Origin of the sequence: Burkholderia pseudomultivorans (assembly GCF_902499075.1) — a bacterium.
In the GTDB taxonomy this organism is placed as follows: Bacteria; Pseudomonadota; Gammaproteobacteria; order Burkholderiales; family Burkholderiaceae; genus Burkholderia; species Burkholderia pseudomultivorans.
This window is the reverse complement of record NZ_CABVPP010000049.1, coordinates 1-56655: the sequence shown is the minus strand read 5'-3', so window position 1 is coordinate 56655 and position 56655 is coordinate 1. Positions and strand designations below refer to the sequence as shown.

Sequence of the window (56655 nt, the reverse complement as noted above, 5' to 3'; positions counted from 1 at the left end):
TCGACGTCGAGGACCTGATCCGCTCGGTCGACAAGCTGGTGCGCGGCGGCCAGCTCGCGAAGCTGATGCACAACCCGCAGCTCGCGCTGGCCGACCGCCGCCGCCGCGTGCTGGTCGTCGACGATTCGCTGACGGTGCGCGAACTCGAGCGCAAGCTGCTGGAAAAGCGCGGCTACGACGTGACCGTCGCGGTCGACGGGATGGACGGCTGGAACGCGGTGCGCAGCGACGCGTTCGACCTCGTCGTCACCGACGTCGACATGCCGCGCATGGACGGCATCGAGCTCGTCACGCTGATCAAGAACGATCCGATGCTGCAGCGCGTGCCGGTGATGATCGTATCGTACAAGGATCGCGACGAGGATCGCCGCCGCGGGCTCGACGCCGGCGCCGACTACTACCTCGCGAAGAGCAGCTTCCACGACGAGGCGCTGCTCGATGCGGTGCACGACCTGATCGGAGACGCGCGCGGATGAACATCGGCATCGTCAACGATCTGCCGCTGGCGGTCGAGGCGCTGCGGCGCGTGATCGCGCTGCGGCCCGACCATCGCGTGCTGTGGGTGGCGACCGACGGCGACGAGGCCGTGGATTTCTGCGTCGCGCAGCCGCCGGACCTCGTGCTGATGGATCTGGTGATGCCGAAGGTCGACGGCGTGGCCGCGACGCGCGCGATCATGGCGCGCGCGCCGTGCGCGATCCTGATCGTGACCGCGAGCGTCAGCGCGAACACGTCGTCGGTGTACGAGGCGATGGGCGCGGGCGCGCTCGACGCGGTCGATACGCCGACGCTCGCGCTCGGCCTCGCGAGCGATGCGTCGCCGCAGCCGCTGCTCGCGAAGATCGACCAGATCGGCCGCCTGCTCGAAAGCCGCACGGCGGCGCTTGTGCCGCCGGGGCCGACGCCCGCGCCGGGCCAGCCGACGCTCGTCGCGATCGGCGCGTCGGCGGGCGGGCCGACCGCACTGACCGCGCTGCTGCGCGTGCTGCCGGCCGATTTCCCGGCCGCGATCGTGATCGTCCAGCACGTCGACCAGGCGTTCGCGCTCGGCATGGCCGAGTGGCTCGACGGCTATACGCGGCTGCCGGTGCGCGTCGCGCGGCAGGGCTACGTGCCGCGCGCGGGCGAGGTGCTGCTCGCGGCGACCAACGATCACCTGTACCTGTCGCCGCGCGGCGTGCTCGGCTATACGCGCCATCCGGCCGACACGCCGTACCGGCCGTCGATCGACGTGTTCTTCAACAGCGTCGCCGACGGCTGGCAGGGCGACGCGCTCGGCGTGCTGCTGACGGGAATGGGCCGCGACGGCGCGCTCGGGCTGAAGGCGATGCGCGCGAAGGGCTGCTACACGATCGCGCAGGACGAGGCGACCAGCGCCGTCTACGGGATGCCGAAGGCGGCCGCCGCGATCGGCGCGGCGTCGGCGATCCTGCCGCTCGACCGGATCGCGCCTCAGCTGATTTCGCGCGTGACGCGCTGCGCGTCGCGCGGCTAGATCCCCTCGGTCATCCGTTCTCCGGGCATGCGGATGGCGTCTGCATCCGATCCGGCCCGGCAGGCGAAAAAAAGGCCGTGCGCACTGCACGGCCTCGTTGCCGACGACGATCCGGTCGGCGCCGGCGGCTGCAAACGCCACCGCCGGGCCGTGCGTCGTCACACCTGCGCCGGCTCGCCGAGCGGGCCGGCCGAATCGTCGGCCGAGTCGTCGGCCGTACGGCGCGGCGTGTCGATCAGCCCCTTCGCCAGCTCCAGCGCCTGCCGCTCGAACAGGCGCCGGTACACGCCGCCGTCGATGCGGATCAGCGCATCGTGGTTGCCTTCCTCGATCACCTTGCCGCGATCGAGCACCAGCAGGCGATCGAGCGCGCGCACGGTCGACAGCCGATGGGCGACCACCAGCGTCGTGCGTCCGACCATCAGCCGCTCCATCGCCTGCTGGATCAGCACCTCGCTTTCGCTGTCGAGGCTCGACGTCGCTTCGTCGAGGATCAGGATCGGCGCGTCGGCGAGGAACGCGCGCGCGATCGCGACGCGCTGGCGTTCGCCGCCCGACAGCTTGATCCCGCGCTCGCCGACCAGCGTGTCGTAACCGTCCGGCAGCGCCGCGATGAAGTCGTGCGCGCTGGCGAGCCGCGCGGCGCGCTCGATGTCGGCGCGGCTCGCATCCGGACGCGCATACGCGATGTTCTCCGCTAGCGTGCGATGGAACAGCACGGGCTCCTGCTGGACGATCGCGATCTGGCTGCGCAGCGAATCCTGCCGCACCCGTGCGATGTCCTGCCCGTCGATCGTGATGCGGCCGCCCGACACGTCGTACAGGCGCTGGATCAGCTTGATGAACGTGGTCTTGCCGGAGCCCGAATGGCCGACGAGGCCCACGCGCTCGCCCGGCGCGATGCGCATCGAGAAGTCGTCGTACAGCGGCACCGGATGGTTGCCGTAGCGGAACGTCACGTGCTCGAAGCGGATCTCGCCTTCGCCGATGCGGATCGCGGGCGCGCCGGGACGATCGTCGATGCCGAGCGGCTGGCGCTCCAGCGCGACGAGTTCCTCCATGTCGTTGACCGAGCGCTGCAGGTTGCGGATATGCATTCCGACATCGCGCAGGTAGCCCTGCAGCATGAAGAACATCGTCAGCGAGAACGCGATGTCGCCGACGCTCGCCTCGTCGTTCGCCCACAGCCGCAGCGCGACGCCGATCATCGCCGCCTGCATCGCGACGAGCATCGCGCCCTGCAGCCCGCCGTTGAGCGTGCCGCGCACCCAGGTGCGGCGCGTGCGCTGCCGCCACTTGCCGATCACGCGCGACAGCCGCGCTTCCTCGCGCATTTCCGCGCCGAACGCCTTGACGACCGCGTTGCAGCTCACCGCGTCGGCGAGCGCGCCGCCCATCCGCGTGTCCCACAGGTTGCCGAGCCGCGCGGCCGGCGCGACGATGCCGAGCGACACGGCGACCGTCACCGAGATGTACAGCAGCGAGCCCGCGCCGACGACGAGCCCCATCACCGGCCAGTGCGTGCCGAGCAGCACGGTCGCGCCGACCAGCATCGTCACCGACGGCAGCAGCGCGATCAGCACCGTGTCGTTCAGCAGGTCGAGCGCCCAGATCCCGCGCGTGATCTTGCGCACGGTCGAGCCTGCGAAGCTGTTCGCGTGCCAGTCGGTCGAGAAGCGCTGCACGCGGTGGAACGACGCGGCGGCGATCTCGCTCATCATCTTCAGCGTGAGCGCGATGATGTTCAGGTAGACGCCTTGCCGCAGCAGCGTCGCGCCGATGCCGAGCGCGGCCAGCGTACCGAATGCGACGATCGCCGCATGCCATGCGGCGGCGCGGTCGACCACGCCGCTCGACAGCGCGTCGACGAGGCGGCCGGCGAACAGCGGCGTGAGCACGTCGGCGACGGCGGCGAGCAGCGCGAGCGACGCGACCGTGACGATGCGCAGCGGCTGCCTGCGCCAGTAGCGGAACGTGAAGCCGAAGACGGCGCGGAACGCCTGGCCGCCCGGACGGGTGGTTTTCTGGGTCATGTATCGTTGCCCGGCGCATCGCGCGACGGGACTTTCCGGTTCGGAGAACAAACGCAACAGCCGGAACCGCACGGATGACGCGCGGCGGAACGAAAACGGGCTGTCGGGAAAATGCGCGGGCCGGCGGTTAGTGAAACATCCGGGAGCCGGCGCAGACGGCAGGCTGGATCAGCTGTGCCGTGGGACCACGTTCGGGAAGGCTGCTGGCATTCGGAACATCTGCACCTCCCTGAAGTGAACGGTTTGAAAGGACGTCGAAAAGACGTGCAAGGATTCTATCAGCAGTGTCCGATCCGCCGCAACGTCCGACGAATGCGGCGTTGCGGCGTCGATACGGTTAGTATTCAGGGTTTCGGCCCTTCTTGCTTCACCACGAACCATTCCTGAGGAAACGATGAGCGACGTTCAGCAAGGCATCCTGGCCCCGATCGACACGGCGGCCCGATACCTGACCTTCACGATTTCGAACGACGGCGACGTGGCGGCGGCGCTGGCCGCGCTGCGCGAGATCGTCGACGGGCGCGACACGGTCGTCGGTTTCGGGCATTCGCTGGCGCTGCACCTCGACCGTCGGATTCCGGGCCTGACCGACTATCCGGCGTTCGCGGTGAAGGACCGCGTGCTGCCGGCGACGCCGGCCGACGTGTGGGTCTGGCTGCGCGCCGACGATCGCGGCGAGATCGTGCTGCGCGCGCGGGCGATCGAACGCGCGCTCGCGCCCGCATTCACGCTGCAGGATGCCGTCGACGGGTTCCGTTATTCGAACGATCGCGACCTGTCCGGCTACGAGGACGGCACCGAGAACCCGACCGGCGACGATGCGGTGGCCGCCGCGATCGTCGCGGGGCAGGGCGCGGGGCTCGACGGCGCGAGCTTCGTCGCGGTCCAGCAGTGGCTGCACGACTTCGACCGGATGGAGCGCATCGCGTCCGCCGACATGGACAACATCGTCGGCCGCCGCCGGTCGGACAACGAGGAACTCGACGACGCGCCCGAATCCGCGCACGTGAAGCGCACCGCGCAGGAAAGTTTCGAGCCCGAAGCATTCATGCTGCGCCGTTCGTCGCCGTGGTCCGACGCGCGCCGCGCGGGCCTCTACTTCGTCGCGTTCGGCAATTCGTTCCGCGCGTTCGACGTGCAGATGCGCCGGATGAGCGGCGCGGACGACGGGATCGTCGACGGCCTGTTCCGTTTCACGCGGCCGCTGACGGGCGCGTATTTCTGGTGCCCGCCGATGAAGGGCGGCAAGCTGGATCTGTCCGCGCTCGGGCTGTAAGCGCAGGATACGCAGTCAATCACGAACGGGCGGGCCGCGCGATGCGCGGGCCCGCCCGTTGTGCATTTCGTCGATCGCCGGTGACGCCGGCGGCGTTTGCGGCGCGGTTGCGTTCGCGCGCCGCACGCCGCGCGGTGCACGTCACTTCAGCGTCGTCTCGATTCGCGTGCCGCGCTTGATGAACAGCGTGACGGGCGTCTTCTCGCAGATTTCCGCGAGACGCGCGCGCTGCGCATCGTCGAGCGCGCCGTCGAGCGTGACGATGCGCCGCACGTACTGCAGGCCTTCGCGATCCGCATGCAGCTCGGTGCGCACGTCGATGCGCACGGCCGGCCACGACTTGCGCTGCATGTACATGCGCAGCGTCGCGGCGGTGCACTGCGCGAGGCCGGCCAGCACGAACTCGTACGGCGCCGGCCCGGCATCGCGGCCGCCTTCGCGCTCGGCTTCGTCGCCGGTCAGCGCATGCGAGCCGGCCTGCAGGCGAACTACATAGTCGGGTGCATCGGCATCGAGGACGGCGGTGGCATGGATCGGCGGCATCGCGAATCTCCGTGGGAGGGAAAGCGGGCGCCGCAGCGCGGCTGCGACGTGCGGAGCCGTCAGCATACCGTTTCGATCGACATCGCGTATGCAACGTGCAACGAAGCGCGGCGGCGATGCGGTGCATGCGACCCGCGCCGCGGGAATTCAGCAGCGGCATACCAGCGGCCTGCGACAACCTGTAGTAATCCGCCATCATGCTGTCCGAGTCGGCCAATTCGCGCCCCGCGCGCGACCCGTTCGGCTAAGATGCCGTCGCTTCATATTTCGAGATAGCCGTCCTGTCGCCTGAATTCAAAATCCAATACAAGCCAGACAGCTCGATGGCAATAAAAGAAGTCGGAACGAGCGGGGGCTTGGCACGTGGATGCAGCAGATCAGCGGTGGGTCGTTGTCTATTTGAGCACGGGGTTTTCGTTGACCCAGGCCGCGTGTCTCGGCGAGGCTTTCAATCTGGCGAATCGCCTGCACGCGTTCGGTGCGGGTTATCAACTGAAGTACGTCTCCGAAAGCGGCGGGCTGCTGCAATCGTCGTCCGGCGTGCGGATCGCGACCGAAGCGCTTAACGACGAACACGCCAGGCGCGTGCTCGCGTTCTTTCATCTGCACGGCGAGTGTGCCGCGGTCAACTGGAGCGACGCGCTGCGCCGCCGGCTGGCCGAGGTGCGCGAACGCGCGCGCTCGATCGTCGATGCGATGGACCTGCCGGCGCTGGCGGCGGCGCAGCACGCATCGGCGACGCCCGCGCGGCCGGCCGGACGGCGTCGCGCGGCGGCCGCGACCGAACTGCAGGCGGCCGCGACCGAACTGCAGGCGGTCGAGACCGACGTGTTCGCCGCCGCGCTCGACATGTTCCGCGTCGACCTCGGCGACAGCGCCGCGCAGGAGATCGCCTGCAACCTGCTGCGGCCGGTCGAGCAGCGCTATGCGCAGTCGATGTGGGCGTTCCGCGAACTGAGCGCGAGCCCGTCGATCCGGACGGCGGCGCAGCGTCTGCGCGCGCAGAGCGTGAACCGCATCTCGGTCGTGGACGTCGCGCAGGCGGTCGCGATGAGCGAGCGCAATTTCCTGCGGCGCTTCAAGAACGAGATCGGCGTGACGCCGACCGAGTTCGTGCAGCATGTGCGGCTCGAGCGCGCGTGCCACATGCTGGTCCATACGATGCTGCCGGCCGACAAGGTCGCGCGCCGCACCGGTTTCGGCAGCGGCGAGCGGCTGGCGAAGCTGTTCCGCCAGCGCCTGCTGATGTCGCCGACCGAATTTCGCATGGCCGAGCGGGAAAAGATCCTCGCCAACGGCGGCGCATCGCCGGACGGCGCAGGCGAGCCGGCAGCGCACGCGCACGACGCCGAACGGCCGCGCCGCGGCACGCGGGAGAAAACGGGACGGATACCCGTAAAATCGGCCTATCGCGATTTCGACTCCCGGCTTCCATGCGCTTCCTCCCCTCTACCGCCACAGCCCCGTTCTGTCCGTCGGAAGTAAAGGGCAGCATCACGATCGACGCTGGCGCGCCGCGCTGGCTGAAGCTCAAGCGCTTCTTCGGGCCGGGCCTGCTGGTCGCGATCGGCTACATGGACCCCGGCAACTGGGCGACCGATATCCAGGCCGGCTCGCAGTTCGGCTATGCGCTGCTGTGGGTCGTCGCGTTCTCGAGCCTCGCGGCGATCTTCCTGCAGATGCTCGCCGCGCGGCTCGGCCTCGTCGCCGGCAAGGATCTCGCGCAGGCCAGCTACGACCGCTACGGCCCGTTCGGGCGTGCGGTTCAATGGGTGACGGCCGAGGTGTCGATCATCGCGTGCGACATCGCGGAAGTGCTCGGCTGCGCGCTCGCGTTCAAGCTGCTGCTCGGCGTGCCGCTCGCGTGGGGCATCGTGCTGACCGCGCTCGACACGGTGGTCGTGCTCGGGTTGCAGGGCAAGGGCTTCCGGCAGATCGAGGCGATCGTGCTCGGGCTGATCGCGACGATGGCGTTCTGCTTCGTCGCGCAGGTCGCGATCACGCCGCCCGACTGGCATGCGGTGGCAAGAGGGCTCGTGCCCGGCGATCCGGGGCACGACCGCAAGGACGCGATCGTGCTCGCGCTCGGCATCGTCGGCGCGACGATCATGCCGCACAACCTGTATCTGCATTCGTCGGTCGTGCAGACGCGGCGCGTGGTCGGCGGCGCGCGCGGCGCGATTCGCGACACGCTTGCCGTCGTGCGCATCGACACCTGCGTGTCGCTGTTCGTCGCGATGCTCGTCAACGCGGCGATCCTGGTCGTCGCGGCCGCGGCCTTCCATGCGACCGGGCAGACCCACGTCACCGACATCGAGCAGGCCTACCAGCTGATTACGCCGATCGCGGGCGGCGCGGCCGCGCTGCTGTTCGGCGTCGCACTGCTCGCATCCGGGCAAAGCTCGACGCTGACGGGCACGATCGCGGGCCAGGTGATCATGGACGGCTTCCTGCACATGAAGATCCCGTGCTATCAGCGCCGGCTGATCACGCGCGGCCTTGCGCTGGTGCCCGCGCTGATCGGCGTGCTGTGGCTCGGCGACAATTCGGTCGGACAGCTGCTGGTCTGGAGCCAGGTGCTGCTGAGCCTGCAGCTGCCGTTCGCGATGTGGCCGCTGATCCGCTCGGTCGGCGATCGCGCGACGATGGGCGAACACGCGATCGACCGCGGCACGCGCGCAGTCGCGTGGGCGCTGTTCGTCGTCATCACGGGCACCAACCTGCTGCTGATTACCGGTGTCGCGGGCTGATACAGCCTGACACAGGCTGACACAGACGCCCTTCGCGCATGCGTTAAACTGCGGCCTTTCAGCCGTGGTTCGAAGTGCGTTATGTGGAGTGAAATCAGCAACATCGGCGATGCCGCGTTGACCCTGCCGATCGCCCTGACGTGCGCGGCGTGGCTCGCGCTGTCGAACTGGCGGCTCGCGCTGCGCTGGGTCGCGCTGCTGGCGGCCGGCATGGTGCTGGTCGGCGCGACCAAGATTCTCTATGCGGGCTGCGGCGTCGCGCTCCCCGCGTTCGATTTCCGCGTGATCAGCGGCCATACGATGCTGTCGACGTCGGTGTGGACCGTCGCGCTGTCGATGCTGTGGCAGGCGTTCCGTCCGGGCCGCGCGCCCGGCGTCGCGGCGGGCCTGCTCGCCGGCGCGGCGACGGCCGTCGCGCGCGTCTTCGATCATTCGCACACGATTCCCGAGGTCGTCGCCGGCTGGCTGCTCGGCGCGCTGGTCGCGTTCGCGTTCCTGCATGCGTACGCTCGCGCGCAAAAGACGCCGTTTTCGCCGCGCCTCGCGGCCGTGTGCCTGTTTCTGGTGTCCGGCATCGCTTACGGGCATCGCGCGCCGTTCCAGCAGATGATCGATACGCATTCGCCGCAGCTGTGCGCGTTCGTGCGGTCGACGCCGGCCGACCGGTTCTGACCGCGGCGGTTCTTCCACGGTGGCCGACGGCGCGCAGCGCGGCCGGTCCGGCCGTCACGGTCGCGGTCACGAACCGCGACGACGATTCACGACAGGAGCAGCTTCGATGACAGTCGTTTCCCCGCGCCTCGCAGGCAAGTGCGCATACATCACGGGCGCCGCCGGCGGCCTCGGCCGCGCAATCGCGCGCCGCATGGTCGAGCAGGGCGCGCGCGTGTTCCTGACCGATATCGCCGACGCGGCCGCTATCGACGCACTCGCGCAGGAACTCAACGCGGGGCGCGCGGACACGGTCGCGTTCGCCGCCGTGCAGGACGTGCGCGACGAAGCGCGCTGGCAGGCGCTGCTCGCACAGGCGAACGAAGCGATGGGCGGGCTGTCGGTGCTCGTCAACAACGCGGGCGTCGGTTCGGTCGCCGCGCCCGCGCAGGTCGAACTCGACGAATGGCGGCGCGTGATGGCGATCAACGTCGAAAGCATCGTGCTCGGCTGCAAGCATGCGCTGCCGTACCTGAGCGCGAGCCGCCCCGCGTCGATCGTCAATATCTCGTCGGTCGCCGCGTTCAAGGTCGAGCCGGACTACACCGCGTACAACGCGTCGAAGGCGGCGGTCGCATCGTTGACGAAGTCGGTCGCGATCGACTGCGCGCGGCGCGAGCTCGACGTGCGCTGCAATTCGATCCACCCGGCGTTCATCCGCACGGGGATCGTCGAGCCGCTGTTCCAGGCGCTCGGCGAACGCGACGCCGCGCGCAAGCTCGCGCGCGGCATTCCGCTGCGCCGGCTTGGCGAGCCGGACGACGTCGCGCATGCGGCCGTCTATCTCGCGTCCGACGAGAGCCGCTTCATGACCGCCGCCGAACTCGTGATCGACGGCGGCATGTGCGCGGTCTGAGTCCGTTGCGCGGGCCAACCAGGAGGAGCCGATCGTGTCGACACCCGTGAATCGCCAGCTGTTGCTGAAGACGCGCCCGGAAGGACGCGTCGGCCGCGAACATTTCTCGCTCGTCGAGGCGCCGGTGCCGGCGCTCGCGGACGGCGAAGTGCTCGTGCGCGTGCTGTACCTGTCGATGGACCCGACCAACCGCGTGTGGATGAGCGACGTGCCGCAGTACCTGCCGCCCGTCGCGATCGGCGAAGTGATGCGCGCGCTCGGCATCGGGCGCGTGGTCGCGTCGCGGCACGCCGGTTTCGCCGAAGGCGATCTCGTGCAGGGGCTCGTCGGCTGGCAGGACTATGCGGTGGTGCCGGCCGAGCACGCCGCGCAGCTCGTGAAGCTGCCCGCGGACTCGGGGCTGCCGCTGCCGACGCTGCTCGGCGCGTGCGGGATGAGCGGCCAGACCGCGTACTACGGGCTGACGGAAATCGCGCCGGTGCAGCCGGGCGAGACGCTGGTCGTGTCGGCGGCGGCCGGCTCGGTCGGCTCGATCGCCGGGCAGATCGGCAAGATCCACGGCGCGCGCGTGGTCGGCATCGCGGGCGGGCGGGACAAGTGCCGCTACCTGACCGACACGCTCGGCTTCGACGCGGCCGTCGACTACAAGGCCGACGACTTCCGCCAGCAGCTGAAGGCGGCGACGCCGGACGGCGTGCACGTCGATTTCGAGAACGTCGGCGGCGACGTGATGCGCGCGGTGCTGTCGCGGATGGTGATCGGCGGGCGCGTCGCGCTGTGCGGCGTGATCTCGAACTACAACAGCGGCCGCGCGGCGGACGACGTCGGCGTGCTGATCTCGAAGCGGCTGACGATGCGCGGCTTCCTGATCCTCGACTACCGCAACGGCCGCGAAGCCGTGCGTACGCTCGCGGGCTGGTTGCGCGACGGGCGGCTGAAGGCCGAGGAAACCGTCGCGGACGGTCTCGAAAACGCGCCCGACGTGCTCAATCGCCTGTTCGACGGCGACCATCGCGGCAAGCTCGTGCTGCGCGTCGATCCGGATGCGTGAGCATATGCCGGCTTCGCCGGCGGCGCGGACTCCGGTGCAGAACGATACGAGTCAGATCAGACAAGCAGCGATTTAGAACTTGTCCCATATATTGTCCCGGCGTCTCTCTCTAAAGTAGTTGCCAGCAAACGAAGCGGTGTGACGGATGCGTCACGCCGCTTTTTTTCTGGTTGCACGGCAGAAGGAGGCGGAACATGCGGATCACGCAGAAGCGGACGGAAGGGGAAGCGGGCGATCGCGCGACGCGGCGCATCGGCGCTGCCCTGCGGATCACGATTGCGGGCGTGGGCGTCGCCTGCGCGATGTCCGGCGCGGGTGCGGCCGGGCCGGTCGGCTCGAACGGCGTGGTGCGGTTTACCGGCGCACTCGTCGAGCGCTACGACGTGGGGTTCGAAACGCCGCCGGCGGCGATCATGGAAGGGAGAAATGCGTCGGGCGGCGCGACGGCGACGCTGCATTTCGATGCGCACGGCCGGCGTCTGCCCGGTGCGCATGTCGCGCTGCTCGGGCTCGACGGCGCGCCGCTTGGCCGACCGGAGCGATCGGGCATTCGCGCGACGTGGCGCGATGCGGCGGACGGGCGTGCCGTGTCGCTGCCGTCGGACGGCGTCCATCGGGTCGGTCCGTACGGCGGATCGCTGATGCTCGCCGCAGCGGACCGGGCGGCCGGCGCGCCGGAGCCGGTCGTGATCCGCATTCGTCACCCGTGACCGGCTGCGTCCGGCTGCGCGCCGGGCGCGATGCGCGCGGCATCGCCGACGCGCCGCGCGTCACTCGCCCTGTTCGGCGCGCGCGTAGATGTCCCAGCTCGCCATGAACAGCGCGGCGACCAGCGGCCCGATCACGAAGCCGTTGATGCCGAACAGCGCCATGCCGCCGAGCGTCGAGATCAGCACGACCCAGTCGGGCATCTTCGTGTCCTTGCCGACGAGGATCGGGCGCAGCAGGTTGTCGACGAGGCCGATCACGCCGACGCAGAACGCGACGAGAATCACGCATTTCCAGATCGCGCCCGTCATCAGGAAGTAGAGCGCGGCCGGCACCCACACGAGGCTCGCGCCGATCGCCGGCAGCAGCGACAGGAACGCCATCAGCGCGCCCCACAGCACGACGCCCTGGATGCCGAGAATCCAGAAGATCAGCCCGCCGAGCGCCCCCTGCACGAGCGCGACCGCGATGTTGCCTTTCACGGTTGCGCGCACGACCGTCGTGAACTTCGCCAGCAGCAGGTTCTTGTGCTCTTCGTCGAGCGGCAGCGCGCGGCGCACGCGGCGGCCGATTTCGCCGCCGTCGCGCAGCAGGAAGAACACCATGTACAGCATCACGCCGAAACTGACGATGAACTGGAACGTGTTCTGGCCGATGCTGAGCGCCTGCGACGCCGCGAACTGGCTGATCTGCGCGGCGCCGTCGGTCAGCTTCTTCTGGATGCCGGGGATATTGGTCAGCCCGTATTTCTGCAGCAGGTGCTGGATCGATGACGGCAGCGCGTGGATGATGTCCTGGAAGTATTGCGAATAGTTAGGTTGCGCGTCCTTGAGTTCCTGGTACACATACGCGATTTCCTGCACCAGCGTCGCGGTGACGAACACCAGCGGCAGGATCACGATCAGGATGATCAGCGTCATCGTCACCAGCGCGGCCAGGTTGCGGCGCTTGCCGAAGCGCGCGGCGAGCCAGCGCTGCACGGGCTGGAACAGGATCGCGAGAATGGTGCCCCAGAACACGGCTCCGGAGAACGGCGCGAGGATTCCGCAGAGTCCGACGGTGACCGCGAACAGCAGGAAGTAGAAGAATTTTTGGTGGTCGTGTCCGCTATCCATGGGTGGCGTTCGCGCAGATTGATGCGTGGTTGGATTGAATCTCGCCGCTCCGTGTGCGATCGGCTCGCAAACGTCACGGATGCGCGGCAAAACGCGCGCAGGGCGGCCCGATCGGCAGTATGCCCGCAAACAGTGCCGCCATAAACGGTGGCGGCATCGCGGCCGTCGCGCGCCGATACAAAAACGCCGCGGCCGGGGCCGCGGCGCTGCCGCAAGGCGGACGCGCGGCGCGCGTCAGATGTTGAGCTTCGTGACCTTGGTGCCGTTCACCGACAGGTCGCCCATCAGCCCGGCGTTGGTCAGGACCAGCACCTCGACCGGCGCGGTGGCCGTGGTCGTGTCGACCGCGCCGTTCGCGCCGACCTTGACGACCGCGACCGACGCGTCGGCGCCGGCCGACCAGCCGTCCGATTTGCGGAAGGAGTCGAGCGCATCCTGCGTCATGAACAGGAACACGATCGCCTTCGACTGCGCGCCGGCCTGCAGGCCGACCGACAGCGACGACGTGTTGTAGTAGCCGACCGTGCTGCCGCCGACGCGCAGCGCGCCGTTGCCCGACTGGCCGCCGACGATGAAGCCGGCTTGCAGCACGCTCGGGAACACGAGCACGCCGCGCGCCTTCGCGACGAGTTCGCGCGAGCCCTGTACCGTCGAATAGAGGCGCGACAGCGTCGCATTGACGTTGGCGTCGATCGACTGGCGCTTCGAGGCGCTGGCCGATGCGCTTTCGGGCCGGTCCGGCGTGGTCGTGCAGCCGGCGAGGGCGAGGCTGCCGAGCATCACCGCGGCGGCGGCCTTCATGGCGAGGGACTTCTGCATGGCGGTTCTCCTTTGTGATCGGATAGAGGACGAACGGGACAGCCGGCCCCGTTCTTCAACGGCGGGCAAGGAGCAGGCCCGCAACGAACGCGAGGCCGGCGACGACGCCCGCGGTCTGCCACGGGTTGTCGTGCACGACCTGCGACACGCGTTCGGCCGAATCGCGCAGCCGGGCGGCCGCGTTGCCCGACGCGTGGTCGAGCGCGCTGCGCGCTTCGTCGAGCCGCGACTGCACGCGCTTGCGCAGCGCGGCGATATCGCCGTCGCCGTCGTTCTTCAGCAGATCTTCCAGTTCGTCGACCAGCCCGCGCAGATCGTCCTGCACGTCCGCATGCAGGTCGCGGGCGGCGGAGCGCGTCGAGCGTCCCACGCGCCGGCCGGTGCGGCGGACTTCGGACAACCCGCGGTCCAGCTTGTGTTCGATCGAGTCGGTGAGCGCCATGGTGTTTATCCTCCTTTGTTCAAGGCAAAATTGAAGATAAGACGAATCGCAACAACCTATGTGATTCAACTAACTCAATTGAGTTTCGAGACAAATTTTCAATTCGTCCGCCGGCTTGCCGGAAAGCCCCGTGCGGCGGGGCTCCGCAGCGGTTGAAAAAATTCCCGGTCGGGCACGGCCGCTGTCGTTCGAAATGAAAGTCCGGTAAATATGGCGTCGCCGCACGTATCAGGTAAATAGTGCCATTGCAGTAGAGGCGGTGATGCAATTGCACTAACGCCTTTTTGCGGTGGCGCAGGATTTGTGCCCGACAGGCGGGCCGCGGCGGCGGCCGGGCCGCGCACCGCGCATCGGATGCGCGGCATGCCGGTCCTTACAGGAGACATCCATGTCCTACATGCTATTGATTGTCGAACCGGTCGGCCAGCGCGCCGAACGCACGCTCGAGGAGGGGCAGGCGCTCTACGCGAGCATGGTCGCGTTCGCCGAGACGCTGAAGGCGCGCGGCGTGCTGCGCGCGGTCGAGTCGCTGGAGCGCGCCGAGCACGGCGCGCGCGTGCAGATGCGCGACGGCGAGACGCGCCTGCTCGACGGTCCGTTCGCGGAAGCGAAGGAGATGATCGGCGGTTTTTTCATCGTCGATGTCGATACGCGCGACGAGGCGATCGAGATCGCGCGCCAGTGCCCGGCCGCCCAATGGTGCACGGTCGAGGTGCGCGCGGTCGGCCCGTGCTTCCTGTAGGCACGCCGGCTAGGTATTTACCCTGATGCGTCGCGCCGCGTGTCGATCCGGTCGCGTTCCGCGCGTCGTCCAGACAAGGCGCCGATGAGCGCGCGCCTTCATCCACCGACAACAAGGAGCGAACGATGCGATTCATGATCATGGTCCGGGCGAACGCCGTCAGCGAATCCGGCGCGTTGCCGGACGACCGGCTGGTCGAGGCGATGACCGACTATCACGAGGAACTGGCGAAAGCCGGCGTGCTGCTCGACGCGACGGGCCTGCGCCCCAGCGCGGAGGGCTGGCGCGTACGCTATTCGGGCGGCAGGGGCACGGTGGTCGACGGCCCGTTCGCCGAAACGAAGGAGCTGATCGCCGGCTATACGCTGATCCAGGTGCGTTCGCGCGACGAGGCGCTCGAATGGACGCGCCGCTTCCCGGCGCCGTTCGGCGCCGACATGGACGCGGAAATCGAGGTGCGTCCGCTGTTCGAGCTGGACGACCTGACGCCGAGCGACGCGGTCGAGCGGTTCCGCGAACTGCAGGTCGGGCGCGACCGCGCCCTCTGACATCGATATCAACGGGAGCGACCGTCATGCACAAGATGATCTTCATCAATCTGCCGGTGGCCGACCTGCCGCGCGCCCGGGCGTTCTACGAGGCGCTCGGCTTCGGCGTCGTGCCGGCTTATACGAACGACCAGGCCGCCTGCATCCGGATCAGCGACACGATCTTCGCGATGCTGCTGGTCCGGCCGTTCTTCCGGAGCTTCACCGACAAGACCGTCGTCGAACCGGCGACGCACGTGCAGATCCTGCCGTGCCTGTCCTGCGAAAGCCGCGCGGAAGTCGACCGCACCGTCGCGACCGCCCGCGCGGCCGGCGGCGCGGTGCCGCGCCCGCCGCAGGAGTATCCGGGCATGTACGGCCACGCGTTCGCCGATCCGGACGGCCACGTATGGGAGCTGATGTACGCGGAACAGGACGGGACCGCCCAGGGGCACGCGTCGTGACGCATGCGGCGACGCATCGTGCGATCGAAGCGGTGTGGCGGATCGAGGCGCCGAAGATCATCGCGCGCGCCGCGCGCGTGGTGCGCGATGTCGGCGTGGCCGAGGAACTGGCGCAGGACACGCTCGTCGCGGCGCTCGAGCACTGGCCCGTCGACGGCGTGCCCGACAACCCGGCCGCGTGGCTGATGACGGCCGTGAAGCGCCGCGCGCTCGACCGCGTTCGCCAGGAGTCGCTGCATGCGGCGAAGCGCAGCCAGCTCGGCCACGAAATGGATGCGCTCGAGGCGCACGTGGTGCCCGACATCGCGGATGCGCTCGCCGACGCGCGCGACGACGACATCGGCGACGACCTGCTGCGGCTGATCTTCACGTCGTGCCACCCGGTGCTGTCGACCGATGCGCGCGTCGCGCTGACGCTGCGGCTGCTCGGCGGGCTGACGACGGGCGAGATCGCGCGCGCGTTCCTGACGCCCGAGCCGACGATCGCGCAGCGGATCGTGCGCGCGAAGCGCACGCTCGCGGCGGCGCGCGTGCCGTTCGAGGTGCCGGCCGCCGATGCGCGGCCGGCCCGCCTCGCGTCGGTGCTCGAAGTGATCTACCTGGTCTTCAACGAAGGGTATGCGGCGACCGCGGGCGACGACTGGATGCGCCCGGCGCTGTGCGACGAGGCGCTGCGGCTCGGCCGCGTGCTGGCCGGGCTCGCGCCGGACGAGAGCGAGGTGCTCGGGCTCGTCGCGCTGATGGAGCTGCAGGCGTCGCGCCTGCATGCGCGCACCGATGCGCAGGGGCGGCCCGTGCTGCTGCTCGACCAGGACCGCAGCCGCTGGGATCCGCTGCTGATCCGGCGCGGCCTCGCCGCGCTCGAGCGGGCGACGAAGCTCGGCGGCGTGCGCGGCCCGTATGCGCTGCAGGCCGCGCTCGCGGCCTGCCATGCGCGCGCGCGGCACGCGTCGGAAACCGACTGGGCGCAGATCGTCGCGCTGTACGACGCGCTCGTCGAGGTCGCGCCGTCGCCCGTCGTCGAGCTGAATCGCGCGGTGGCGGTGGGGATGGCGTTCGGGCCGGCCGCCGCGCTCGAACTCGTCGACGCGCTGCGCGACGATCCCGCGCTGGTGCGCTATCACTGGCTGCCGAGCGTGCGCGGCGACCTGCTCGCGAAGCTCGGCCGCGCCGACGAGGCGAAGGCCGAGTTCCGGCGCGCGGCCGAACTGACCCGCAATGCGCGCGAGCGCGAACTGCTGCTGCGGCGCGCGACCGACGCATGACCGACGCGCAACGCCCGGCCGCGTACTATCGCGCGGATTGAAAATGCCTATTGGGGGATGCGAACGCCAGCGCCTAGATTAAAGAGCACGATGCGCGCGTCCCGGCAAACGCATCGTTCCCCACATACTTCATCGGCCCGGTCTTGCACGCGGCCGCGCCGACACGAACGGAGGCGCAAATGGCTCAACTCAAGGGCAGCAAAACCGAAGAGAACCTGAAGGCCGCATTCGCGGGCGAATCGCAGGCGAACCGGCGCTATCTGTATTTCGCGTCGAAGGCGGACGTCGAAGGCCAGAACGACGTTGCCGCGCTGTTCCGTTCGACCGCCGAAGGCGAGACGGGTCATGCGCACGGCCACCTCGAATACCTGGAAACGGTCGGCGACCCGGCGACGGGCTTGCCGTTCGGTTCGTCGCGGCTGAATCTCGAATCGGCGATCGCCGGCGAAACGCACGAATACACCGACATGTATCCCGGCATGGCGAAGACGGCGCGCGACGAAGGTTTCGACGAAATCGCCAACTGGTTCGAAACGCTCGCGAAGGCCGAGCGCAGTCACGCGAACCGCTATACGAAGGCGCTCGAGGCACTCGTCGACTGACGGGTTCGCCGCCCGCTGCACGGCCCGGTGCGGTCACGCCCGGCGACGGGCGGACCGTTCGTCGATCGCTGCCCGCCTCGCGCGGGCGGCGGGTTCGCGCGCCTGCGCGCCACGCTCGATGGAGCGCCCCATGCCCCACAAGGAAGGCAGCCTCGAAGCCCCGACCCGGCATCCGCTCGACTGGCAGTCCGAAGTGTTCTACGACCAGGCCGAGATCGACGCCGAGATGACGCGCGTGTTCGACATCTGCGCGGGATGCCGGCGCTGCGTGTCGCTGTGCGGCGCGTTCCCGACGCTGTTCGATCTCGTCGACGACACGCCGATGGGCGACGTCGCCGAGGTGCCGAAGGACGCGTTCGGCAAGGTCGTCGACCAGTGCTATCTGTGCGACCTCTGCTACATGACGAAATGCCCGTACGTGCCGCCGCATGCGTGGAACGTCGATTTCCCGCACCTGATGCTGCGCGGCAAGGCCGCGCGCTACCGGCGCGGCGAAGCGAAGCTGGGCGACAGGCTGTTGTCGAACACCGACGCGCTCGGCCATCTCGCCGGCATCCCGGTCGTCACGCAGACGGTGAACGCGGTCAACCGCACGCCGCCCGCGCGCCATGCGCTCGAAGCGGTGCTCGGCGTCGACCGCCACGCGTGGCTGCCGGAATTCGCGCCGCGCAAGTTCCGGCGCGCGGCGCAGCGTTCGTCCGCGCCGGCTGCGCGCGACGGCGAGCGCACGCCCGGCCGGGTCGCGATCTACGCGACCTGCTACGTGAATTTCAACGAGCCCGGCATCGGCCACGACCTGCTCGCGATCCTCGCGCACAACGACATCCCGTACGAACTCGTGACGCGCGAGGCCTGCTGCGGAATGCCGCTGCTCGAACAGGGCAATCTCGCCGGCGTCGCCGCGAAGAAGGCCGTGAACATTCCGGTGCTCGAACGCTATGCGCGCGAAGGCTATGCGCTGATCGGCGCGATCCCGAGCTGCGTGCTGATGTACAAGAACGAGCTGCCGCTGATGTTCCCCGACGACGAAGCGGTGCGCGCGGTCGCCGACGCGTTCTGGGATCCGTTCGAATACGTGATCGCGCGGCACCGCGACGGACTGCTGAAGACCGATTTCAAGACCGGCCTCGGCACCGTGTCGTATCACGTGCCGTGCCATGCGCGCGTGCAGAACATCGGCCGCAAGACGGCCGACACGCTGTCGCTCGTGCCCGATACGCGCGTGAACGTCGTCGAGCGCTGCTCGGGCCACGCGGGCACGTTCGGCGTGAAGAAGGCCTTCCATGCGGACGCGATGCGGATCGGTGCGCCGGTGTTCAAGGCGATGGCGGAGCCGAAGCCGGATTTCGTGTCGTCCGATTGCGCGCTGGCCGGCCATCACATCGCGCAGGGCATCGACGAACACGGGCTGCCGTCGGCGCCGCTCGCGCATCCGCTCACGCTGCTGCGCCGCGCATACGGCATCTGACGGGCAGCGGCCGCCCGACGAACCAGGACGAGGACATTCATGACGCTGACCCGCGACTCCCTGCTGACGCTCGAAGCGTACGCGAAGATCCGCAAGGACGAACATGCGCGGCTCGTCGCGTACAAGCGCCGCCGCGCGGTATCGCTCGGCAATCATCTGCGCTTCCTGTTCGAGGACGAGACCACGATCCGCTATCAGATCCAGGAGATGCTGCACATCGAGAAGATCTTCGACGAGGCGGGCATCGAAGGCGAACTGGAGGCCTATCTGCCGCTGGTGCCCGACGGCACCAACCTGAAGGCGACGATGCAGATCGAGTACGAGCACGAGGCCGAACGGCGTGCGGCGCTCGCGCGGCTGATCGGCATCGAGGATCGCGTGTACCTGCAGGTCGACGGTTACGCGCCGGTCCATGCGATCGCCGACGAGGATCTCGAACGCGACAACGCGGAGAAGACCTCCGCCGTGCATTTCGTGCGCTTCGAGCTGAGCGCGCCGATGCGTGCGGCGCTCAAGGGCGGCGCGGCGCTGTCGATCGGCTGCGATCATCCGGCGTACAAGATGCCGGCACAGCGCATCGACACGGAAGTGACCGCGTCGCTGGCCGGCGACCTGCGCTGACGGCGCGCTCGCGCCTCCCGTTGCGACGACATTTTTGCCTGCGCGCGCTTGCGCGCAGCGAAACAACGTGCGCGTCACGTCAGGTCGCTTTCATCGCCCGCAGGAGAAACGATAAAAGCTTGTGCGTGGAGATAATTCCATCGGCACGCAATTGAATGATTTACCGGTTCGTGAATATCTCGTTACCAATTTTTCCCGGATTTACCGATTTTCAGTCGTGAATCCCGGGTTTGTTACCGGTAAGGGTCGGAGCACGGCGAAATGGCTGCTCCGCAAGTTTCGTAGGCATCCCGCAAAGCCACGCCAGACGGGGCTTCACAGCGTTCCGCATAAGCATCCCGTAAAAAAATTCATGCATAAAAAGATTTCGCATCCTTGGCAGGTTGTTTCAGTGCGTAACATTAAGTCATTGTCATATTGAGATAAACCCTAGGGATGGTATGCTTCGTGCACAAAAATTCCCACATTGGAGTGAGACCGTGATTTGTGCGCCATTGCCGGGAATTGCGGCACCGAGGTAGTGCGGTGTCGCGCCGGCGTGCACAACCGGATAACCATAACGTGCAACCCGGCCGCCCCGCGACTCGTCGCGACGGCGCCGCCAATCGCAGCCCCGGCCTGGCTGCGTGGAGAGATCTGCTATGTTCTTCGATGAGCTTAACGATGAAGAGTGGTTTCGTCTTTCACCGCTGATCGCCGATGAACCCATCCGGCTGAACCGCCGCGGTCGTCCACGCGCGGAACCGCGCGTCGTCGCCAACGCGGTGCTCTGGATTCTGACCACGGGCGAAGCCTGGTCCAAGCTGCCGGGTCGTTACCCGTCCGGCCCGACGTGCCGCCGCCGCTACGAAGAGTGGCTCGCGAACGGCACGCTGCTGCAGATGATCGACGTGCTGACCCAGTTCAGCGGACGCACGTTCGCGTATGTTCCGCCGCCGCCGGTGCCGGTCGCACCCGCGTGCCGCGCGGAACCCGTGCCCGACAACGACCGTTTGCGCGGCGTGTTCTGGCAGAACCCCGAGTCGTGGCAATTGCCGGTGGCGCAGGCAAACGTTTGGTCCGACGAGGGCGCGCGGGGCGGTGCCGCGTCGCGAGACGAAGCGCAGGCATCGTCCGACGCGTCGTTCACCGTGCCCGGCGCGCCGGAGGCCGGACTGCGCCATGCGCGCGTGTCGTCCGCGAGCTTCGCGTCGGCCGAACCGCAGGTCGACGAGTATCGCGGCTACACGATCTACGGTATCGCGCAGCCGGTGCAGAACCTGATGTACCGCGCCTGGGCCGAGATCGTGCAGGACGACCGGCGCGTCGAGCGCTCGGGCCTGATCGGCCCGCGCTTCACCGATCCCGAGGAAGCCGAGCAGTACGCGCTCGACTGGGCGCGCCAGTGGATCGATCGCCACGGCGCGAGCGACGAGCCGGTGCGCGTGCCGCAGAGCGCGGTGCTGGCCGGCCTGTCTGCGCTGGCGCGCGCGGAGTCGGACATCAAGCGCTTCATCGCCGACCGCCATGCGGGCGCGCTGGCCGAGAGCCGCAACGATCCGGTGCAGTCGGAGCGCCGCGAGTACGCGTATCGGGTCGGTTGAGCGTCGTTCGAAGCCGCGCGCGGACATCGTGCCCACGAGATTCGCGCCGGGCCGCACGATGCAGGTCATGCCGGGGCGCCGCAGCGGTCGATGCGGCGCCCCGGCGTTTGTGGCCGCCGGGGCCTGTTCGTGCCGTTACTGCCGGCCGTAGGTGTCGTCGAAGCGGACGATGTCGTCCTCGCCGAGATACGCGCCCGATTGCACCTCGATCAGTTCGAGCGGCATCTTGCCCGGGTTCTCGAGGCGATGCGAAACGCCGAGCGGGATATACGTCGATTCGTTCTCCGACAGCAGGAAGGTGTCGTCGCCGCGCGTGATGCGCGCGGTGCCGCGCACGACGATCCAGTGTTCGGCGCGGTGGTGGTGCATCTGCAGCGACAGCCGCGCACCCGGCTTCACGACGATGCGCTTCACCTGGAAGCGTTCGCCCATGTCGACCGAGTCGTAGTGGCCCCACGGGCGATGCACCTTGCGGTGATCGGTCGCTTCCGCGCCGCGTTCGGCCTTGATGCGCCCGACGATCTTCTTCACGTCCTGCACGCGCGACTTGTCCGCGACGAGCACCGCGTCGGGCGTCTCGACGACGACGAGGTTCTGCGTGCCGACGCAGGCGACGAGCCGGCTTTCCGAATGCGCGAACGTCGATTCGGCGTTCTCGAACAGCACGTGGCCGCGGCCGACGTTGTCGGCGTCGTCCTTCGGCAGGATCTGCCAGATCGCATCCCACGAGCCGACGTCCGACCAGCCCGCGTCGAGCGGCACGACGACGCTTTCGGCCACCGACGGCAGGTTCGCGAGCTGTTCCATCACCGCATAGTCGATCGAGTTCGACGGCGACGCGGCGAACGCGTCGCGATCGACGCGGAAGAAATCGCCGTCCTGCTTGCCTTGCGCGACCGCCTGCTCGCAGGCCGCGTAGATCGCCGGCTCGAGCTCGCGGATCGCGTTCAGCCACACCGATGCGCGGACGATGAAGATCCCGCTGTTCCACCAGTATTCGCCGGATGCGACGTACTGCCGGGCGAGTTCGAGGTGCGGCTTCTCGACGAAGCGGTCGAGGCGGCGCACGTCGAGGTCGCCGGTCTCCGCATCGCCGAGCGGCGCGCCGACGCGGATGTAGCCGTAGCCCGTTTCCGCGCGGCCGGGCACGATGCCCATCGTCGCAATCCGGCCTTGCGCCGCGCAGTGCACGCCGGCCGCGACGGCCGCGTGAAAGCGCGGCAGGTCGGCCACCGCGTGATCGGCCGGCATCACGGTCATCACCGCGTCGCTGCCGCCGGCGACGATGCGCAGCGCGGCGAGCGTCAGCGCGGGCGCGGTGTCGCGGCCGAGCGGCTCGAGCACGATCGATGCGCGCTTGCCGGTCAGGCGCAACTGTTCGGCGGTGGTGAAGCGATGGTCCTCGCCGCACACGATCAGCACCTCGTCGTTGACCGGGTGGCCGGTCGTCAGGCCGTCGAGGCGCAGTGCGGTCGACTGCAGCAGCGAATGATCGCCGAGCAGGCCGATCAGCTGCTTCGGATAGTGTTCGCGCGACATCGGCCACAGGCGCGTGCCGGACCCGCCGGCGAGGATCACCTGCTGAACCGCGACGCGCGCGCCGGCGGCGTTTGCGGCGGAAGAAGAATGGCGCGTATCGGCAGCCACGGCCGGAGCATTCATGTTGGCACTCCTCGATTGAAGTCAGTGCCTGCCGTTGTAGCATGAAGTAAATCGACAATAAAACCGGGCGAATTTTCGGATACTCGCGATGTATTCGCCATGGAAAATCTTACGTGCGAGTGGCGGAGGCAAATAAAAAAATAAAAAATAAATCGGCTTTCCGGCCGGGTAAGGCCGCCCGCAAAGGGTCACGGGTCGGCGTAAAGCTTGCGAAATAGTCGTAATTTTCATCCGGTTCGGGAAAATCTGCCGATTTAATTCGGTTTGCGGGTGGCAAGAATTTCCGATTATTTTTCGAAATACTTGTGCGCTTGCGGGAGGAATTTTCTTACCGGTTCAATAGCGTCATGCAACGTTTGAATCGAATGTGCGGCATGGGCTGCACGAGGAGCTGTTCGGCAAACGCCTGTTCAAAGAGGAAGCAGACATGTTGAGCGTGCTGGCGAGAGTCATCGATATTGCGATGGTCGTGACGGGGGCCGTGATCGCCGCCGCGCTGCACGGCGGCAGCATCTGGTTCAGCGATCTGCAGCGCACGATGGTGCTGTTCGATTGCCTGCTCGTCGTCGTGTGTTTTCCGGCGTTCGGCATCTACCAGTCGTGGCGCGGCAAGCGGCTCGTCGGGCTGATGGGGCGCGTCGCGTTCGCATGGCTCGTGGTCGAGCTCGCTGGCATCCTGATGAGCTTCAGTTTTCACCAGTCGGGCGAGCTGTCGCGGTTGTGGCTCGGCTACTGGGCGGTCGTGACGGTGACGTTGCTGGCCGGATCGAAGGCGTGCGTCCATGCGGTGCTGCGTCGGCTGCGTCGCGGCGGTTTCAACCTGAAGGCGGTCGCGATCGTCGGCGGCACGCCGGCGGCGCGCCGGCTGATCGCGCAGATGCGGGCGCGGCCGGAAGCGGGCTTCAACCCGGTGTGCGTGTACGACGAAAGCGCGGCGGCCGGCGACGTAGCGCTCGACGACGTGCGCATCGAGCGCCAGTTCGACTCGCTCGTCTGGCTGGTGCGCAGCCGCGCGATCCGCGAGCTGTGGCTGACGCTGCCGATCGCGGAGGAGCGCCGGATTCACCAGATCGTCACGGTGTTTCGCCACGACTTCGTGAACATCCGCTTCATCCCGGACGTGCGCAGCCTGTCGTTCTTCAACCAGGAAGTGGTCGAGGTGCTCGGCGTGCCGGCGATCAACCTCGCGGCGTCGCCGATCACCGACGTGCGGATCCTGCCGAAGTTCGTGTTCGACCGGTTGTTCGCGCTGGCCGCGCTCGCGATGCTCGCGCCGCTGATGCTGCTGATCGCGGCGCTGATCAAGATGACGTCGGCCGGGCCGGTGTTCTTCCGCCAGAAGCGCAAGGGCATCGACGGGCACGAGTTCGAGATCTACAAGTTCCGCTCGATGAAGGTGCATCAGGAAGTGGCGGGGCAGGTCACGCAGGCGACGAAGAACGACTCGCGCGTGACGCCGGTCGGCCGGTTCCTGCGCCGCACGAGCCTCGACGAGCTGCCGCAGTTCATCAACGTGCTGAAGGGCGAGATGTCGGTGGTGGGTCCGCGCCCGCATGCGCTCGCGCACGACGACATCTACAAGGATCTGGTCAAGGGCTACATGTTCCGCTACCGGATCAAGCCCGGCATCACCGGCTGGGCGCAGATCAACGGCTTTCGCGGCGAAACCGACCAGATCGAGAAGATGATGGGCCGCGTGAAGCTCGACCTGTACTACATGCAGAACTGGTCGTTCTGGCTCGACATCAAGATCGTCGTGCTGACGCTCTGGAAAGGTTTCACCGGCAGCAACGCTTACTGACGCGGCGCATGCGCCCAGCCGGTTTCGGCAATTTCGAATCATTGGTCACGAGGTCCGACACATCATGAATCTGACTATCATCGGCAGCGGTTACGTAGGTCTGGTCACCGGCGCCTGTCTCGCCGACATCGGCCACGACGTGTTCTGTCTCGACGTCGATCAGGCAAAGATCGACATCCTGAACAACGGCGGCGTGCCGATCCACGAGCCGGGCCTGAAGGAGGTGATCGCGCGCAACCGCTCGGCGGGCCGCCTGCGCTTCTCGACCGACGTCGAGGCGGCAGTCGCGCACGGCGACGTGCAGTTCATCGCGGTCGGCACGCCGCCCGACGAGGACGGCTCGGCCGACCTGCAGTACGTGCTCGCGGCCGCGCGCAACATCGGCCGCTACATGACCGGCTTCAAGGTGATCGTCGACAAGTCGACGGTGCCGGTCGGCACGGCCGAGCGCGTGCGCGCGGCGGTCGCGGAAGAGCTCGCGAAGCGCGGCAGCGACCAGATGTTCTCGGTCGTGTCGAACCCGGAATTCCTGAAGGAAGGCGCGGCGGTCGACGATTTCACGCGGCCGGACCGCATCGTGATCGGCTGCGACGACGACGTGCCGGGCGAGCGTGCGCGCGAGCTGATGAAGAAGCTGTACGCACCGTTCAACCGCAACCACGAACGCACGCTGTACATGGACGTGCGCTCGGCCGAGTTCACGAAATACGCGGCCAACGCGATGCTCGCGACGCGCATCTCGTTCATGAACGAGCTCGCGAACCTCGCGGACCGCTTCGGCGCCGATATCGAGGCCGTGCGGCGCGGGATCGGCTCCGATCCGCGCATCGGCTATCACTTCCTGTACGCCGGCTGCGGCTACGGCGGCTCGTGCTTCCCGAAGGACGTCGAGGCGCTGATCCGCACCGCGGACGAGCACGGCCAGGCGCTGCAGATCCTGCAGGCCGTGTCGGCCGTCAACGCGAACCAGAAGCGCGTGCTGGCCGACAAGATCGTCGCGCGCTTCGGCGAGGACCTGACGGGCCGCACGTTCGGCGTCTGGGGCCTGGCATTCAAGCCGAACACCGACGACATGCGCGAGGCGCCGAGCCGCGCGCTGATCGCCGAGCTGCTGTCGCGCGGCGCGCGCGTCGCCGCGTACGACCCGGTCGCGCAGCAGGAGGCGCGCCGCGTGCTCGCGCTCGACCTCGCGAGCCACCCGAGCTGGCTCGAGCGCCTGAGCTTCGTCGACGACGAGGCGCAGGCCGCGCGCGACGCCGACGCGCTCGTGATCGTCACCGAATGGAAGGCGTTCAAGAGCCCCGATTTCGTCGCGCTCGGCCGCCAGTGGAAGTCGCCCGTGATCTTCGACGGCCGCAACCTGTACGAGCCGGAGACGATGAGCGAGCAGGGCATCGAATACCACCCGATCGGCCGCCCGGGTTCGCGCCAGGCCGTCGCCGCCCGCGTGCCGGGCGCCGCGCGCGCGAACGCGTAAGCCGCGCGCCAACCGTTACCCGTTAATCGTCACGACACGCCATGTTCCGGAACATCCTGATCGTCTGCCACGCGAACGTCTGCCGCAGCCCGGCGGCCGAAATGCTGTTCAAGTCGCACGCCGCGTCGCGCGGCGGCCCGCGCGCGACGTTTCATTCGGCCGGCGTGCACGCGAACGACGGCGACGGCATCGATCCGGTGATGCGGCGGCTGCTCGCGGAACGCGGCGTCGACGCGACGCCGCATCGTTCGCGGCCGCTGTCGCGCCGGATCGTGCGTGACGCCGACCTGATTCTCGTCAGCGAGCGCGGACAGATCGCGGCCGTCGAAGCGGTCGATCCGTTCGCGCGCGGCAAGGTCCACCTGCTCGGCAAGTGGGAAGACGCCGAAATCGCCGATCCGCATGGCGGCCCCGAGGCCGACTATCGCGAGAGCTACTCACTGATCGAACGTCTGGTTCAAGGATGGCTGCAAAAACTATGCTGAAACGCCCGATGCGCCCGCTGGCGCTTGCCGTCGCGATGACGACCTTCCTGTCGGCCTGCGCGAGCGCGCCCGGCAACTACCTCGACTCGTCGAACCTGAAGGACGAAGGCCGGCAGGGTCAGGCCGAGACCTATCCGGTTCATTACATCGACGCCAAGCTGGTGATGGATCAGCTGCAGAAGCTGCAGATCGAGCACCCGCTGCCGCCGGGCCGCTATACGGATCCGTCGCAGTACGTGTACCGCGTCGGCCCGCAGGACATCCTTGGCGTCACGGTCTGGGACCACCCGGAACTGACGACGCCGCAGGGCCAGTCGTTCTCGAGCGGCGGCAACACGACGCAGTCGGTCGCGGGCGCGCTCCAGCAGCCGTATACGACCGCGCTGCCGGGCCAGGCCGATCCGTACGGCCAGACGGTGGGCGCCGACGGCACGATCTTCTTCCCGTTCGTCGGCCGCGTGCACGTCGCGGGCAAGACGGTCGCGCAGATTCGCGACGAAATGGCGTCGAAGCTGGCGCGCTACGTGAAGAATCCGCAGCTCGACGTGCGCGTGCTGTCGTTCCGCAGCCAGAAGGTGCAGGTGACGGGCGAAGTGAAGCAGCCGGGCCCGCTCGCAGTGAGCGACGTGCCGCTGACGCTCGTCGACGCGATCTCGCGCTCGGGCGGCTCGACCGCCGAGGCCGACCTGCAGCGCGTGCGCCTGACGCGCGACGGCAAGCTCTACACGCTCGACGCGAACGGCGTGCTCGACCGCGGCGAAGTGAAGCAGAACGTGATGCTGCAGCCGGGCGACATCGTCAACGTGCCGGACCGCAGCGACAGCCGCGTGTTCATCATGGGCGAGGTCAAGACGCCGGTCACGGTGCCGATGCTCAAGGGCCGGCTGACGATCGCCGACGCGCTGACCGCCGGCGGCGGCATCCTCGACACCGACGCGAACCCGCGCAAGATCTACGTGATGCGCGGGATGCGCGACAACCCGACGAAGCCCGAAGTGTTCCGCCTCGACATGACGCAGCCCGATGCGTTGATGCTGTCGAGCCGCTTCCCGCTTCAGCCGCTCGACGTCGTGTACGTGAGCACGGCCAGCTCGGTGCAGTTCAACCGTGTGCTGCAGCAGGTGCTGCCGACGATCCAGACGATCTTCTACATGCGGCAGATCACGCGCTGACGCCGCGCAGGACGGCCATCCGCCGGGGCGTCGTCGCCCCGGCACCACTCAAGCGGGAACGAATGGTGAACACGCAAGCGAAACACTCCTACGCGGATCTGACCGCGAAAACCGAGGAAGAGGACGTCGTCCTCGGCCAGCTGCTCCAGGTGATCATGGACGACATCTGGCTGCTGCTCGGCATCGCGGTGACGGTCGTCGCGCTCGCCGGCCTCTACTGCTACGTCGCGAAACCGGTGTACCAGGCCGACGTGCACGTGCGGGTCGAGGGCAACGACAACACGTCGCAGGCGCTCACGCAGACGCAGACGGGCGCGATGATCAACAGCGGCCCGCAGCAGGCGCCGACCGATTCCGAAATCGAGATCATCAAGAGCCGCGGTGTGGTCGCGCCGGTCGTCGAGCAGTTCAAGCTGAACTTCTCGGTCGTGCCGAAGACGATGCCGCTGCTCGGCAGTCTCGCCGCACGGCTGGCGACACCGGGCGAGCCGGCGCGGCCGTGGCTCGGCCTGAAGTCGTACGCGTGGGGCGGCGAAATCGCCGACGTCGACTCGGTCAGCGTCGTGCCGGCGCTCGAGGGCAAGAAGCTGACGCTGACGGCCGGCCCGAACGGCAGCTATTCGCTGGTCGACGAAAACGGTGTGCGGCTGCTGAGCGGCCACGCCGGCGATCAGGCGCAGGGCGGCGGCGTGACGTTGCTGGTGTCGAAGCTCGTCGCGCGCCCCGGCACGCAGTTCACGGTGGTCCGCTACAACGATCTCGACGCGATCACCGGCTTCCAGGCAGGCATCACGGTGACCGAGCAGGGCAAGCAGACGGGCGTCGTGCAGATCTCGCTGGAAGGCAAGGATCCCGAACAGACGGCCGCGATCGCCAATGCGCTCGCGCAGTCGTACCTGAACCAGCACGTCGAGGCGAAGCAGGCCGAGGCGACCAAGATGCTGGCCTTCCTGAAGGGCGAGGAGCCGCGCCTGAAGGCCGACCTCGAACGCGCGGAAGCGGCGCTGACGCAGTACCAGCGCACCTCGGGTTCGATCAACGCGAGCGACGAGGCGAAGGTCTACCTCGAGGGCAGCGTGCAGTACGAACAGCAGATCGCCGCGCAGCGCCTGCAGCTCGCGTCGCTCGCGCAGCGCTTCACCGATTCGCATCCGCTCGTGATCGCCGCGAAGCAGCAGCTCGCGGAACTGGAAGGCGAGAAGCAGAAGTACAGCGACCGCTTCCGCAGCCTGCCGGCGACCGAAGTGAAGGCCGTGCAGCTGCAGCGCGACGCGAAGGTCGCCGAGGACATCTACGTGCTGCTGCTGAACCGCGTGCAGGAACTGTCGGTGCAGAAGGCCGGCACGGGCGGCAACATCCACCTGGTCGACTCGGCGCTGCGTCCGGGCGACCCGGTCAAGCCGAAGAAGGTGCTGATCCTGTCGGCCGCGGTGTTCCTCGGGCTGATCCTCGGCACGGGCGTCGTGTTCCTGCGCCGCAACCTGTTCCAGGGCATCGAGGATCCGGATCGCGTCGAGCGCACCTTCAATCTGCCGCTGTACGGGCTGGTGCCGCAAAGCGCCGAGCAGGTGAAGCTCGACGCGGCGGCCGAGAAGGGCGGCGGCCGCACGCGGCCGATTCTCGCGAGCCTGCGCCCGAAGGATCTCAGCGTCGAAAGCCTGCGCAGCCTGCGCACCGCGATGCAGTTCGCGATGATGGATGCGAAAAACCGCGTGATCGTGCTGACCGGCCCGACGCCCGGCATCGGCAAGAGCTTCCTGACGGTCAACCTCGCGGTGCTCCTTGCGCATTCGGGCAAGCGCGTGCTGCTGATCGACGCCGACATGCGCCGCGGCATGCTCGACCGCTACTTCGGGCTGACCGCGCAGCCGGGCCTGTCCGAACTGCTGAGCGACCAGTCGGCGCTCGAGGATGCGGTTCGCGAGACGCCGGTGCAGGGCCTGTCGTTCATCTCGGCCGGCACGCGCCCGCCGAACCCGTCCGAGCTGCTGATGTCGACGCGCCTGCCGCAGTACCTCGAAGGCCTCGGCAAGCGCTACGACGTCGTGCTGATCGATTCGCCGCCGGTGCTGGCGGTGACCGACGCGACGATTATCGGCCGCATGGCGGGTGCGACCTTCCTGGTGCTGCGCGCGGGCATGCACACCGAAGGCGAGATCGCCGACGCGATCAAGCGGCTGCGCACCGCGGGCGTCGATCTCGAAGGCGGAATCTTCAACGGCGTGCCGCCGAAGACGCGCGGTTACGGTCGCGGCTATGCGGCCGTGCACGAATACCTGAGCGCGTGATCGCGATGGACGAAACCGGGCCGGCGCTGCCGTGCCGGTCCGGCCGAATGGAGAACCCAACATGAAAATTTCCGTGCTCGTTCCGACCTACCGGCGCCCGGCCGACCTCGCGCGCTGCCTGCTGGCCCTGCAGCGCCAGCAGCGGCTGCCCGACGAGGTGATCGTCGTCGCGCGCCCGGAGGACGATGCCACGCACGAACGCCTCGCCGATCCGTCGGTCGGCGGTGCGCTGCCGCTGCGCGTCGTGCCGGTCGACGTGCCGGGGCAGGTCGCCGCGCTGAACAAGGGGCTCGACTCGGCGAGCGGCGACATCGTCGCGATCACCGACGACGATGCGGCGCCGCGCGCCGACTGGCTCGCGCGCATCGAGGCCGGCTTCGCCGCCGATCCGCGCGTCGGTGCGATCGGCGGGCGCGACTGGGTCCACGAGAAGGGCCGCGTGCTGGACGAGTCGCGCGAACGCGTCGGCCAGCTCACGCTGTCGGGCAAGATCGTCGGCAATCATCACCTCGGGGTCGGCGGCCTGCGCGAAGTCGACATGCTGAAAGGCGCGAACATGAGCTACCGCCGCGCCGCGATCGAGCGGCTGCGCTTCGACACGCGGCTGCGCGGCGCCGGCGCGCAGGTGCACAACGACATGGCATTCAGCATGCGCGTGCAGCGCGACGGCTGGAAGCTCGTGTACGACCCGGCGATCGCCGTCGACCATTTCCCGGCCGAGCGCTTCGACGACGACCGGCGCGACGCGGCGTCGCTGAATGCGATCAGCAACGGCGCGTTCAACCTGCACCTGATCCTGCGCGAGCATCTGCCGCCGGTGCGGCGCGAAATCGCATGGTGGTGGTGGACGCTGGTCGGCACGCGCGTCTATCCGGGCCTCGCGCACCTGCTGCTGTCGCTGCATACCGCGCGCCGCGATCGCGTGCGCGAGCACTGGCGCGCGGTGCGCCGCGGCGCGCGCGATGCGCGCCGCGCGAACCTTGCCCCCACCCGTGCGGCGATGCCGCCGGTGACGTCTTGAACGGGCTGCGCGCAGCGCGCGCGGCCGCCTCCGGAGGGCTTGCATGACCACGACGAAAGTTCACGTCCACCTGTTTTACGGCGCCGATCCGCGTACCTACCGGAAAGGCGAGAACATCGGCTGCTTGTACGGCTATCACCACGCCGAGTCCGACGAGTTCCGGCTGACCTATTCGCAGGACCGGCGCGAGAACCGCGTCGCGAGCGTCGCGCGCCGCGCGCTGAAGGCCGCGCTCGGCTTCGACGTCGTGCATGCGTGGCGCAATCGCGCCGCGCTGCTGAATACCGACGTGATCTGGACGCATACCGAGCAGGAGCATCTGGCCGCGGCGCTGATCCTGAAGCTCGCGGGCGCGCAGGGCAAGCGGCCGCTGCTGCTTGCGCAGAGCGTGTGGCTGTTCGACAAGTGGGGCGGCTTCGGCGGCCCGCGCCGCTGGCTGTACCGCAAGCTGCTCGCGCGCGCCGACGTGCTGACCACGCTTGCGCGCGACAACGCCGAGCTGTGCCGCCGCTACCTCGGCCGCGATGCCGAGTTCGTCTACTACGGGCTGAACACGCAGGACTTCCCGCCGGTCGAGCCGCAGGCGTGGCGCCCGAACCGGCCGCTCAGGATCGCGGCGATCGGCAACGACCGCGATCGCGACTGGCGCACCTTCCTCGCCGCGTTCGGCGGCGACGAGCGCTACGACGTGCGGCTCGCGACGCGCCGCCGCGTGCCGCGCGAATGGCACGCGCCGAACGTGAAGATCGGTTCCGCGTCGGGGCTCGCGAAGCAGCACGAGCTGTATGCATGGGCCGACGTGATCGTCGTGCCGCTGCGGCCGAACTTCCACGCGTCGGGCATCACCGTGATGCTGGAGGCGGCGGCGGTCGGCAAGCCGATGATCGTGTCCGACGTCGGCGGGCTCAGCGACTACTTCCCGCACGACACGGCCGCGTATGTGCCGCCGTTCGACTCGCAGGCGCTGCGTCAGGCCGCAGACCGCTTCGTCGCCGATCCGGCTGCCGCGCTCGCCTGTGCGCAGGCCGCGGCCGCGCGCCTGCGCGAACGCGACCTGACCACGCAGGCGTTCGCCGAGCAGCACGTGCGGATCACGCGCGACCTGCTGCGGCGGCGCCATACGCCCGCGCCGGCCGGCCTCGCGATGCCGCTCGCGGATTCCCGTCCTTCGTCGCAGTGAGTGTCGGAACGATGAGCACGATTGCCGCCGACCGCGCGCCGTCGCGTTCCCGCCGCTGGTTTGCCGAGCCGAAGCACTGGGCCGGGCAGGCCGGGCTGTGGGGCGTTACGGCCGCGCTGATTGCCGTGCACCAGGGCAAGGTGCTGACGCTCGCGTTCCCGGTGCTCGCGATCGCGGTCGGCCTCTGGCTGTATTTCAAGAGCCCGGCGCGCTATGTCGGCTTCATGTGGTGGGTGTGGTTCCTGAGTCCCGAAGTGCGGCGTCTGGCCGACTGGTCGAAGGGTGCGTTCACGCCGACCAGCCTGATCCAGGTCGCACCGCTCGCGGTGACGATGATCGCCGGCCTCGGGCTGCTGCGGCACTACCGCGTGCTCGCGCAGCGGCGCGGGATTCCGATCCTGCTGATCCTGTTCGGGCTGACCTACGCGTATCTCGTCGGGATCGTGTCGAGCGGCGTGATGGCCGCGACCTACGACATGGCGAACTGGCTGTATCCGGTGCTGATCGGCTTTCACATCATGGTCAACTCGCGCGACTACCCCGAGTATCGCGACGTGCTGCTGTCCACCTTCATGTGGGGCATGCTGGTGATGGGCCTGTACGGGGTCGTCCAGTACTTCGTGATGCCGCAGTGGGACGTGCTGTGGATGGTCGGCTCGGACATGGGCTCGCAGGGCGAGCCGGTGCCGTACGGCGTGCGCGTGTTCAGCACGATGAATTCGTCGGGGCCGTTCGCGTTCGCGATCATGGGCGCGCTGGTGTTCGTGTTCGCGGCGCCGCAGCGCGTGCGCTGGTTCGCGGGCGCGGCCGGCTTCGTGTCGTTCGCGCTGTGTCTGGTGCGCTCGACCTGGGGCGGCTGGGTGATCGCGCTCGCGATCCAGCTCGTGCAGTCGAGCAACCGCGTGCGGATGCGGATCCTCATCAGCGGGGTCGTGCTGGTCGGGCTGTGCGTGCCGCTGCTGACCGTCGGCCCGGTCGCCGACCGGCTCGGCCAGCGCCTGCAGTCGATCACGAACCTGAAGGACGACCGCAGCTACGACGACCGCAACAAGTTCTACGCCACGTTCGCGCAGACGGCGTTTACCGACGTCGCCGGCGAAGGGATGGGCGCGACCGGCGCGTCGACCAAGCTGTCGAGCGACAGCGGCGAGCTCGGCAAGTACGGCAGCTTCGACAGCGGCGTGATGAACGTGCCGTTCGTGCTCGGCTGGCCCGGCACGCTGCTGTATCTCGCGGGCGTCGCGATGCTGCTCGGCCGCACGCTGCGCGCGGCGTTCAAGCTGCGCAAGGACAAGTTCGTCGGCGCGTGCCTGAGCCTGTGCCTGTCGGTGTTCGCGATGCTCGTGTTCACCAACTCGCTGATCGGCACGGGCGGCCTGCTGCTGTTCACGGCCATTTTTTCGATACTTTCCGCGGCGCACTGGCAGAAGGCGCAACGCCTGCTGGTCGCCGCGCGCTTACGGGGAGGCGACCATTGAGAATCGCGATCGTCACGCACACCGTGCGTCATAACGACGGGCAGGGCCGCGTCAATTACGAAATCGCGCGCGCGGCGCTGGCCGAGAACTACCAGGTCACGCTCGTCGCGTCGCATGTCGCGCCCGAGCTGCTGGCCGATTCGCGCGTGCGCTGGGTGCCGGTGAAGGTCGGCGGCTTCTGGCCGTCGAACCTCGTCAAGCAGCAGGTGTTCGCGCTGAAGAGCGCCGGATGGCTGCGTGCGCACCGCGCCGAATACGACGTGCTGCACGTGAACGGCTTCATCTCGTGGATCAAGGCCGACGTGAATACCGCGCACTTCGTGCACGGCGGCTGGTTCAAGAGTCCGTACTATCCGTTCGGGCTCACCAAGGGGCTGTGGTCCGCGTACCAGTACGTGTACACGCGCGTGAACACCTCGCTCGAACGCTGGGCCTACCGGCGCTCGCGCGCGATCACCGCGGTGTCGCAGAAGGTGGCCGACGAGATCGCCGGGCTCGGCATCGACAGCCGCAAGATCAGCGTGATCTACAACGGCGTCGACGGCAGCGCATTCGCGGGCGCGCAGGCCGACCGCGTGGCGTTCAAGCTGCCGGACGACGCGTTCCTGCTGCTGTTCGTCGGCGACCTGCGCACGCCGCGCAAGAACCTCGGCACCGTGCTGAAAGCGCTGACGAAGCTGCCGGCCAACGTCCATCTCGCGGTGGCCGGCTATCTGCCCGGCAGCCCGTATCCCGACGAGGCACGCTCGCTCGGGCTCGACGCACGCGTGCATTTCCTCGGGCTCGTGAAAAACATGCCGACGCTGATGCGCTCGGTCGACGCATATGTCTTTCCGTCGCGCTACGAAGCGATGAGCCTGTCGCTGCTGGAGGCGATGGCGGCCGGCCTGCCGGTCGTCACCGCACGCACGGCGGGCGGTGCGGAGATCATCACGCGCGACTGCGGGATCGTGCTGGAGGATCCGGACGATCCGGCCGCGCTCGCGCAGGCGATCGGCTCGCTTGCCGCGTCGCGCGACACCTGTCGCGCGATGGGCGACGCGGCGCGTGAACTGATGACCCGTTTCGGCTGGGCGCACATGGGCGCCCAGTACGTCGCGCTTTACCGGCGCATCGGCCAACCCTCGCAGCCGAGCGCGTTCGAACGCGTCGAGCATGCGGTCACGCAGGAGCAATCGTGATGTCCCAATCTTCCCGGCCGATCAAATCGTTGCAGATCGGCATGCACTGGTTCCCCGAACGCGCGGGCGGCCTCGACCGGATGTATTACTCGCTCGTCGGCGCGCTGCCGGGCGCGGGCGTCGAGGTGCGCGGGCTCGTCGCGGGCTCGCCGAAGGTCGCCGACGACACCGGCGGCGCGATCCAGGGCTTCGGGCCCGCATCGCAGCCGCTCGCGCGGCGCATGCTCGCGGCGCGGCGCGCGCTGCGCGACGAAATCCGCGCCGCGCGGCCCGACGTGATCTCGTCGCACTTCGCGCTGTACACGTTCCCGGGCCTCGACGTGACGCGCGGGATTCCGCAGGTGTCGCATTTCCAGGGCCCGTGGGCCGACGAGAGCCAGGTCGAGGGCGCCGCGTCGCTCGGCCAGCGCGCGAAGCGCTATCTCGAACAGGCCGTGTACACGCGTTCGTCGCGGCTGATCGTGCTGTCGCAGGCATTCGGCCAGATTCTGACGAACCGCTACGGGATCGATCCGTCGCGCGTGCGCGTGATTCCGGGCTGCGTCGACACCGCGCAGTTCGACACGCCGCTCACGCCCGGCGAGGCGCGACACAAGCTGCAACTGCCGCAGGACCGGCCGATCGTGCTGGCCGTGCGCCGGCTCGTGCGCCGCATGGGGCTCGAGGATCTGATCGACGCGATCGGGATCGTCAAGCGCCGTCATCCGGACGTGCTGCTGCTGATCGCCGGCAAGGGCAAGATCGCCGAGGAACTGCAGCAGCGCATCGACGCGGCCGGCTTGCAGGACAACGTGAAGCTGCTCGGCTTCGTGCCCGACCAGCATCTCGCGGCGCTGTATCGCGCGGCGACGGTCAGCGTCGTGCCGACGGTCGCGCTCGAAGGTTTCGGCTTGATCACCGTCGAATCGCTCGCGTCCGGCACGCCGGTGCTGGTCACGCCGGTCGGCGGCCTGCCCGAGGCGGTGGCCGGCCTGTCGAGCGATCTGGTGCTGCCGTCCACCGGCGCGGACGCGATCGCGGAAGGGCTCGGCGCGGCGCTGTCGGGTGCGATCGCGCTGCCCGACGAGGACGCGTGCAAGCGCTATGCGCGCGAGCATTTCGACAACGCGGTGATCGCGCGGCGCGTGGCCGGCGTGTACGAGGAGGCGATCCGCGCGGCCGGTTGAGCGGCCGACGTGTTGCATGATGCGCGGGCCGGCGCGAAGGTGTCGAGCCGGCCCGCGCGTCGCATGTTGGAGCGTGCCGCGTCGAGGGCAGGCGGGCGCGGCTGTGCGCGCACGACGACGGGGGCCCGCAAACGCGCGGCGCCGAAGCGCCCGTCGCATTACATGCGCTTCAGCGTCGCGGCCCACACGCCGAGCGCGGCCACGCTCACCGCTGCGCCGAGCACGCAGACGCCGGTCCATCCGGCATGCGCATACGTGAGCGTCGACGCGATCGCGCCGAACCCGCTGCCGGCCGAATAGAACAGCATGTAGCAACCGACGAGGCGTGCATGCGCGTCGGCGCGCGCGCCGAGGATCATGCTCTGGTTGACGACGTGGACGGCCTGTCCGCCGACGTCGAGCAGCACGATGCCGACCACCAGCAGCGGAATCGACGTCTGCGCGAACGCGATCGGCAGCCACGAACATGCGAGCAGCGCGAGCGCCGCGCCGGTCGTCGTTTCGCCGAGCCCGCGATCCGCGAGCCGGCCCGCGCGCGCGGCGGCCGCCGCGCCCAGCGCGCCGACCAGGCCGAACGCGCCGATCTGCGTATGCGACATCGCATGCGGCGGCGCGCTCAACGGCAGCACGAGCGCACTCCAGAAGATGCCGAACGCCGCGAACATCAGCAGCGCGATCGCGCCGCGCACGCGCAGCGTGCGTTCGTCGCGCAGCAGCGACACCATCGAGCGCAGCAGCGCCGCGTAGCCGATGCGCTCGCGCGGTGCGTCGCGAGCGGGCAGCAGGCGCGACAGCGCGACCAGCATCGCGATCGCGAGCGCACCCGATACCAGATAGACCGCGCGCCAGCCGGCCAGATCGGTCACGACGCCGGCCAGCGAGCGCGCGGTCAGCAGGCCGATCACGACGCCGCCCTGCGCGGCGCCGACCACGCGTCCGCGTTCGCCGGCGCCCGCGAGCGCGGCCGAGCACGCGATCAGCCCCTGCGTCATCGCGGTGCCGAGCAGCCCGAGCGCAACCATTCCCGCCAGCAGCGCAATGCGCGCCGTCGATGCGGCGACGCCGATGCATGCCGCCGCCAGCAACACCAGCTGGACCGAAATCAGCCGCTTGCGGTTCAGCAGGTCGCCGAGCGGCACGACGAACAGCAGCGCGAGCGCGCAGCCGAGCTGCGTGGCCGTGATCACGCCGCCGATCGCCGCGTCGGACACGCCGAAGTCGCGCGCGATCGAATCGAGCAGCGGCTGCGCGTAGTAGACGTTCGCGACGCTCGCCGCGCAGCAGACCGCCAGCAGCGCGACGCGCGCGCCGGAGAGGCGGCCGTCCTCGACGCAGCGCGCCGCGTTCGCCGGAACGGCGCCCGACCGGCAGGAAGAATCCATCTTGAGCCTCGCGCAAACTGGTTGCAAATTGAAAGTAGTGTGAGTGTAGGAAAAGTAGTTTTAAAATGCAACGTGTTGTGCGCGGGCGCGGGGCCGGCGCACCGATGGCCGGCACCGCCGAGCAGGCGGCCGGCACGACAGCGGGGAGCAACATGGCCAGGCAGAAAAGTCTTGCGGATTCGCCGTGCCCGGTGGCGCGCGCGACCGACATCGTCGGCGACCGCTGGGCGTTGTTGATCGTGCGCGACGCGTTCGACGGCGTGCGGCGCTTCGGCGATTTCCGCGCGAGCCTCGGCGTGGCGAGCAATATCCTGTCCGACCGGCTCAGGATGCTGGTCGACGCCGGCGTGTTCGAGATCGTGCCGGCATCGGACGGCACCGCATATCAGGAGTACGCGCTGACGAAGAAGGGCGAGGGGTTGTTCCCGGTGATCGTGATGCTGCGGCAATGGGGCGAGGCGAACCTGTTCGAGCGCGGCGAGCCGCATTCGGTGCTGATCGACCGCAATACGGGCCGCGCGCTGCGCAAGCTCGCGCTCCGGCACGACGACGGCCGGCCGGTGAAGGCGGCGGAGACGCTGGTGCGGAAGGTCGGATAGACTGGCCCGGTCATCGTTGAACGGGGCTGTGTTCCGATGACCGGTCCGCTGCAAAGCGCCGGCTATCGACGCCTGCTCGACCTGCAACGCCGCATCGACGACTACTGCGAACGCGAGAACGCGGACGACAGGCGCGATCATGCCGAGCCGCTGTGGTCGACCGATTTCAACCACGTCCCCGTCGCGCCGATGCGGGCCGGCTTGCATGTGCGTTACTTCGGCGAAACATGGGGCGAGGTTGCCGAACTCGAAGCGCTGCAGGCGCTCCACCCGAAACTCCAGTTCATGGCGGTCCAGGCGAGCGGCGGCTCAAGGACAACGTGTTCCCGTGACGTCATCCGATCGAGCGGGACCCCGGAGAAGATTGAGCTTCGGCGGTCAGTCGGTCGCCTGCAACGTGCGATTGGCGTGCGATGCGCCGCGATGCGCAGCCGGTCGCACGAGCGTGGCCAGCAGCGCGGCGGCGATCAGCAGCAGGACCGACACGGCGGTTTCGATCCGCAGTCCGCTCACGACCTGCGAGGTCGCGCCGCCGCCCGCCAGCGCGCCGAACGCGGCGACGCCCATCGCGCCGCCGGCCTGCCGCGCGGTGTTCAGCACGGCCGATGCGATGCCGGCGCGCTCGGGCGCGACCGACGCAAGCACGGCCGTCGTCATCGCGGGCACCGCGAAACCCATTCCCGACGGAATCAGCAGGAACGGCACGAGCAGGATCGGCAGCGGCGTCGACGCATCGACGACGTGCAGCGCCCCGTAGCCGAGCGCGGCGACGAGCGCGCCCGCGAGCATCGGCACGCGCGGGCCGTGACGCGCGATCGCGCGGCCGCTCGCGAGATTCGACAGCAGGAAGCCGCCGGTCAGCGGCAGGAACGCGAGGCCGGCCTGCCACGCCGATTCGCCGCGCACGCGCTGCAGGTACAGCGCCAGCACGAACACGGTGCCGTAGTAGGTGAGGTTCACGCAGATCCCGAACAGCACGGCCGCGCCGAACGTGCGGCGGCGAAACAGCGACAGCGGCAGCATCGGCATCGCGGCGCGCGACTCGACCGCGACGAACGCGAGCGCGGCCAGCGCCGCCAGCGCGAAGCCGCCGGCGACGACCGGATGCGCGAAGCCGAGCGGCCGCCATTCGATCACGGCGGCGGTCAGCGCGGTCAGCATCGCGATCGCGACGAGCTGGCCGCGCAGGTCGAGCGTACGCGCGGCCGGCCTGTCCGGCGACGCGTCGTCGCGGCGCGCGGGTATCCATGCGAGCGCGGCGGCGAGCCCCGCCGCGCACAGCGGCAGATTGACGAGGAAGATGCCGCGCCAGCCCGACGCCGCGATCAGCAGGCCGCCGACCACCGGGCCGGCCGCGATCGAGATCGCGCCCGCGGCCGTCCACGCGCTCACCGCCCGCGCGCGCAGGCGCGGGTCGTGCCGGCAGGCGTCGTTGAGCAGCACGAGCGAATTGGGCAGCATCGCCGCCGCGCCGACGCCTTGCAGCGCGCGGGCCGCGATCAGCATCGCGGGCGCGGTGGCGGCGCCGCAGGCGAGCGACGCGAGCGCGAACAACGCGAGGCCCGCGACGTACAGGCGGCGCGCGCCGAAGCGGTCGCCGAGTACGCCGCCCGACAGCATCAGCACCGCGAACGCGAGCGTGTACGCGTCGACGACCCATTGCAGCCCGGCGACCGTCAGGCGCAGGTCCGCGGCGAGATGCGCGAGCGCGATGTTGACGATCGTCACGTCGAGCTGCGTGACGACGAAGCCGACGCTGACGGTCGCGACGATGCGCGCGAGCGCAGGCGGGAAGTGCACGGGGGAAGGTGTGGTCGTATCCATGGCCCCATCGTAGGCCGGGTGCCGAGGCGATGTTTCAGCGGGGCGTGAAGCGTCGAGTAACGGCGCTCCGCGCCTTCAGTGCCGGTCGCCGCGCCAGCGTCCCGGCGCAACGCCGAACCGCTTCGTGAACGCATGCGTGAACGCGCTCTGGTCCGCGAAGCCGACGCTGCCCGCGATGTCGATCAGCGGATGCCGCCCTTCGGCGAGCAGCACCGCCGCCGCGTCGAGCCGCAGTCGCTGCAGGTAGCGATGCGGCGTTTCGCCGAACGCGTCGACGAACAGTTGATGAAACCGCCGCATCCCGTAGCCGCAGTGCGCGGCGAGATCGGCGATGCGCAGCGGCTCCGCGAGCCGCGCGCGCAGCCAGCGGTCGATGCGCGCGAAATCGAGGCCTGCGGCGGGCATCTCGATGCCGCTGTCGTCGAGCAGCGCGCCGCACAGCCGCGCGGCGGCCTGCCAGTGGAAACGGTGCGCGGCCGCGCGCTGCGGGTCGCCGTCCGGCGTGCCGAATTGCGCGGCGGCCGCGGCCAGTTGCGCGACCAGCGCCGTCAGCGCCGGATCGATCGACACGGCGCGTGCGCGATCGAACAATTGCCGCGGCACCGCGAGCGACGCAGCGGGGAGATCGAGCACGAGCTGGCGATTGTCGCCGAGGCCCGCGTAATCGTGGCGCGCGCCGGCCGGAATCAGCCAGGCCGCGTGCCGGTCGATGCGCTGGCCGACGCCGTCCACCGCCATCACCATCGCGCCGTCCACGCCGAGCACGATCTGATGGAAATCGTGCACGTCCGACGCTTCGAGCATGTCGTAGCGGCGCAGTGCGACGGCGGGAGACGGGAGGTGTTCCATCGGAGGCGTCGGCCGACGCGGGCGTCAGATGGCGAGCAGCTCGACTTCGAACACGAGCGTCGCGTTCGGCGGAATCACGCCGCCGGCGCCGCGCACGCCGTAGCCGAGTTGCGGCGGGATCGTCAGGCGACGCACGCCGCCGACCTTCATGCCCTGCACGCCTTCGTCCCAGCCCTTGATGACCATGCCGCCGCCGAGCACGAACGCGAACGGGTCGTTGCGGTCCTTGCTCGAATCGAATTTCTGACCGTCGGTCAGCCAGCCCGTGTAGTGGACGCTGACGGTCTGGCCCGCTTGCGCTTCCGCGCCGGTGCCTTCGGTCAGGTCCTCGTATTTGAGGCCCGATTCGGTCGTGATCACAGACATGACTTCTCCTGAGAGGGTTGGGTAAAACCGCTATTGTAGGCGAGCGCGCCGACGGCCGTCGCAGCTGGCCCGGCGCCCGGTCGCGCGGCGCGCGACGATGGTGAAGGCGCGTGTCGTCCGCGCACCAATGGAACGCCTGTTTGAATCGTTCGACGGCCATCGAAACCGCGCTGCGCGGCGCGGATGCGCAATGCGTATGAATTGCGGCGGTCCGGGCGGTCGATTCCGCGCCGCACGTCATCTGCCGGATTCCGCGAGAGGCCTGTCGCACGGGGCTGGCATGCCGCCGGTGCGCCGTATCGGCAGCCGCTCTCCGCGGCGCGCCTGCATGCGCGCGCGTTCGAATCGCGTTCGATCCCGGCGCCGTTCGAGCGCCGTTTTTTCCGTCTCCCCGACCGTGCCCCGTTTGGAAGCGCGCATCTACCGCGCGGCTTGCGCGCGCAGGCGGTCGGCGCCTATCTTTACAGTTATCGATGTCAAGATTTTGGCGGGGCGCGATCGGCCGCCGGCTTGCCGCGCCGCCCCGAAGCAAGGAGAACGACAAACATGAAGTCAGCCGCTCACGCTACCGCCGCCGAGGTGATGCCGGTGCGTCGCGACCTGCGCTTCGACCTGCCGGTCGAACGCGCGAAGGACTGGCATGGCCTCGGGTCGCATGTGACTCATTTCTTCAATGCGCTGTCGCTGCTGTTTCCGGCCGGCGAGCGTTTCTTCATGGATTCGGTGCGCAACTATCGCGACCGGATCGACGATCCGGTGCTGAAGCGGCAGGTGCTCGGCTTTATCGGCCAGGAGGCGATGCACACGCGCGAGCACGTCGAATACAACGAGCTGATGCAGGCGAACCGGCTGCCCGCACGCAAGCTCGACCAGCGCGTATGGAAGGTGCTCGGTATCATGAAGCGCGTGCTGCCGCACTCGGTGCAGCTCGCGCATACGGTGGCGGCCGAACACTACACCGCGATGCTCGCCGACTGGATCCTGCGCGATCCGACGCGGCTTGCCGGTTCGGTCGAAGGCTATCGCCAGATGTGGGTGTGGCATGCGCTCGAGGAAACCGAACACAAGGCCGTGTCGTTCGACGTCTGGAATGCCGTGATGAAACCGGGCCTGCGCCGCTACCTGATTCGCATCGGCGTATACGTCGTGACCACGCTGACGTTCTGGCCGACCGTGTTCCTGATGCACGTGACGCTGCTGTGGCGCGATCGCGCGGCCGGGCACCGGCTGCGCGGGATGCTGCGCATGATCGCGTTCCTGTACGGGCCGCGCCGCGGGCTGTTCCCGCGCATCGCCGGCGAATGGCTCAGCTATTTCCGGCCCGGCTTCCATCCGTGGGACCACGACAATCGTCACCATCTCGCGCGCGTCGACGCGCTCGTCGCCGCGTACGGCGATCACGGTGACGCGCCGTCGGGGCGCGGCCGCGCGAACGCGCTGACGCCGCTCGCATCGGGCCGCTGAGCGCACGGCCGTGCGGCCCCCGTGTGACGGCGGCGGGGCGTGTTGCGTCCGCACATCGCCGCAGCTTGTCTGACGACTGATCGAAATCAAGCGGAACCGGTTGCGCATGCAGATGCGTGGGCAACTGGCCGGCGCCGCACGGCGCGCACTTCCGCGCCGCCGGTCCCGTCCCGCCACCCGCGTGGACGCCGCGCGCCAATGCCGGCGCGGCTTCCGGCGCCGGACGTCGTCCCCTTCGGGGTTCGCGCCCGTCATGCCACCGGGATAACACCCATCTAGCCGCGCGTCGCCGGCATCGATATACCGTTCATGAAGGATCCCGTCGCCATCCGCGATTATTGAGCGGGGGGATTTTATTCGGCGGAAAATGCGGCCAATATGTCGGTTCGATCGAAGTCCGTCTTATGCGGCGGCGAGCCGGCGCACGATACCAACGCCAAGCGGGGAACAACGATGGTTGCAAGGTCACCCGACGCAAACGGGAGGGCGGCGCCCGACATGCCGCCGGTGTCCGTCACCGCCCCCGAGGCCGGACGCAGGCTGTTCGCGATCATGCGCACGCCCGACGAACCGCTGCTCGCGCAACTGCGCGGGCTGGGCTGGGAAGTGTCGGTCGCGAAGACGGCCGGCGCCGCGCAGAACATGACGTCCGGCGTGAGCGTCGCCGCGGGGCTCGTCGATTTCACGGGGTTCACGTCGCGCGACTATCCGGCGCTGAAGGCGTGCCTGAGCCAGCCGGCGATCGGCTGGATCTCGATCGCGCAGGCCGGCGTGACGATCGGCCCGGCCGTGCGCGAACTGATCCGCAGCTACTGTTTCGATTACGTGACGCTGCCGCTGCCCTACGAATGGATTTCGCACGTGCTCGGCCATGCGCGCGGCATGGCCGCGCTCGATCGCGTCGACGGCGCGGCGTATGCGGCGTCGATCGGCGAGCACGGCATGATCGGCAACTGCGAGGCGATGCAGCAGTTGTTCAGCACGATCCGCAAGGTCGCCAAGACCGACGCGAGCGTGTTCATCTCCGGCGAGTCGGGCACCGGCAAGGAACTGACGGCGCTCGCGATCCACGAGCGTTCCGGCCGCGGCAAGGGGCCGTTCGTCGCGATCAACTGCGGCGCGATTCCGCATCATCTGCTGCAGTCGGAACTGTTCGGCTACGAGCGCGGCGCGTTCACCGGCGCGAACCAGCGGCGCGCGGGCCGGATCGAGTCGGCGAACGGCGGCACGCTGTTTCTCGACGAGATCGGCGACATGCCGGTCGAAAGCCAGGCGAGCCTGCTGCGCTTCCTGCAGGAAGGGAGGATCGAACGGCTCGGCGGCCACGAATCGATCGCGGTCGACGTGCGGATCATCTCGGCGACGCACGTCGATCTCGACGGCGCGGTCGAGGCCGGACGGTTCCGCGCGGATCTCTATCACCGGCTGTGCGTGCTGCGCATCCACGAGCCGCCGCTGCGCGCGCGCGGCAAGGACATCGACATCCTCGCGCACTACGTGCTGCAGAAATACAAGGCCGACAGCGGCCGCAAGATCAGCGGCTTCACGTCGGCCGCGCTCGATGCGATGCGGCGCTACGAATGGCCCGGCAATGTGCGCGAGCTGATCAACCGCGTGCGGCGCGCGATCGTGATGGCCGAAAGCCGGCTGCTGACGCCGCACGATCTCGGCCTCGACACGCCCGGCGAAACCGAGCCCGTGACGCTCGAGCAGGCGAGGGCGCTGGCCGAGCGCACCGCGATCGAGAATGCGCTGCTGCGCAACGATCACCGGATCAACAAGGCGGCCGCCGAACTCGGCATCTCGCGCGTGACGCTCTACCGGATGATGATCGAGCACGGGCTGAACGATCACGACAACCACCACGGCGATCCCGGCGACAACGGGGATAACGGCGGCGCGCCGCCGGGCGACGCCGGGCATTGCCGGGTCGGCTGAGCGTCCTGCCCGGCGACGCCGGCCTCGTCCCGCGCGGCGGCGTCCGGCGCATGTAAAGGACGTGAAACATTTCGCTTCGGCAAGCATGCGAATTCGCGCGGCAAAGGCGGGTGCACGCGTGTCGCCGCAACCGGAAAATATTCCCTGACTCGTGCGTCGGCCTTGCGTCGCAAGGCTTCGCGGTCGCGCCGCCGACGCGGCCCGCACACCGCATGTATCAGATTCGCAACGTCCCGCATCGATTGCCCGTCGCGGCCGCGACCCGTTGCGACCGAACCCTTGTGCGGACGGGCGCGCGTGAGGCTGGCCCGCTCCTTGCGAATGTGGGCGTGCGCAAGTCGACGACGTGGCGTCCGGCCGGTTCGGCACCGAATCCTTTCAGCCGGGTCAGGACGCAGTCCGCGGGGAGGCATGGCGGGACGGGGCGAAGCCGCTCCGTTCGCGCGGCACGGACCGTCGTTGGCGGGGCGTCGGGGCGCCGGCCTTGTCGGACCGGTTGCCGGAACAAGCAACAGACCGAAACGGGGTAGAAAAATGATCGATCGCCACACGCCGCGGCCGGCTGGCCGCGATCGCAGCGACCCGGGGCATCGCCGGTCGGCCGTGCAGCTTGCGGCCCGCCGGCATGCACCGGCTGGCCATCTGACCGCACCGGGTGCGAGGCGGATCCGGCGGATCGCCGGTCATCCGCGCCGGGGCGGCGCTTTTCCGGTTGCAAGCCCGATCCGCAAGGGAATGTGCGTGCGGGCGCCGCTGCCGCGACGCCCGGTTTTTGCGTATTAGAGCGGTCGTGCGTCGCCGGCGTGGATGCCGCGCCTATCGATCCGGAATCCGAATGATCGGGATATCGTTCGCGCACGCCGTCGCGCTCCCGACGGACCGGCGCGGCTGGCGGCGACGGCGTGTCGCTGCCTGTCATGCCTGCGGCAGCATCGACGCACGCTGCCCGCCGCGCGCGCTGCCGCGTCAACTGCCGTAGATGTCGAAGTCGAAGTACTTCGACGCGAGCCGCTTGTAGGTGCCGTCCTTGACCCTGTCGTGGATCGCGCGGTCGATCTTCGCCTTCAGGTCGGTGTCCTTCTTGCGCAAGCCGATGCCGGCGCCGACGCCGGGCACCTTGTCGTCGACGAGGTCCGCATAGACGCCGTCCTGGTTCCGGTACGACACGACGTTCGCGCGTTGCTTCGCCCAGTACGCCTTCGCATACGCTTCCTGCGTCGTGCCCTGTTCGACGCCGATCGACTTGCCCTTCAGCGATTCGGGCGTCGGCGGCAACGGCGAACCCTTCTTCACGACGAGCCGCGTCGTCCGGTTGTAGATCTTCGTCGTGAAGCCGATCTGCTCCGCGCGCTGCGGCGTGATCGACATCGACGACAGCACTGCGTCTAACTTCTTCGCCTTCAGCGCCGGGTTCATCCCGTCGAAATCGTTCTCGAGCCACACGCACTTCGCCGGCAGGCGCATGCAGATCTCGTCGCCGAGGTCGATGTCGAAACCGACCAGCTTGCCGTCGGGCGCCTTCGATTCGAACGGCGCGTAGCTGGCATCGGTGCCGAAGCGGATCGTGGTCAGCCGTTCGCGACGGCGGGGCCTGCGGATATCGCGAGCACGGCGATCGAAACGGCGGCAATCAGTCTCTCCATGGTGCGTTCCTTGGCGTGGTCCTTCCGGTCCTGGGCGAGGTCGACGGGTGTCGACCCTTGCAAAAATACGAAAATGGACTAGTCTTGTTAGTAGATTCATTCTGAGACTAACCGTCATGTCGCAGCCCGCTTACGATCCGCATTCCGCCCCGCCGCAGGCTTCGGTCGCGCAGATGTCGGCGGCCGGCCTGCGCGCGTTTTTCAACATCGCGCGCGACTGGGCACTGACCATCGACGAACAGATCGTGCTGCTCGGCTCGCCCGGCCGCTCGACGTTCTTCAAGTGGAAGGCCGCGCCCGAATCGGCGCGCCTGCCGCGCGATACGCTGGAGCGGCTGTCGCTGTTGCTCGGCATCTACAAGTCGCTGCAGATCCTGCTGCCGCAGCCCGCCGCGGCCGATGCCTGGGTCAAGCGGCCGAACGATGCGGCGCCGTTCGGCGGCAAGCGCGCGCTCGACCGGATGCTGGCGGGCAACGTCGGCGATCTGGTCGCCGTCCGGCAATACCTCGACGCGATGCGGGGTGGCTGGGCGTGACGATGTTGACCGAAACGAAGCACTGGCCGACGACCACGCTCGACTGGGCGCCGGCCTATCGTGTGATTCCCACCCGTTTCCCGGCGATCAACCTGTTCGACCGCGTGGCCTCGGCGGAGGATTTCGACGCGCTGTATGCGCTCGAATCGATGACCAACGACCGCATCCGCAACGAAGTCGGCACGCTCGACCTCGTGCCGCCCGACGAGCGCCGCTACGGGCTCGGCTGGGGGCCGATCATGGCCGCGTTCACGCACCTGAATCCGCAGGGCAGCCGTTTTTCCGACGGCAGCTACGGCGTGTTCTACTGCGCGTGTTCGCGCGACACGGCGATCGCCGAGACGCGCTATCACAGCGGGCTGTTCATGGCTGCGACGAAGGAGCCGCCGATGCGCCAGCAGATGCGGCTCTACACCGTGATCGCGCAGGGCGACGTGGCCGACGTGCGCACCTGGCCGCAGCGCGATCCGCGCCTGCTCGATCCGCTCGATTACGGCGCAGGGCAGGCGTTCGCCCGCGCGGTGCGCAACGCGGGCGGCGCGGGGATCGTCTATCCGTCGGTGCGCGACAAAGGCGGCGAGTGCCTGGCGGCGTTTCGCACGACGCTGCTGCGCGACTGTCATCACGCGGCCTATCTCGAATACAACTGGAACGGCTCGGCGATCGATGCGGTGTTCGAGTTGAACCAGGTCGGTTGATGCCGCGGGTGCCGGGGCGGGCGGTGCGTTGCCGGTGTGGCGCGTCCCGCGGCGGCGCTTTTCCTGATCGTCGAAACCCGAGTTGCCGGCCGTATCGCGGTCGATACGCGGCTTGCCCGATCCGATCTCATCCGGCCATGCGCCGCCGTATCGGCCGCTACGGCAGCGGCCATTCCCCCGCGTGGCGTTCGCGCGCCTCGGCCTGCGTCATCGACCACGTGCGTCCGGTGCGCGGTTCGACGAGCGTGAGCCGGCCCGAAGGCGCGAACGCGCCGGTGTCGATGAACCACTGCGCGCCGATCCGCTGCGGCTCGCGCACGGGCGTGTGGCCGGTGCAGGTCAGCGACAGTCCGGCCTGCCGGTCGGGATCGGCGAGCCCCTGCACAAGATCGCGGCCCCAGATCAGCCGTTCGCGCACGTCGTGCGAATAGCTGCCGCTGTCGAGATCGGTGTCCGAGCCGAAGAATTCCGCATGCAGCACGTTGAAACGCGCAGCGCCGTCGCCTACCACGCGCACGAGCGGCAGCGCATCGACGCGCGCCGCATGCGCGTGCAGCCGTTCGGGCGGCAGGTCGGCGCCCCAATCGCCGCCGATGCCGCGCCACGCGTCGGGCGGCAGCTTGCCGCGCGACACGAGGCTCAGCACCTCTTCGTGATTGCCGCGCACGACGTGGCACCACGGACGGTCGAGCAGGTCAAGCGCACCTTCTGAGTCGGGGCCGCGGTCGACCAGATCGCCGACCGAGAACAGGCGGTCGCGCGCCGGGTCGAACCGGACGTCGTGCAGCAGCGCGCGCAGCACATCCACGCAACCGTGCAGGTCGCCGACGACGAAGTCGCGGCCGGTCGTGTTCGCGGGATGGTGGTGGAGCAGGGCGGAGGCAGTCATCCCCTTATCTTAGGCGCTGATCTCCATCGCCACGTCACGACGGAATGGCGATAATCGGGGCGACAACCCGGCGGGCCGGCACGGCGCGCATTGCCGCGTGCCGGCCCGATCCTTTCCATTCGCTTTCGGAATCGCACGATGACGCTCTATCCGCAGGTATTGCGCAACCGGCCGCGCATGGTCGCGGCGTTCGTCGCGGGCGTGCTGTGCGCGCTGCTGCTGCCGCTCCCGCTGCACCTGGCCGCCCGCGCGCTGATCGGCTGGGATTGCGCGATCTGGCTGTATCTCGTCCTGATGTGGGTGCGCATGGTTACCGCGCATCATCACCAGGTGCGCGAGATCGCGATCCGCGAGGACGAGAACGCGACGACCGTGCTGACGGTCGTCTGCCTCGCGACGGTCGCGAGCGTGGCCGCGATCGCGATCGAACTCGCGACGGCGAAGGGCGTCGGCCTGCGCGTCGAACTGGCCCACTACGCGGTGACGGCCGCGACGCTGTTCGGCGCGTGGTTCCTGATCCCGACGATCTTCACGCTGCACTATGCGCGGCTCTACTACGGCTCGCCGAGCAGCGACCGTGCGCTGCGGTTTCCCGACCGGAATCTCGAGCCCGACTACTGGGATTTCCTGTATTTCGCGTTCACGCTCGCGGTGGCGTCGCAGACGGCCGACGTGTCGCTCGCGAGCCGCTCCGCGCGGCGCGCGGTGCTCGCGCAGTCGATCCTGTCGTTCTACTTCAACATGGCCGTGCTCGGGCTGTCGATCAACGTCGCGGCCGGGCTGCTGAGCTGACGCGCCATCGAACGGGGCGAACGCGGGGGCCTGCCCGCGCTCGCGCGCCGCGCGTCACTTGAGCAGTTCGTACGGGCCGCCGCGCTCGAGTGCGCGCCGGTAGGCGGGGCGCGCATGGATCGTGTCGAGGAAGCGCGCGATCGCGGGATGCCGGCCGGCGTCGCCGCGTGCGGTGCCGGCTTCGAGCGGAAAGCTCATCTGGATGTCGGCCGCGCTGAAATCGTCGCCGACGAACCAGCCCGAGCGCTGCAGCGTGCTGTCGATGTAGCCGAGATGCAGCGCGATCTGCGGATCGACGAAGCTTGCCTGCAGCGTCGCGGCGATCTTGCGCGCGATCGGCCGCGCGAAGAACGGCATCGGCGCGTGCGCGATCCGCAGCGCGACGAGCTTGAGCAGCAGCGGCGGCATCGCCGAGCCTTCCGCGTAATGGAGCCAGTAGCGGTAGTCGTGCCGCTCGGGCGTGCCCGGCGGCGGCGCGAGGCGCCCGTTGCCGTAGCGCTCGACCAGATACTCGAGGATCGCGCCCGACTCGGCGTAGGTGCGGCCGTCGTCGGTGACGACCGGCGACTTGCCGAGCGGGTGGATCGCGCGCAGCGCGGGCGGCGCGAGCATCGTGTGCGGATCGCGCTCGTAGCGGACGATCTCGTACGGCACTTCCAGTTCCTCGAGCAGCCAGAGCACGCGCTGCGAGCGCGAGTTGTTCAGGTGATGGACGGTCAGCATGTCGATCCCGGAAGAGGGGCGGGAACGACATCATACCCAGTGCGCGCGACGGGCGGCGGCGCGCACCGACGGGTAGCGCGGACGCATCGTTTGGCGCACCGGGCGACCGCTCGTCGCGCGGCCCGCGACCGGTTGCGCCGTCACGCGCGCCGCACGGCGATCCACGCACCCCAGAACAGGCTCGCGAAAAAACGCAGCGGCGCATCGAAGCCCGCGTCGCGCAGCAGGCCGGACACGACTTCTTCCGATTCGGGCGGATCGGCGCCCTGCAGGATCTTCGCCAGCTGCGCGCGCACGGCGTCGGGCGTCGCGCCCTTCATGCGCCAGCGCTGCTGCCACGCGTCGAGCAGGCGCGGGTGATCCGCGTAGCGGCGGTAGTTGCCTGCGAGCACGAGCGGTGCGCCGGGCTTCATGCGTCGCGCGATCGCGTGCAGCAGCGCGGCCTTCGCCGCATCGCCGGGCACGTGATGCAGCACGCCGATCAGCGTCGCGCCGTCGAACGCGGGCGTGTCGGGCAATGCATCGACGCCCGCTTCGACGAACGCCGTGCGCGCGCCGAAACCGGCCGCTTCGACGTTCGCACGCGCCAGCGCGAGCATCGGCGCGGACGGGTCGACGGCCGTGAACCGCCAGCCGGGCTCGAGTGCGGCCGGCACGCAGATGTCCTGGCCGGTGCCGCCGGCGCCGGCGACGAGGATCCGCGCGTCGGGGGCGCCGATCGCGGCCGCGAGCATGCACGCGGCGAGTTCATGGCAGGCGTCGTAGCCGGCGAGCGCGATGCGCGACTGTTCGGCGTATTCCTGCGCACGTGCGGGATCGAATTTGGCGGCGCTGGCGGGGAGCGACATCGATGGTTCCTCGAGTGGGGTGCGGGCGGGGTGTCCGCGAGCATTTCGCGCAGCGTAAGGGTGTGCGGCGCGGGCAACAAGGCGAGCCGTCATTCCGGTATGCGAACTACCCGGTTTGCCGCGCGCGCAGTTGGTGCGTCTCCGCGCGCATGACGGACGGGCCGCCGCGCGGCGTGCGTGCATACCCGGCCACGCGGGGATTCGCCCGCCTCGCGTCGGCCGGCTTCGCGGGGTCGATCCTCATTTAAAAATCCTCTCCGCGATGCGTCACGCTCGTCAAACCGGCGCATACTCGTTCCTCTCCCCCCGCCCGGCCATCGCGTGCCGGGCTCCATTGCGCCGCGCCGACGGCGCGGCCAGGCCGCTCGGCACGCGCGAGGAGCGCATGATGTCCGATTGTCCGCACGATCCGTATGCGCAGCACTACATCCACTGTCTGCCGTTCGGCGCACAGCCTTGCGGCGCGCGCTGTGCGACGCCGCGCACGCACTTCCGCGTGTGGGCGCCCGGCAGCGCGCAGGTTCAGCTCGAACTCGATACCGGCCACGGACCGGCCTTGATCCCGATGACGGCAGCAGGCGCGGACTGGTTCGAGGTCTTCGCCGAATGCGGCGCGGGCGCGCGCTACCGCTACCGGCTCGACGATACCGTCTCGATTCCCGATCCCGCCTCGCGCTCGCAGCCCGAAGGGCTCAACGGCCCGAGCGAGGTCGTCGATCCGCGCGCGTTCACGTGGCGCAACACGTTCTGGCATGGACGCCCGTGGGAAGACATCGCGCTCTATGCGATCCGCCCGCACGCGGTGGGCGGCTTCGACGGCGTGCGCCGGCGGCTGCCGCAGCTCGCGCGTCTCGGCGTGACGGCGCTGGAACTGCTCGCGTCGCCGCACGACAGCCTGCCGTTCGCGCCGCTCGCGGCCGAAGGCGGCCCCGACGCGCTGAAGGCGCTGATCGACGCCGCGCACGGCTTCGGGCTCGCGGTGCTGCTGGAACTCGACTACGCGCGCTTCGGCAGCGGCACCGACGCGCTGCGCCATTACGCGGCGCCGTTCTTCCATACGCGCGACGATCCGCTGCAGGCGCCGCCGCTCGCGCTCGATCATCCGGACGTCTGCGATTTCTTCTGCGACAACGCGCTGTACTGGATCGACGAATACCGCTGCGACGGGCTGCGGCTGCGCGAGGCCGACCGGATCGACGCGTCGTGGCTGCGCGAGATCGCCGACCGCGTACGCGCGGCCGTGCCGGCCGACCGGCTGATCCATCTCGTGCTCGGCAGCGAGCGGCATCCGGCGCATCTCGCCGATACGCATTTCGACGCGCAGTGGAACAGTTGCGGCGAACGCGCGCTGCACCGCCTGACGGGCGGCGACGCGCCCGGCCATGAAGGCATCTCGACGCACCAGTCGATCCACACGCTCGCGCGTGCGCTGACCGCGGCCGGCGCGGCGTTCCAGCCGGCCGCACCGGGCGACGGGATGTCCGTCGAAGGCGCGCTGTCGCTGACGTCGCTGGTGCTGTCGGACGGCGCATGGCGGCACGGCGTGCAGGAGCAGGAGGCCGGTCTTGCCGCGCTCGCGCTGTCGCTGCTCACGCCGCAGATCCCGCTGATCTTCGACGAAACCGCACGCGACATCGATCGCGCGCATTTCGTGCAGTCGGCGCTCGCGGTGCGCGCGAAGCTGATCTCGCCGCGGCTGTCCGACTGCCGGCCGCAGTCCGCGCATGCGCTGCGGGCGAGCGGCGCCGGCGATGCCGACGCGCTGCTCGCGTCATGGCGGCTCGCCGACGACGAAACGCTCAGCATCGCGCTGAACCTGTCGCCGGACAGCGTGCCGTTCGATGCGCCGGCGGGGCAGGTCGTGTTCGAGACGCCGGCCCGCGCGCGCGACCATGTCGATGCCGGCGCGTTGCCGCCGTATTCGCTCGTCGCGTGGCTGACGGGCGACGTGAACCATTACGCGCTCACGCACGATGTCCGCCGCATCGACGGCGGCGCGTGGCGCGGGATGCGTCCCACGCCGATTGCCTGAACGGCGCTGAATGGCCGGGCGCGAGCGTGCCCGGCCGCGCTACCAGAAGCCGCGTATTCCCGCGATTCCGTACGCGTGGTGCCGGCGTGCATCGTCGAGATGCGCGGACGTCATGCCGCCGAGCGCGTAGACGGGCATCGCGGCCTGCGCAGCCCATGCGTCGAATTGCGCCCAGCCGAGCGTCGGCGCGCCCGGATGGCTGAGCGTCGGCAGGACCGGCGACAGCGTGACGAAATCCGCGCCGGCGCGCGCGGCCCGTTGCAGATCGTCGAGGGAGTGGCACGCGGCGGACAGCCAGCGGTCGGCCGGCAGCGGCCGTTGCGCGGTCGCTCGCAGCGCGGCGCCGTCGAGATGCCAGCCCGCGCCGTCGAGCCGCATCACGCCGTGCGCGTCGATCGGGCCGTTGAGCATCAGATGCGCGCCGGCCGCGTGGCAGCGCGCGAGCGCCTCCGCGGCGAGCCGCGCGAACGCCGCCGCATCGAACGACTTCACGCGCAGCTGCACGAGCGTTTCGCCGCGCGCGAGCACGGCCGACAGCCGCTCGACGAACGCGCGGCAGTCGGCCGCCGACGCGGATGCCGGCTCCGGCGTGATCACGCAGCGGCGCGGCAGCGTCGCGTTCATCGCGCGCGGCGACGCGGGGCCGTCATTCGTCGGCCTCCTTCGCGATCTTCGGATAGACGCGCACGAGCACGATGCGCGGCCCGTTCATCTTCTTCACGACGACGTCGAAGCGGTCGAACGACACGCGCTGGCCTTCGGACGGCAGGTCGTTCAGCGCCTGGATCACGAGACCGCCGACCGACTCCGCGCGCCCTTCGTCGATGTCGATGCCGAGCGCCTGCTCGAGCGACACGACGGGCAGGCTGCCCTTGCCCATCAGCGTGCCGTCGTCGAGGCGGCTCCAGTCGGCGTCGCCCTGGCGGAACTCGTCGTGAATCTGGCCGACGAGCGCGCCGAGCAGGTTGTCGAGCGTCAGGAAGCCGATCGGCTTCTGCCCCTTGTCGCCGACCAGCGCGAAGTGCGGCGCGCCCTTGCGGAAGCGGCGGAACAGGTCGAGCGCGGGCGTGTCGGGCTTCACGTACTGCACCGGACGCACGTAGTCGGACAGATCGTCGAGCGCCGCGCCCGCATGGCGCGCGAGCAGCAGGTCCTTCAGGTGGATCAGTCCGCTGACCTGCTCGCGCGACGCGTCCTCGAACAGCGGATAGCGGCTGAAGCGGTGCCGCGCGACGATGCCCATGTTGTCGGGCAGCGGCAGGTCGCGCCGCAGGCCGATCATTTCATGCGCGGGCCGCATCAGGTCCGACACCGTCATCGACGAGAAGTCGAGCGAATGCGCGAGCGTGTTCCATTCGTCGTTGCTGTAGGTGCCGCGTGCCGGCTGCGCGGTGTTGCCGGCCGTGCTGCGGCGGCTGCGCAGGATCAGCTTCAGCTCGTCGGTCGAGTAGTGCGCGTCGCCGCCGTGATCGGCCGACAGCCCCGCGAGCCGCAGCACCGCGTTGGCGCTGCTGTTGAGCAGCCAGATCGCCGGATACATGGCCCAGTAGAACGCATACAGCGGCAGCGCGACCCACAGGCCGACCTTCTCGGACTGGCGGATCGCCATCGATTTCGGCGCCAGTTCGCCGACGACGATATGCAGGAACGAGATCAGCGAGAACGCGAACACCAGCGAGATCAGGTGCACGATGCGCTCGGACTGCACGCCGATCAGGTCGAGCAGCGGACCGATCAACTGCGCGAACGCCGGTTCGCCGACCCAGCCGAGGCCGAGCGACGCGAGCGTGATGCCGAGCTGGCACGCGGACAGATACGCGTCGAGCCGGCCGTGCACGATGGCGAGAATGCGGCCGCGCAGTCCGTGCTTGCGGGCCAGTGTCTTGACGCGCGTCGCGCGCAGTTTGACGAGGCCGAATTCGGCCGCGACGAAGAACCCGTTGAGGGCCACCAGGAACAACGCGCCGATGAGCGCGAAGATCTGTAACAAGGAATCGCTCCGGTTATGACAGGCCCATCAGTATAGGGCCTGAAAGGCAGGTGTAATGTGCTGGGTCGACCCGCCTGCTTACACCGGCGCCTCGCATCGGAGCGACAACGTGAGCGCGGCCGCCGCGCCGTCGGCGAACGGCGCGTGCGCGAACGTGCCGCCGTGCGCAAGCGCGACGCGCTGGCAGAGCGCGAGCGTCCACGCGACGCGCTTCGCATCGCGTTCGCGCAGCATCTCGTGGCGCGCGAACGGTTCGAGCACATGCGGCAGCGCCGGATCGGCGAGTGCGTCGGCGCTCACGTCGCAGCCGACGCGCACCGTACATTGCGCACCTTCGCGCGTGCATGCGAGCGTCACGCGGCTGCCCGCGGCGCTGGCCTCGACGGCCGTCGCGAGCATCGTCCACAGCGCCTGCGCGACGCGTTCGCGGTCGGCGAACAGCGGCGGGGCGTCGTCGGGCAGCGTCGCGTCGAGCGCGACCTGTCGCGCATCGGCGAGCGCGAAGCGGACGAGCGAGAGCGTATCGTCGACGAGCGGGCGCAGCGCGAACGGTTGCGGCGCGAGCGTCAGCGCGCGCGTTTGCGCGCGCGGCGCGTCGAGCACGTCGTCGATCAGCTTCACCTGCTGATCGATGCCGGTCCGAATGCCGGCGAGCGCGCGCTGCAGGTTCGGGTCGGCGTTCGCGAGCTGGCGCTCGAGCACGTATGCCCAGCTGTGCATCGCGTTGAGGGGGCTGCGCAGGTCGTGCGACGCAGTGGACAGCGCCTGGTCGCGCAGGAACAGCGCCGCTTGCGCGGCGTAATGCGCTGCGCGTTCGCGCAGCAGGTCGGCGGCGGGATCGACTGAAGTGGACGTCACGGAGCAGGCCTGTCGGAAGCGGTTGGCGGGGCAAGCCCGCGAACCGCCATTATAGGGACAGCGCGTGTCATGCCGGCAGCGCGTCTTCGTCCTTTTTCCGGGCCTCGCCGTTCGGCAGAAGCTGGCACGCGAGCAGGCCGGCCAGCATCAGCGCGCAGCCGACCAGCGCGCGCGTTGTCAGCGTTTCGCCGAGCGCGGCCCAGCCCGCGATCGCGGCGAACACGCCTTCCATGCTGAAGATCACGGCCGCGTGCGCGGGCGCCGCGTGGCGCTGCGCGACGACCTGCAGCGTATAGGCGACGCCGACCGACAGCAGCCCGCCGTACAGCAGCGTCGGCAGCGCGCCGCGCAGCATCGCGACGCTGATCGGCTCGACCGCGAGCCCGATCGCGAGGCACACCGCGCCGCACACGACGAACTGCATGAACGCGAGCACGAGCGGATCGTGGCGCTTCGCGAGATGGCCGACCGCCATCACGTGCCCGGCGATGATGATCGCGCCCGCGAGCTGGAACCAGTCGCCGTAGAGCACCGAGAAATGTTCGTCGATGCTGAGGAAATACAGGCCGACCGCCGCGAGCAGTGCGCCGAACCACGTGCCGGCGCCGATCCGGTGGCGCGCGAACATGCCCATCAGCGGCACGATCACGACATACAGCGAGCTGATGAAGCCCGCGTTCGCGATCCGCGTGTACTGCAGGCCGATCTGCTGCAGCGAGATCGATACCGCGAGCAGCCCGCCGAGCGCGAGGCCCGGCAGCAGCAGCGCCGGGTCGCGGCGGATCGCCGCGAGCTGCGCGCGCGCCGCCGCGTTGTAGTTCAGCAGCGGGATCAGCACGAGCGCACCGAGCAGGAAGCGCAGCCCCGTAAACAGGAACGGCCCGATCACGTCGAGGCTCAGGCGTTGCGCGACGAAGGCCGAGCCCCAGATCGCGGCGGCGGCGAGCATCAGCAGGTTGGCGCGGAGGTGCTGGCGGGCTTCGGGCTTCATGAAGATTTGTCAGGAGATTGGGGTCGGTGTAACCCGCTAGTTTACGCCGAGATTGCAAGGCTGTCGGCAAACCTTCGCAATGCGGCCGCCGCGCGGGCGTCGCGTACGCGCGAATAGAGCACGACCTGCGAGCGCGGCAACGGCGGCAGTCCGAATTTCGCGCCGACGTCGACCAGCGTGCGCGGCGCGACGCGCCGGGCCAGCGGGCAGACGGCGAGGCCCGCGGCGGCGGCTGCCGCGACCGCCGCGAC

Annotated in this window: 51 protein-coding genes and 2 pseudogenes (1 of these 53 only partly in view); 34 read left to right on the top strand and 19 right to left on the bottom strand. The window is 69.1% G+C overall.

Annotated elements, in window-relative coordinates; all coding sequences use genetic code 11:
* Together BST28156_RS25920 and BST28156_RS25915 are read left to right on the top strand one after the other, a co-directional pair.
* Nucleotides 1-476 carry the 3' portion of a hybrid sensor histidine kinase/response regulator gene (locus BST28156_RS25920; protein ID WP_060245779.1) on the top strand. 1846 nt of this gene lie to the left of the window's left edge, so the window shows 476 of its 2322 coding nt (coding positions 1847-2322); the start codon falls outside the window, past its left edge; the stop codon is at nt 474-476.
* Nucleotides 473-1495, top strand: a complete 1023-nt coding sequence (locus tag BST28156_RS25915) for a chemotaxis response regulator protein-glutamate methylesterase (RefSeq protein WP_174903715.1) — start codon at nt 473-475, stop codon at nt 1493-1495. The genes BST28156_RS25920 and BST28156_RS25915 overlap by 4 nt, the downstream gene beginning before the upstream one ends.
* Before the next feature lie 158 nt (nt 1496-1653).
* Here BST28156_RS25915 and BST28156_RS25910 read toward each other — a convergent pair whose 3' ends face one another.
* Complete coding sequence (locus BST28156_RS25910; RefSeq protein ID WP_174903714.1) at nt 1654-3528, bottom strand: ABC transporter ATP-binding protein; 1875 nt, start codon at nt 3526-3528, stop codon at nt 1654-1656.
* Between the two features lie 394 nt (nt 3529-3922).
* Between BST28156_RS25910 and BST28156_RS25905 the strand changes: the two genes are divergently transcribed.
* Nucleotides 3923-4804 carry a Dyp-type peroxidase gene (locus BST28156_RS25905; protein WP_060245782.1) on the top strand — a complete coding sequence of 294 codons (882 nt, stop codon included), beginning with the start codon at nt 3923-3925 and terminating at the stop codon, nt 4802-4804.
* Between the two features lie 141 nt (nt 4805-4945).
* On the opposite strand, the gene BST28156_RS25900 is transcribed toward BST28156_RS25905, so the two are convergent.
* Nucleotides 4946-5347: an OsmC family protein gene (locus BST28156_RS25900; RefSeq protein ID WP_060245783.1), complete on the bottom strand. Its 402-nt coding sequence runs from the start codon at nt 5345-5347 to the stop codon at nt 4946-4948.
* A 417-nt stretch (nt 5348-5764) separates the two neighbouring features.
* On the opposite strand from BST28156_RS25900, the gene BST28156_RS25895 reads away from it, so the two are divergent.
* From BST28156_RS25895 to BST28156_RS25870, 6 genes are all read left to right on the top strand, one after another.
* Complete coding sequence (locus BST28156_RS25895; protein WP_174903713.1) at nt 5765-6832, top strand: helix-turn-helix domain-containing protein; 1068 nt, start codon at nt 5765-5767, stop codon at nt 6830-6832.
* A complete protein-coding gene (locus BST28156_RS25890) occupies nt 6781-8097 on the top strand; it encodes an Nramp family divalent metal transporter (protein ID WP_174903712.1) in 1317 nt (438 codons plus the stop codon). The genes BST28156_RS25895 and BST28156_RS25890 overlap by 52 nt, the downstream gene beginning before the upstream one ends.
* 81 nt (nt 8098-8178) lie before the next feature.
* Nucleotides 8179-8769, top strand: coding sequence for a phosphatase PAP2 family protein (locus tag BST28156_RS25885; protein WP_174903711.1), 591 nt, complete (start codon nt 8179-8181; stop codon nt 8767-8769).
* Nucleotides 8770-8875: 106 nt separating this feature from the next.
* A complete protein-coding gene (locus BST28156_RS25880; RefSeq protein WP_174903710.1) occupies nt 8876-9664 on the top strand; it encodes an SDR family oxidoreductase in 789 nt (262 codons plus the stop codon).
* 34 nt (nt 9665-9698) lie between these two features.
* Nucleotides 9699-10715 carry an NADP-dependent oxidoreductase gene (locus tag BST28156_RS25875; RefSeq protein WP_174903709.1) on the top strand — a complete coding sequence of 339 codons (1017 nt, stop codon included), beginning with the start codon at nt 9699-9701 and terminating at the stop codon, nt 10713-10715.
* 194 nt (nt 10716-10909) lie between these two features.
* Nucleotides 10910-11425 (top strand): thioesterase, encoded by a 516-nt coding sequence (locus BST28156_RS25870; protein WP_367651238.1) that lies wholly within the window; start codon nt 10910-10912, stop codon nt 11423-11425.
* Between the two features lie 60 nt (nt 11426-11485).
* On the opposite strand, the gene BST28156_RS25865 is transcribed toward BST28156_RS25870, so the two are convergent.
* From BST28156_RS25865 to BST28156_RS25855, 3 genes are all read right to left on the bottom strand, one after another.
* Nucleotides 11486-12538, bottom strand: a complete 1053-nt coding sequence (locus BST28156_RS25865; RefSeq protein ID WP_060245789.1) for an AI-2E family transporter — start codon at nt 12536-12538, stop codon at nt 11486-11488.
* 234 nt (nt 12539-12772) lie between these two features.
* Nucleotides 12773-13357: a BPSL1445 family SYLF domain-containing lipoprotein gene (locus BST28156_RS25860; protein ID WP_009688019.1), complete on the bottom strand. Its 585-nt coding sequence runs from the start codon at nt 13355-13357 to the stop codon at nt 12773-12775.
* A 55-nt stretch (nt 13358-13412) separates the two neighbouring features.
* Entirely contained in the window at nt 13413-13799 is a 387-nt protein-coding gene (locus BST28156_RS25855; RefSeq protein ID WP_174903708.1) for an ElaB/YgaM/YqjD family protein, read from the bottom strand.
* Between the two features lie 388 nt (nt 13800-14187).
* Between BST28156_RS25855 and BST28156_RS25850 the strand changes: the two genes are divergently transcribed.
* The 8 genes from BST28156_RS25850 to BST28156_RS25815 all read left to right on the top strand — a co-directional run bounded on the left by BST28156_RS25850 (nt 14188) and on the right by BST28156_RS25815 (nt 21071).
* The gene (locus BST28156_RS25850; protein WP_174903707.1) at nt 14188-14541 is read left to right on the top strand and encodes a YciI family protein; all 354 of its coding nucleotides are present in this window, start codon (nt 14188-14190) and stop codon (nt 14539-14541) included.
* A gap of 125 nt (nt 14542-14666) precedes the next feature.
* Nucleotides 14667-15089 carry a YciI family protein gene (locus BST28156_RS25845; RefSeq protein ID WP_060245791.1) on the top strand — a complete coding sequence of 141 codons (423 nt, stop codon included), beginning with the start codon at nt 14667-14669 and terminating at the stop codon, nt 15087-15089.
* A 26-nt stretch (nt 15090-15115) separates the two neighbouring features.
* Nucleotides 15116-15532, top strand: a complete 417-nt coding sequence (locus BST28156_RS25840) for a VOC family protein (RefSeq protein ID WP_174903706.1) — start codon at nt 15116-15118, stop codon at nt 15530-15532.
* A complete protein-coding gene (locus BST28156_RS25835) occupies nt 15529-16797 on the top strand; it encodes an RNA polymerase sigma factor (protein WP_174903705.1) in 1269 nt (422 codons plus the stop codon). Before BST28156_RS25840 ends, BST28156_RS25835 begins: the two co-directional genes overlap by 4 nt.
* Nucleotides 16798-16976: 179 nt before the next feature.
* Nucleotides 16977-17399, top strand: a complete 423-nt coding sequence (locus BST28156_RS25830) for a rubrerythrin family protein (protein ID WP_009694302.1) — start codon at nt 16977-16979, stop codon at nt 17397-17399.
* 130 nt (nt 17400-17529) lie between these two features.
* The gene (locus tag BST28156_RS25825; protein ID WP_174903704.1) at nt 17530-18867 is read left to right on the top strand and encodes a heterodisulfide reductase-related iron-sulfur binding cluster; all 1338 of its coding nucleotides are present in this window, start codon (nt 17530-17532) and stop codon (nt 18865-18867) included.
* 39 nt (nt 18868-18906) lie between these two features.
* Entirely contained in the window at nt 18907-19488 is a 582-nt protein-coding gene (locus BST28156_RS25820) for a DUF3501 family protein (protein ID WP_174903703.1), read from the top strand.
* 641 nt (nt 19489-20129) lie between these two features.
* Nucleotides 20130-21071: a DUF6566 family protein gene (locus BST28156_RS25815; RefSeq protein WP_060245796.1), complete on the top strand. Its 942-nt coding sequence runs from the start codon at nt 20130-20132 to the stop codon at nt 21069-21071.
* Nucleotides 21072-21206: 135 nt separating this feature from the next.
* Here the strand turns inward: BST28156_RS25815 and BST28156_RS25810 are convergent, their stop codons facing one another.
* On the bottom strand, nt 21207-22733 hold the full coding sequence (locus BST28156_RS25810; protein WP_060245797.1) for a mannose-1-phosphate guanylyltransferase/mannose-6-phosphate isomerase: 1527 nt from the start codon (nt 22731-22733) through the stop codon (nt 21207-21209).
* A 427-nt stretch (nt 22734-23160) separates the two neighbouring features.
* Between BST28156_RS25810 and BST28156_RS25805 the strand changes: the two genes are divergently transcribed.
* From BST28156_RS25805 to BST28156_RS25760, 10 genes are all read left to right on the top strand, one after another.
* The gene (locus BST28156_RS25805; protein ID WP_060245912.1) at nt 23161-24534 is read left to right on the top strand and encodes an undecaprenyl-phosphate glucose phosphotransferase; all 1374 of its coding nucleotides are present in this window, start codon (nt 23161-23163) and stop codon (nt 24532-24534) included.
* 64 nt (nt 24535-24598) lie between these two features.
* A complete protein-coding gene (locus BST28156_RS25800) occupies nt 24599-26011 on the top strand; it encodes a UDP-glucose dehydrogenase family protein (RefSeq protein ID WP_174903702.1) in 1413 nt (470 codons plus the stop codon).
* A gap of 41 nt (nt 26012-26052) precedes the next feature.
* Entirely contained in the window at nt 26053-26496 is a 444-nt protein-coding gene (locus tag BST28156_RS25795) for a low molecular weight protein-tyrosine-phosphatase (RefSeq protein WP_060245798.1), read from the top strand.
* A complete protein-coding gene (locus tag BST28156_RS25790) occupies nt 26490-27668 on the top strand; it encodes a polysaccharide biosynthesis/export family protein (protein ID WP_060245799.1) in 1179 nt (392 codons plus the stop codon). Before BST28156_RS25795 ends, BST28156_RS25790 begins: the two co-directional genes overlap by 7 nt.
* A gap of 62 nt (nt 27669-27730) precedes the next feature.
* Nucleotides 27731-29956, top strand: a complete 2226-nt coding sequence (locus BST28156_RS25785) for a polysaccharide biosynthesis tyrosine autokinase (protein WP_174903701.1) — start codon at nt 27731-27733, stop codon at nt 29954-29956.
* Between the two features lie 61 nt (nt 29957-30017).
* Nucleotides 30018-30977 carry a glycosyltransferase family 2 protein gene (locus tag BST28156_RS25780; RefSeq protein ID WP_174903700.1) on the top strand — a complete coding sequence of 320 codons (960 nt, stop codon included), beginning with the start codon at nt 30018-30020 and terminating at the stop codon, nt 30975-30977.
* Between the two features lie 43 nt (nt 30978-31020).
* Nucleotides 31021-32157 carry a glycosyltransferase family 4 protein gene (locus BST28156_RS25775; protein ID WP_174903699.1) on the top strand — a complete coding sequence of 379 codons (1137 nt, stop codon included), beginning with the start codon at nt 31021-31023 and terminating at the stop codon, nt 32155-32157.
* An 11-nt stretch (nt 32158-32168) separates the two neighbouring features.
* Nucleotides 32169-33635, top strand: coding sequence for an O-antigen ligase family protein (locus BST28156_RS25770; RefSeq protein WP_174903698.1), 1467 nt, complete (start codon nt 32169-32171; stop codon nt 33633-33635).
* Nucleotides 33632-34816 carry a glycosyltransferase family 4 protein gene (locus BST28156_RS25765; protein WP_174903697.1) on the top strand — a complete coding sequence of 395 codons (1185 nt, stop codon included), beginning with the start codon at nt 33632-33634 and terminating at the stop codon, nt 34814-34816. The genes BST28156_RS25770 and BST28156_RS25765 overlap by 4 nt, the downstream gene beginning before the upstream one ends.
* Nucleotides 34816-35982 (top strand): glycosyltransferase family 4 protein, encoded by a 1167-nt coding sequence (locus tag BST28156_RS25760; RefSeq protein WP_174903696.1) that lies wholly within the window; start codon nt 34816-34818, stop codon nt 35980-35982. Before BST28156_RS25765 ends, BST28156_RS25760 begins: the two co-directional genes overlap by 1 nt.
* A gap of 158 nt (nt 35983-36140) precedes the next feature.
* Here BST28156_RS25760 and BST28156_RS25755 read toward each other — a convergent pair whose 3' ends face one another.
* Entirely contained in the window at nt 36141-37364 is a 1224-nt protein-coding gene (locus BST28156_RS25755; RefSeq protein WP_174903695.1) for an MFS transporter, read from the bottom strand.
* 152 nt (nt 37365-37516) lie between these two features.
* On the opposite strand from BST28156_RS25755, the gene BST28156_RS25750 reads away from it, so the two are divergent.
* Nucleotides 37517-37963 (top strand): winged helix-turn-helix transcriptional regulator, encoded by a 447-nt coding sequence (locus BST28156_RS25750; RefSeq protein WP_174903717.1) that lies wholly within the window; start codon nt 37517-37519, stop codon nt 37961-37963.
* 378 nt (nt 37964-38341) lie between these two features.
* Here the strand turns inward: BST28156_RS25750 and BST28156_RS25745 are convergent, their stop codons facing one another.
* From BST28156_RS25745 to BST28156_RS25735, 3 genes are all read right to left on the bottom strand, one after another.
* Complete coding sequence (locus BST28156_RS25745; protein ID WP_174903694.1) at nt 38342-39787, bottom strand: MFS transporter; 1446 nt, start codon at nt 39785-39787, stop codon at nt 38342-38344.
* Between the two features lie 75 nt (nt 39788-39862).
* A complete protein-coding gene (locus BST28156_RS25740) occupies nt 39863-40636 on the bottom strand; it encodes an AraC family transcriptional regulator (RefSeq protein WP_174903693.1) in 774 nt (257 codons plus the stop codon).
* 24 nt (nt 40637-40660) lie between these two features.
* On the bottom strand, nt 40661-41002 hold the full coding sequence (locus BST28156_RS25735; RefSeq protein WP_069244121.1) for an FKBP-type peptidyl-prolyl cis-trans isomerase: 342 nt from the start codon (nt 41000-41002) through the stop codon (nt 40661-40663).
* Nucleotides 41003-41548: 546 nt separating this feature from the next.
* Here BST28156_RS25735 and BST28156_RS25730 point away from each other — a divergent pair.
* Complete coding sequence (locus BST28156_RS25730; RefSeq protein ID WP_174903692.1) at nt 41549-42466, top strand: metal-dependent hydrolase; 918 nt, start codon at nt 41549-41551, stop codon at nt 42464-42466.
* Nucleotides 42467-42919: 453 nt separating this feature from the next.
* Nucleotides 42920-44404, top strand: coding sequence for a sigma-54 dependent transcriptional regulator (locus BST28156_RS25725; RefSeq protein ID WP_060245812.1), 1485 nt, complete (start codon nt 42920-42922; stop codon nt 44402-44404).
* Between the two features lie 966 nt (nt 44405-45370).
* On the opposite strand, the pseudogene BST28156_RS25720 reads toward BST28156_RS25725, so the two are convergent.
* A pseudogene (locus BST28156_RS25720) lies at nt 45371-46047 on the bottom strand (transporter substrate-binding domain-containing protein).
* Between the two features lie 116 nt (nt 46048-46163).
* On the opposite strand from BST28156_RS25720, the gene BST28156_RS25715 reads away from it, so the two are divergent.
* Entirely contained in the window at nt 46164-46583 is a 420-nt protein-coding gene (locus BST28156_RS25715; protein ID WP_009693578.1) for an MbcA/ParS/Xre antitoxin family protein, read from the top strand.
* Nucleotides 46584-46585: 2 nt separating this feature from the next.
* Nucleotides 46586-47281: an RES family NAD+ phosphorylase gene (locus tag BST28156_RS25710; protein ID WP_155640759.1), complete on the top strand. Its 696-nt coding sequence runs from the start codon at nt 46586-46588 to the stop codon at nt 47279-47281.
* 157 nt (nt 47282-47438) lie between these two features.
* On the opposite strand, the gene BST28156_RS25705 is transcribed toward BST28156_RS25710, so the two are convergent.
* Nucleotides 47439-48170 carry a metallophosphoesterase gene (locus BST28156_RS25705; protein WP_174903691.1) on the bottom strand — a complete coding sequence of 244 codons (732 nt, stop codon included), beginning with the start codon at nt 48168-48170 and terminating at the stop codon, nt 47439-47441.
* A gap of 138 nt (nt 48171-48308) precedes the next feature.
* Here BST28156_RS25705 and BST28156_RS25700 point away from each other — a divergent pair, with 138 nt between their 5' ends.
* Nucleotides 48309-48962 (top strand): DUF1345 domain-containing protein, encoded by a 654-nt coding sequence (locus BST28156_RS25700; RefSeq protein ID WP_174903690.1) that lies wholly within the window; start codon nt 48309-48311, stop codon nt 48960-48962.
* A 54-nt stretch (nt 48963-49016) separates the two neighbouring features.
* Here BST28156_RS25700 and BST28156_RS25695 read toward each other — a convergent pair whose 3' ends face one another.
* Nucleotides 49017-49685, bottom strand: a complete 669-nt coding sequence (locus tag BST28156_RS25695; protein WP_174903689.1) for a glutathione S-transferase — start codon at nt 49683-49685, stop codon at nt 49017-49019.
* A 140-nt stretch (nt 49686-49825) separates the two neighbouring features.
* Nucleotides 49826-50533, bottom strand: coding sequence for a class I SAM-dependent methyltransferase (locus BST28156_RS25690; RefSeq protein WP_174903688.1), 708 nt, complete (start codon nt 50531-50533; stop codon nt 49826-49828).
* A gap of 388 nt (nt 50534-50921) precedes the next feature.
* Between BST28156_RS25690 and BST28156_RS25685 the strand changes: the two genes are divergently transcribed.
* Nucleotides 50922-52565 carry a DUF3459 domain-containing protein gene (locus tag BST28156_RS25685; protein WP_174903716.1) on the top strand — a complete coding sequence of 548 codons (1644 nt, stop codon included), beginning with the start codon at nt 50922-50924 and terminating at the stop codon, nt 52563-52565.
* Nucleotides 52566-52604: 39 nt separating this feature from the next.
* Here the strand turns inward: BST28156_RS25685 and BST28156_RS25680 are convergent, their stop codons facing one another.
* The 5 genes and pseudogenes from BST28156_RS25680 to BST28156_RS25660 form a co-directional block, all read right to left on the bottom strand.
* The gene (locus BST28156_RS25680) at nt 52605-53189 is read right to left on the bottom strand and encodes a thiamine phosphate synthase (protein ID WP_174903687.1); all 585 of its coding nucleotides are present in this window, start codon (nt 53187-53189) and stop codon (nt 52605-52607) included.
* A gap of 22 nt (nt 53190-53211) precedes the next feature.
* A complete protein-coding gene (locus BST28156_RS25675; RefSeq protein ID WP_174903686.1) occupies nt 53212-54555 on the bottom strand; it encodes a hemolysin family protein in 1344 nt (447 codons plus the stop codon).
* A 78-nt stretch (nt 54556-54633) separates the two neighbouring features.
* A complete protein-coding gene (locus BST28156_RS25670; RefSeq protein WP_174903685.1) occupies nt 54634-55413 on the bottom strand; it encodes a sensor histidine kinase in 780 nt (259 codons plus the stop codon).
* A 67-nt stretch (nt 55414-55480) separates the two neighbouring features.
* A complete protein-coding gene (locus tag BST28156_RS25665; RefSeq protein WP_059480659.1) occupies nt 55481-56404 on the bottom strand; it encodes a DMT family transporter in 924 nt (307 codons plus the stop codon).
* A gap of 41 nt (nt 56405-56445) precedes the next feature.
* A pseudogene (locus tag BST28156_RS25660) lies at nt 56446-56655 on the bottom strand (LysR family transcriptional regulator); the annotation flags it as partial.

Coding starts and splice junctions, on each gene's coding strand:
- BST28156_RS25855 (WP_174903708.1), bottom strand. CDS start 13,799: ATGGCGCTCACCGACTCGATCGAACACAAGCTGGACCGCGGGTTGTCC.
- BST28156_RS25865 (WP_060245789.1), bottom strand. CDS start 12,538: ATGGATAGCGGACACGACCACCAAAAATTCTTCTACTTCCTGCTGTTC.
- BST28156_RS25680 (WP_174903687.1), bottom strand. CDS start 53,189: ATGAACGCGACGCTGCCGCGCCGCTGCGTGATCACGCCGGAGCCGGCA.
- BST28156_RS25715 (WP_009693578.1), top strand. CDS start 46,164: ATGTCGCAGCCCGCTTACGATCCGCATTCCGCCCCGCCGCAGGCTTCG.
- BST28156_RS25885 (WP_174903711.1), top strand. CDS start 8,179: ATGTGGAGTGAAATCAGCAACATCGGCGATGCCGCGTTGACCCTGCCG.
- BST28156_RS25810 (WP_060245797.1), bottom strand. CDS start 22,733: ATGAATGCTCCGGCCGTGGCTGCCGATACGCGCCATTCTTCTTCCGCC.
- BST28156_RS25695 (WP_174903689.1), bottom strand. CDS start 49,685: ATGCTGACCGTCCATCACCTGAACAACTCGCGCTCGCAGCGCGTGCTC.
- BST28156_RS25785 (WP_174903701.1), top strand. CDS start 27,731: ATGGTGAACACGCAAGCGAAACACTCCTACGCGGATCTGACCGCGAAA.
- BST28156_RS25770 (WP_174903698.1), top strand. CDS start 32,169: ATGAGCACGATTGCCGCCGACCGCGCGCCGTCGCGTTCCCGCCGCTGG.
- BST28156_RS25805 (WP_060245912.1), top strand. CDS start 23,161: ATGTTGAGCGTGCTGGCGAGAGTCATCGATATTGCGATGGTCGTGACG.
- BST28156_RS25760 (WP_174903696.1), top strand. CDS start 34,816: ATGTCCCAATCTTCCCGGCCGATCAAATCGTTGCAGATCGGCATGCAC.
- BST28156_RS25745 (WP_174903694.1), bottom strand. CDS start 39,787: ATGGATACGACCACACCTTCCCCCGTGCACTTCCCGCCTGCGCTCGCG.
- BST28156_RS25705 (WP_174903691.1), bottom strand. CDS start 48,170: ATGACTGCCTCCGCCCTGCTCCACCACCATCCCGCGAACACGACCGGC.
- BST28156_RS25820 (WP_174903703.1), top strand. CDS start 18,907: ATGACGCTGACCCGCGACTCCCTGCTGACGCTCGAAGCGTACGCGAAG.
- BST28156_RS25690 (WP_174903688.1), bottom strand. CDS start 50,533: ATGTCGCTCCCCGCCAGCGCCGCCAAATTCGATCCCGCACGTGCGCAG.
- BST28156_RS25710 (WP_155640759.1), top strand. CDS start 46,586: ATGTTGACCGAAACGAAGCACTGGCCGACGACCACGCTCGACTGGGCG.
- BST28156_RS25840 (WP_174903706.1), top strand. CDS start 15,116: ATGCACAAGATGATCTTCATCAATCTGCCGGTGGCCGACCTGCCGCGC.
- BST28156_RS25815 (WP_060245796.1), top strand. CDS start 20,130: ATGTTCTTCGATGAGCTTAACGATGAAGAGTGGTTTCGTCTTTCACCG.
- BST28156_RS25725 (WP_060245812.1), top strand. CDS start 42,920: ATGGTTGCAAGGTCACCCGACGCAAACGGGAGGGCGGCGCCCGACATG.
- BST28156_RS25735 (WP_069244121.1), bottom strand. CDS start 41,002: ATGTCTGTGATCACGACCGAATCGGGCCTCAAATACGAGGACCTGACC.
- BST28156_RS25845 (WP_060245791.1), top strand. CDS start 14,667: ATGCGATTCATGATCATGGTCCGGGCGAACGCCGTCAGCGAATCCGGC.
- BST28156_RS25800 (WP_174903702.1), top strand. CDS start 24,599: ATGAATCTGACTATCATCGGCAGCGGTTACGTAGGTCTGGTCACCGGC.
- BST28156_RS25880 (WP_174903710.1), top strand. CDS start 8,876: ATGACAGTCGTTTCCCCGCGCCTCGCAGGCAAGTGCGCATACATCACG.
- BST28156_RS25665 (WP_059480659.1), bottom strand. CDS start 56,404: ATGAAGCCCGAAGCCCGCCAGCACCTCCGCGCCAACCTGCTGATGCTC.
- BST28156_RS25740 (WP_174903693.1), bottom strand. CDS start 40,636: ATGGAACACCTCCCGTCTCCCGCCGTCGCACTGCGCCGCTACGACATG.
- BST28156_RS25780 (WP_174903700.1), top strand. CDS start 30,018: ATGAAAATTTCCGTGCTCGTTCCGACCTACCGGCGCCCGGCCGACCTC.
- BST28156_RS25890 (WP_174903712.1), top strand. CDS start 6,781: ATGCGCTTCCTCCCCTCTACCGCCACAGCCCCGTTCTGTCCGTCGGAA.
- BST28156_RS25850 (WP_174903707.1), top strand. CDS start 14,188: ATGTCCTACATGCTATTGATTGTCGAACCGGTCGGCCAGCGCGCCGAA.
- BST28156_RS25750 (WP_174903717.1), top strand. CDS start 37,517: ATGGCCAGGCAGAAAAGTCTTGCGGATTCGCCGTGCCCGGTGGCGCGC.
- BST28156_RS25755 (WP_174903695.1), bottom strand. CDS start 37,364: ATGGATTCTTCCTGCCGGTCGGGCGCCGTTCCGGCGAACGCGGCGCGC.
- BST28156_RS25700 (WP_174903690.1), top strand. CDS start 48,309: ATGACGCTCTATCCGCAGGTATTGCGCAACCGGCCGCGCATGGTCGCG.
- BST28156_RS25870 (WP_367651238.1), top strand. CDS start 10,910: ATGCGGATCACGCAGAAGCGGACGGAAGGGGAAGCGGGCGATCGCGCG.
- BST28156_RS25685 (WP_174903716.1), top strand. CDS start 50,922: ATGTCCGATTGTCCGCACGATCCGTATGCGCAGCACTACATCCACTGT.
- BST28156_RS25910 (WP_174903714.1), bottom strand. CDS start 3,528: ATGACCCAGAAAACCACCCGTCCGGGCGGCCAGGCGTTCCGCGCCGTC.
- BST28156_RS25860 (WP_009688019.1), bottom strand. CDS start 13,357: ATGCAGAAGTCCCTCGCCATGAAGGCCGCCGCCGCGGTGATGCTCGGC.
- BST28156_RS25775 (WP_174903699.1), top strand. CDS start 31,021: ATGACCACGACGAAAGTTCACGTCCACCTGTTTTACGGCGCCGATCCG.
- BST28156_RS25730 (WP_174903692.1), top strand. CDS start 41,549: ATGAAGTCAGCCGCTCACGCTACCGCCGCCGAGGTGATGCCGGTGCGT.
- BST28156_RS25915 (WP_174903715.1), top strand. CDS start 473: ATGAACATCGGCATCGTCAACGATCTGCCGCTGGCGGTCGAGGCGCTG.
- BST28156_RS25795 (WP_060245798.1), top strand. CDS start 26,053: ATGTTCCGGAACATCCTGATCGTCTGCCACGCGAACGTCTGCCGCAGC.
- BST28156_RS25900 (WP_060245783.1), bottom strand. CDS start 5,347: ATGCCGCCGATCCATGCCACCGCCGTCCTCGATGCCGATGCACCCGAC.
- BST28156_RS25905 (WP_060245782.1), top strand. CDS start 3,923: ATGAGCGACGTTCAGCAAGGCATCCTGGCCCCGATCGACACGGCGGCC.
- BST28156_RS25790 (WP_060245799.1), top strand. CDS start 26,490: ATGCTGAAACGCCCGATGCGCCCGCTGGCGCTTGCCGTCGCGATGACG.
- BST28156_RS25825 (WP_174903704.1), top strand. CDS start 17,530: ATGCCCCACAAGGAAGGCAGCCTCGAAGCCCCGACCCGGCATCCGCTC.
- BST28156_RS25830 (WP_009694302.1), top strand. CDS start 16,977: ATGGCTCAACTCAAGGGCAGCAAAACCGAAGAGAACCTGAAGGCCGCA.